We start from the raw sequence: 57080 nt of genomic DNA on the forward strand, positions 1-57080 counted from the left end.
TCGGTATCGGCCCCTGGCCCCGCGCGTTCCGGTCAGTCCTCGCCGTTGATGCGGGCCAGGATCTGCGGATTGGTCACGTGCACCGGGATGTTGTCGTCGTCGAACAGGCCGAGGCGCTGCAACGCCCCGCCCTCGACCGGCAGGACCGCGCCCGTGGTGTACGCGGCGAGGTCGGAGACCAGGAACAGGACCGCGCCCGCGACGTCGTCCGGCGTGCCGCGGCGGCCCAGCGGCACGCCGCGCCCGGCGACGGCGGGGTCCTGCGCGGTCCCGGTGGCCCGCGGCGTGGTGATCGAGCCGGCCGCCACGGCGTTGACCCGGATGCCGTACCGGCCCCACTCCAGGGCGAGGGTGCGGGTGAGGCCGAGTACCGCGGCCTTGGCCGTGCCGTAGCCGACGTGGTACGGCGCGGCGACGACGCCGCCCGTCGACGAGATCGTCACGATCGAGCCCTCGCCGCCCTGCTCGACGATGCGCCGGGCGACTGCCTGGGAGAGGAACATCACGTGGTGCAGGTTGAGTTCGAGGGAGGCGTCCCACTGCTCGCGGCCGAAGTCGAGGGCGGGCGCCCAGTGCGGGATCAGGCTGCCGCCGACGACGTTGACCAGGCCGAACAGGGTGCCGGGCGCGGCGTCGACCACCGCCTGGACGCCTTCCGGGGTTCCGATGTCGGCCCGTACGCGCACCACTTCGCCCGGCAGCTCGATCGCGTCCAGCCGGTCCTGGTCGCGGTCCACCGCGACGACCACGGCCCCTGCCTCGGACACGGCCCGCGCGCAGGACGTTCCGATGCCGCCTCCGCCCGCTCCGGACACGATGACGGTACGTCCGTCCAGGCGCAGTCGATCGGTGATCACACGTTCTCCTCAGGGGTCGGGCGCGGTGCGGTGGGGCGGGAGGTGGAGTCGGGGCGGGATGCGCGCCGGTGCAGTCGGCGTTGTGCCTTGGAGGGCGGCCCGCTCGTTGGGTCGGCCCCGTGCGGTCGGGTTCGGGCGCAGAGAGGTCCGGCGGGTGCCGGATGACCTGACTGAGAGTCAGGTCAGGCTCTGGGCCCGCAGTTTCGGGAGGACCTCGGCGCCGAGGGCGCGGATCTGCTCACGGGCCGCGTCGGCGGTGACGCCGGGGACCTGCACGCGGAGGTTGAGGCAGGTGGCGCCCGTGTCGCGCACGGTCGCCGCGAGTTCCTCCGCCAGGGCGGCCGGGTCGTCGTGGCAGACGAACCCGGTGTCGCGCCAGTGGCGCTGCGCGGCCTCGGGCGTGTACGAGGCGTACACGTCGCGCTGCCGCTCGAACGCCTCGCGCGGCGGGTCGCCCAGCCACACGCGGCGGATCAGGACGCGCGGCTGCGTCCCCCCGGCCTCGACGTACCGCTCCGTCAACTCCCGGATCCGGGCCGGGTCCGACGCGCCGTCGTAGATGATCCCGGCGCCCGCCGCGGCGGCCCGCCGCACGGCCGGAGGGCTCATCGCCGTGCTGATCACCGTCACCGGCGCCTTCGCGCACGCGGCCAGCGCGCGGTCCCCCTCCAACTCCCCCAGCTCCTCGCCGCGCAGCATGCGGGCGAGGCGCGGCAGGCCGTCGCGGAACCGCGGCATGGCGTCGTCGCGCGGCACGTCCATGACGTTGAAGTCCAGGTCCAGGGCGCCCGGTGCGACGCCCACGCCGACGCGTCCGGGATGGCGTACCGCCAGCCACGCCACTTCCTCGGCGAGCATCGCGACCGGACGCAGCGGCAGGAGCACCGGGCACGCCGCGGCCCAGCCGCGCGGCATGCGGTCGAGCATCCACCCGGCCACTTGCAGCGGGTTGGGCAGGTAGCCGGCGAACCCGCCGTGGTGCTCGCTGGTCATGACGCCGTCGAAGCCGGACTCCGAGGCGGCGGCCGCGTGGCCGAGCAGTTCGGCCGCGACTCCCGCCGCGTCGAGTTCGTTGTGCGGATAGATCCGCAGGGAGATCGAGCCGTCCGCGAATGCCGCCGAGGATGCTGCTGCCACGCCGAAGCCTCCAGTCGCCGCCCCCGACGGAATTTGATCAAGCAACGGCCGGAGCGTAAACCGGTCATCCGTTGATGACAAGGGCCATTGCGGCACGCGGAGCGCCGGATGCGTCACTCCACGCGCCCGACGGGCCCGCGGCGGTTCACGGACAGAGGGGCCCCGACCCGAAGGCCGGGGCCCCTCCGCGCACTGCCGGGTGACGGGACTCGAACCCGCGACGCGCGCGGACGGTGCGGGCCGCGGACCCCTGCTCCCGCCGCCCTACGCCGTGTCGCTCGGCGCCTCCCCGTTCGCCCGGCGTATCCCCTCCGGATCGAGCCGGTAGGCGGGGGTCAGGTCGGCCTCGTCGTAATACCGGTGGTACACCGGCGTGAGGCCGCCGGAGACCGGCGGGACGATCCAGCTCCAGTCCGCGGGGCACACCCGTCCCGCGTCCTCCTCCTTGCGCAGGTGCCGCAGGAAGCGGACCGACTCCGTGTGGTGGTCGGCGATCGTTGCCCCCGCGCAGTCGAAGGAGTGCAGGACGGCGCGGTTGAGCTCGACCAGCGCGCGGTCGCGCCACAGGGTGCGCTCGCTGGAGGTGTCGAGGCCCAGCAGGCGCCCGATCTCCGGCAGCACGTCGTAGCGGTCGGCGTCGACGAGGTTGCGTGCGCCGATCTCGGTCTCCAGGTACCAGCCGTTGAACGGGGCCGCGCCGTACGAGATCCCGCCGATCTCCAGGCGCATGTTGGAGATCGCCGGGATCGCGTGCCACAGCAGCGCCATCTCGCCGACCGAGGCCACCTCCGGGTGCTCGATGGGGACTTCGTGCACCGCGTCGGCGGGCAGCTCGAACCAGGTGACCGGGTCCTGGTCGGTCTCGACGAGGAGCGGCAGGACGTCGAACCGCGTGCCGGGGCCCTCCCAGCCGAGTTTGCGGGCGAACGCGGTGAAACCCGCATTGCGCCCGTCCCCGAGCCGGGTGCCGTCGTCGTGCTCGTACCCCGCGTACCGGACGAGCTGCTCGTTCCAGATGCGGACCCGGCGGCCGGCGGGGCTGTCGGGGGCGAACACGGTGATGGTCGGGCGGATCCGGCCGCCGCGCCAGGTGGTGCGCAGGTGCTCGAAGCACTCGGCGGCGACTTGGGGGGCGCGGTGCACGTGGCGCCGGTCGCGGATGTGCAGGCTGTTCCAGTAGAGCCGCCCTATGCAGCGGGCGGAGTTGCGCCAGGCGACACGGGCGCCCCAGGTGAGTTCGGCGTTGGTGTGGACGTACGTTCCGGTTTCCTCCAGTTGGGTGCGGACCGCAAGCCAGCGTTCGGCCAGGCCCGGCGTCTCCGTCTCCTGGTGGTACTGCTCCAGGAAGTCCCTGGCCTGCGCGTGCTCGACCGGACTCGACGCGGGCCGCGGTGGGGGGGCCGCGGCGGGCGGCGCGAGGGCCGGCGGCACGGGGACCGGGGCGGGCGGCGCGAGGGCCGGCGGCGCAGGGACCGGGGCGGGCGGCACGGAGGCCGGCGGCACGGGGGCCGGGGCGGGCGGCACGGAGGCCGGGGGCACGGGGGCCGGGGGCCCCGCCGGTGCTCCGGCGGCCGGCGGGGCGGTGGGACGCGGCGGAGCCTGCTGAGGCTGTGCGGCGGCGGACGGGCGGATGAGTTGCTCGGTCAACATGCTCCTCGTGCGCGGTGCGGACGGCTTCGCGGCGGCGTGGCGGCCGGTCACACGGAGGCCCCGACCGCGTGGGCATCGGCGGGGGGCGTGCCGAAGCCCGTGAGAACGGGGTCGAAGTGGATCTGTGCCTGCGGCAGGCCGAGTCGGCGCAGCACGCGGGCGCTGTCCAGCACCATCGAAGGTGGTCCGGACAGGTATGCGTCGCAGTCGTGCCGCGGCCCGTACTCGGCGAGCACGTCCGCGACGCCGCCGCTGATGCCGGCCAGGGGCATGTCGGCCAGCGCCGGGCGCACGGTGAGCCACGGACTGCGCTGCGATATGCGGAGCAGTTCGTCGAGGCCGTACAGCCCGCTGTGCTCGCTCGCCCCGTAGAAGAGGTCGACGAAGCGGTGGTGGCCCGCGAAGACGATCTCTTCGACGATCGCCTTCAGCGGCGCCAGCCCGGTGCCGCCCGCCACGCACAGCACCGGGTGCAGCGTGTGGTGGTCGAGGACCATCTCGCCCATGGCGGGCCCGAGTCTGATGCGGTCGCCGACGACCGCCTTGCGGACCAACGCGTTGCTGACCCACCCGGCCGGCACCGCTCTTATGTGGAACGTGAGCAGGCCGTGGTCGCCGGGCGCGTTGGCGATCGAGTACGGCCGCCAGACCCGCGGCCACCAGGGCGTTTCGAGGGTCGTGTACTGCCCCGCCCGGTAGGGGAACGGGAGTTCGGGCCGTACGGTCACGACCGCGATGTCGTCGGCGGGTCTCTCGTGGCCGACGATCTCCGCGTTCCAGTGCGGCGGGTTGATCAGCGCGTCGGCCTCGGCTCCGCCCGTCATGAGCGTGGCCGCGGCCGCGTAGGCGCGGCCCCACGCGTCGGCGGTCGCCTGGTCCCACGCGTCACCGCTGAACCGGGCGAGCGCGGCGATCAGGCACTCGCCGACGACGGCGTAGTGCTCGGTGACCACCTCGTACTTGCGGTGGTCGCGCCCGAGGCGGCCGAGGTATCCGGCGAGCGCGTCGGCGTTGTCGAGGTCTCCGACGATGCGTACCAGTGCCTGGACCAGGCGGTCGCGCTGCGTGTCCATTGCTGGGGGGAACAGATCGCGCAGCGCGGGTTCGCGCAGGAAGAGCAGTGCGTAGAAGTGGGAGGTGAGGTCCGCCGCCTTGGGGGAGACGACGGCGAGGTTGGCTCGTATGAGTTCTGCGTCTTGTGTGGACAAGATCGCCCTATCGCTTGACACTCCGGCAACGTGGCGACGCGTCGTCGTATCGGCCCGTGGCGAGATCGTCGCTGTGGGCCAATGGCCAAACACGATGTGCGTTGATCGGGTGTATGCGCAAGTCGAGCGACCGGTTCCGGTTCTGCCGTGCCGGAAGTCTGCTAAGTGAGCCTTTTGCCGGTTACGCGCGTCATCCCAAATCAGTGCGTATGAGTATGGACAGGATGCGCGGCTCGATGGCCAAGATGCGCGGCCGGTCCGCGACCTAGTTCCCGGCGGCTTCGCGCTCCGCGGCCTTGTCGGCCTGGAATCCGTCCTCGTCGCGGCCGCGACGCCAATATCCGGACACCGAGAGGTCCTCGCGCGCCACGCCCCGCTCGTCCAGCAGGTGCCTGCGCATCTCCTTCACGGTATCGGCCTCGCCGTGCACGAACGCCTGGACGCGCCCGGCCGGGAAGTCCAGCGCGCGCAGCGCCGCGGGGAGCGGTGCGGCGCCGTCCGACCGGTGCAGCCAGGTGATCCGCGCGTCGCCGGGGGTCGCCAGGTCCTGCTCCTCCTCGGGAGACGCCACCTCGATCAGCGCCCGGACCGGCACGCCCTCCGGGACGCGCGCCAGCGAGGCGCCAATCGCGGGCAGCGCGCTCTCGTCGCCGACGAAGAGGTGCCAGTCGGCGTCCGTGCCGGGGGCGTACGCTCCGCCCGGGCCGAGCAGGAGCAGCCGGTCCCCCGGCTTCGCGTTGGCCGCCCAGGGTCCGGCCAGGCCCTCTTCGCCGTGGTAGACGAAATCGATGCTCAGCTCGCGGGCCTCCGCGTCGATGTGCCGGACGGTGTACGTGCGCGTCACCGGCCAGTCCGCACGCGGCATCTCGGCGCGCACGGCCTGCATGTCGAGCGGCTCGGGATACGTCACGCCGGGCCTCGGGAAGAGCACTTTCACGTACGCGTCCGAGTATCCGTTGTCGGCGAAGCCCGCGAAGCCTTCGCCGCCCGCGGTGACCCGCACCATGTGCGGGGTGATCCAGCGCGTCTCGCGCACCACCAGGTCGATCACGGAGCGGCGGTTGCGAGCGGGCGTGGTGATCGGTGTGCTCATGGGTGCTCCTCCACCGGCGGGCGGCGATGTCGGCGGACGGGCTCCGCCGTCCGACACGGGAAAGTTAGGCAAGCCTAACCAACGATAACCGGTGGGGGGCGGGTGTCTCTTCCCTCCGCTTCCCGGCGGCCCGGCATGGCAGTCGGACCAACTCCCTAGAATGCCCGGATGAGCACGCTCGACGGCACCGACGACGCGCACATCGACGACGCGCACGACGTACTGCGGAGGGTCTTCGGCTACGACTCCTTCCGCGGCGAACAGCGGGAGATCATCGACCACATCGTGGCGGGCGGCGACGCCCTCGTGCTCATGCCGACCGGCGGCGGCAAGTCGCTCTGCTACCAGATCCCGGCGCTGGTCCGGCGCGGCGTGGGCGTCGTGATCTCGCCGCTTATCGCGCTGATGCAGGACCAGGTCGACGCGCTGACCGCGCTCGGCGTCCGCGCCGGGTTCCTCAACTCGACGCAGATGCCGCACGAGCGCCAACAGGTCGAAAAGGCCTTCCTGACCGGCGAGTTGGACCTGCTCTACCTCGCCCCGGAGCGGCTTCGGGTGGACGCCACGATGCGGCTGCTCGACCAGGGCACCGTCTCGCTGTTCGCGATCGACGAGGCGCACTGCGTCGCCCAGTGGGGCCACGACTTCCGGCCCGACTACCTGGCGCTGTCCGAGCTGCACGAGCGCTGGCCGGACGTCCCGCGCGTCGCGCTGACCGCCACCGCCACCCCGGAGACCCACCGCGAGATCGCGGCGCGCCTCCAGCTGGACGCGGCGCGGCACTTCGTCGCGAGCTTCGACCGGCCCAACATCCAGTACCGCATCGAGCCCAAGCAGGAGCCGAAGCGGCAGTTGCTGCGCCTGCTGCGCGAGGAGCACCCGGACGACGCCGGGATCGTGTACTGCCTGTCCCGCGCTTCCGTCGACAAGACCGCGGAGTTCCTGGTGCAGAGCGGCGTCACGGCGCTGCCGTACCACGCGGGGCTCGACGCCCGGACGCGCGCCGACAACCAGGCGCGGTTCCTGCGCGAGGACGGCGTGGTGATGGTGGCGACCATCGCGTTCGGGATGGGCATCGACAAGCCGGACGTGCGCTTCGTCGCGCATCTCGACCTGCCCAAGTCGGTCGAGGGCTACTACCAGGAGACGGGGCGCGCGGGGCGCGACGGCCTGCCGTCGACCGCGTGGCTGGCGTACGGGCTCCAGGACGTCGTGCAGTTGCGCAAGATGATCGACGACTCGGAGGGCGACGCGGCGCACCGCCGCCGCCAGGGCGCGCACATCGACGCGATGCTGGCGCTGTGCGAGACCGTCGAGTGCCGCCGCGTACAACTGCTCGCCTACTTCGGCGAGAAGGGCGCGCCCTGCGGAAACTGCGACACGTGCCTCAGTCCCCCGGCCGCCTGGGACGGCACCATCGCGGCGCAGAAGGTGCTGTCCGCCGTCTTCCGGCTGGCCCGTGAGCGCCGCCAGAAGTTCGGCGCCGGGCAGATCATCGACATCCTGCGCGGCAAGAAGACCGCCAAGGTCATCCAGTTCGACCACGACACCCTGAGCGTGTTCGGGGTCGGCGAGGACATGGACGACAACGCGTGGCGCGGCGTCATCCGCCAACTCCTCGCCCAGGGACTGCTGTCGGTCGAGGGCGACTACGGGACGCTGGTGCTGACGGACGCGAGCGGCGACGTCCTCGGGCGGCGGCGCGAGGTGATGCTGCGGCGCGAGCCCGAGCGGGCGGCGCGGTCGCGGTCTTCGGGCTCCTCGGGTTCGTCGGGCGGCGGGAAGGCCAAGGGTGGCAAGGCGGTCGTGGACCTGCCGGAGGAGGCCGTGCCGGTCTTCGAGCGCCTGCGGGCGTGGCGGGCGGCGACGGCGAAGGAGCAGGGCGTCCCGGCGTACGTCGTCTTCCACGACGCCACGCTGCGCGAGATCGCGGCGAGCGGCCCGGCGACCCTGGTCGACCTGGCGGCCATCGGCGGGGTCGGCGAGAACAAGCTCAACAAGTACGGGCAGCAGATTTTGGACACGCTCGCGGGGGGCGGGGATGGCGAGGGGCCGGAGGAGGCGGGAGCCGAGGAGTGACGGCGAGCCCCCGACTACCGTCGACGACCCGGTGGTGTCGGAGGGGACGGGGGCGACGAGCTCGACAAGCACAGGTAGCAGGTCTTGGATGCACTGGCGGCGGGCGAGAACGGCCGCAGACCGACGACCGTCCCCTGCGGCTTGTCCGGCGGCCGGCAGTTTGCCCGGACTGACTCCTCGGTGGCTGTCGCCGGGGCACCTCGACGTCCTGCGCGAGGCCGCGCCCACCGGCGGCCCCTCCGGCGCCTACTCCCGCGTCGACTTCGCGGCGGCAACCTCCCCGGTCGCGCCCCGCGCGACCCTCCCCGCAAACGCATCGCAGCCCGCCTGCCAGGCCCCGTCCAGGTTCGCCCCGCGCGGGAAACGGCCGTCCAGCTCCAGCATGATCATGCCGTGCGTGAACGCCCATGCGGCACGGGCCAGATCGGGGTCCCCGCCCACCACGCGCGTGATCGGCCCGGCGGCGCGGGCCTCCAGCCCCTCCGGCAGCGCCTCGCGCGGCAGCGGCTGAGTGGTCGTCAGCCGGTACAAGTGCGGCCGGGACAACGCGAAGCGCCGGTAGGCGAGCGCAACCGACGTAACACTCGCGTCCCGCGCCTCGGCCACCTCCAACGCCTCGGCGGCGGCCTCGAAGCCGACCGTGATCAGCGCGATCTCGACGGCCGCCTTGTCCGGGAAGTGCTTGTAGAGCGAGGGCGCGCGGATGCCCACCCGCTCGGCGATGCCGCGCATGGACATGGCCTCGCGTCCTTCGGATTCGAGGAGATCCAGCGCGGCGTCGACGATCTGCTGTGCGCGCTCACCCACGGCGGACCGTCCGGGCGATCGCGAGCCGGGTGAGCCAGCCGAGTCCGGCGGTGAACAGCGGCGGCCACACGACCGGCGTGACGGTGTAGCCGACGAGGACCGCGGTCGGCAGCCACGCGTTGTGCGCGAGTGCCAGGACGCGGCGGTGCCCGGCGGCGAACCGCGCGGCAGCGTCCGGCAGCAGGAAGAACAGAACGGCCGCGGCGGTGGTCGGGACGCCGTACTTCTGCGCCTCGAAGACCGCGAACGCGGCCAGGAAGAGCGCGAGCGCGCCCCACGCTCCGGTGCGAACCCACGCACCCGCGCGGCGGCGGGTCGCGGGCTGACGGGCCAAGGTCTGGGTGCTCATCGTGATCCCCCTGAATCGACGGAAGCGACTCCCGCTAACAGCGGTAGCCAACACCTTCACCTTAAGGCTAACGCCGTTAGCTGTCCAGCCTCTCCCGACTCCTCCTCCGTTCTTTCCCCCCGTCTTTCCCCTGCCGCGAAACCGTGGGCGCCCCGAGCGCGTGTCTTTCCGGGACGGGTCCTCCGCACAGCACCGGACCACCGACCGACCGCTGGGAGCAGGAATGAACACGGGCAACCCGTTCGCAGGCGGCTTCCCGCAGCCCGATCCCGACGACGAGGAGAACCAGGGCCGCGACCTGTCCGACATCGCCGACGCGGTGAGCAACGGGAGCGACGCGGCCTCCGAGGACACCGAGCTCGGCCAGGCCGACGGCGGCGGGGACGCGGGAGGCGGCGACGCCGGCGGTTCCGCGGACGGCGGAGGCGGCGACGCCGGCGGTTCCGCGGACGGCGGAGGCGGCGACTCGTCCTGCGGCGACGGCTGCGACTGCGGCGGTTGCGACTGCGGCCTGCTCATCATGCGCCTGCAACTCCGGCTCCTGGCCATCGCGTTGGCCTGCCTGCTGCGACCCGCCCGCGGCCGCGAGGCCCGCCTCGACGCGCGCATGCTCCGCGCCGTCCACCGCTACCGCAACGAGGTCAGCCCCAAGCGCCCGCCGTGCTGCCGCTACACCCCGACCTGTTCGACGTACGCGGTAACCGCCCTGGAACGCCACGGCGCCGCCCGAGGCGCCCTCCTGACCCTCCGCCGCCTCCACCGCTGCCGCCCCTCCAACCCCGCCAAACGAGGCCTCGACCCGGTTCCCGAGTAACCCCCGGCCCAGGCGCCCGTGGGTGGACCGCGCCCCCGACGAACGGAGCCCCATGCGGCAAATCGACTCGATCACCGCACGCGGACAAGGGCGTTGGGGACACCACATCTACGACGTGGCACTGCGCACCCGACGCAGCACCCGATCGGACGCGTCGGGCCTGCGGCACGAGACCGAGGACGCCTACTACCTCGACTGCCCGGAACCAGCGGGCAGCCGCATCTTCACCGACAACTCGGCCCGCGACGACTTCATGGCCGCCTCGTTCACCGAACTGACCCTTGCCGCCGTCGACCCTCCCGAGACTGTCAACGCCCCTCACTGGCTCGACGCCATCTGCGGCGAAACCCTGGACTCGATGACCTTCGTAGCCGACTACGTCCAATTGCACTGGTCCGCCGGAACCCTGAACGCGTACCGCATGCCACACGTCGAGGCCGTCGGCGAAGCACCCATGGCCCCGGCCGACCCGCGCCACGCGGGACACTTGGTACGACTCCTCGGCGAACAGGCGCGCGGCGTCGACGAGATCCTGGACGTCGGACTGGTCGTCACCCTCGACAGCGCCCGGCTGGTGATCCCCCTGCACAGCGACGGCTACGAGATCGCCGAGTTCAACGCCCACGTCATCAGTTGAACCCGCAGGCGCCCCATCCGCGCCACGGTTCCGACCGGCAAGGCCGGTTCGGCATGTCAGGTGGCTGACGCGGCGGCGCCCGCCGGGCTGGGGTTCGTGGCCGATCCGCTTGCGGAGGAACTTTCGTTGCTCCCCCTCTTCGGCTGATCGGCGCGTGGTCCAGGTGCCGTCGACGGCGCGGCGGTTGGGTGAAAGGGGGTCGCGTCGTGGGCGGGTGGGCGGGCGGTTGTCGCATAGGGTCGGTTGGAGGTTGCGGCTACGGAGGGTGGCGCGGATGGGTGCGGGTGGGGTCGGCGGCGGGGCGGAGTTTGACGTCATCGTGCTGGGTGCTGGGCCCGCCGGGGAGAATGTGGCGGACCGGGTGCGGGCGGCCGGGCTCACGTGCGCGATCGTGGAGAGCGAGTTGGTCGGCGGTGAGTGCTCGTACTGGGCGTGCATGCCGAGTAAGGCGCTGTTGCGGCCGGTGCAGGCGCTGGCCGCGGCGCGGAGTGTCGGGGGTTCGGCGCAGGCGGTGTCGGGTGAGCTCGACGCCGCGGCGGTTCTCGCGCGTCGTGACGAGTTCACGAGCCATTGGAACGACGACGGCCAGGCCGAGTGGGTCGACGGGATCGGTGCGGAACTCGTACGCGGGCACGGGCGCCTCGACGGGCCGCGGCGTGTGTCGGTGCGTGACGGCGACGGCGGTTCGCGGACGCTGACGGCGCGGCACGCGGTGGTGGTGGCCACCGGCAGCCGCGCGGTGGTGCCGCCGGTTCCCGGGGTCGAGACAGTTCGGCCGTGGACCAGCCGTGAGGCCACCTCGGCGGAGCGGGTCCCCGGTCGGCTCGCCGTCGTCGGCGGTGGTGTGGTCGGCGTCGAGATGGCGACCGCCTGGCAGGCGCTCGGGTCCCAGGTGACGCTGCTGGTGCGTGGCTCGGGGCTCTTGGACCAAGTCGAGCCGTTCGCGGGTGAGTTGGTTGCGGAGGGTCTCGCCGGGGCGGGGGTCGACGTGCGGCTGGGCGTCTCCGCGACGGAGGTCCGGCGGCGGGGTGACGACGACACGGCAAGCGAGACGGCGACCGCGGCGGCCCCTGTGGCAATCACCCTCGACGACGGCTCGCACCTCGAAGTCGACGAGATCCTCTTCGCCACCGGCCGCGCCCCCCGTACCGACGACATCGGGTTGGACACGGTCGGGCTGAAGCCCGGCACCTGGCTCGACGTCGACGAGACGTGCCGCGTCGGCTCGGTCGACGGCGGGTGGCTCTACGCCGTCGGCGACGTCAACCACCGGGCGCTGCTCACCCATCAGGGCAAGTACCAGGCCAGGGTGACCGGTGAGGCCATTGCCGTGCGCGCGGCAGGACGTGAGCCGGACACCGGCCCGTGGGGCAGGCACGCCGCCACCGCCGATCACGACGCGGTGCCGCAGGTGGTGTTCACGCACCCGGAGGTGGCCGCCGTCGGCCTGTCCGCGCGGCAGGCCGCGGAGAAGGGGCTGCGCACGCGCGTCGTCGACTACGACCTCGGCTCGGTCGCCGGCGCGAGTCTGTACGCCGACAACTACCGCGGCCGCGCGCGCATGGTCGTGGACCTCGACCGAGACTGCCTCGTGGGCGTGACGTTCGTGGGCCCCGGCGTCGGCGAGCTGCTGCACTCCGCGACGATCGCGGTGGCCGGGCAGGTCCCGCCGGCCCGGCTCTGGCACGCGGTGCCCGCATACCCGACGATCAGCGAGGTGTGGTTGCGTCTCCTGGAGACGTACCGGGGCTGACCGCTTGCAGCGGTGCGGCGATGTCCTCCAGCGAGCGGCGTTCCGCCCGCACGGCCAGGAACCCGGCGACGATCCCCGCAATGGTCATGAGCGCCGCGCCGATGCAGAACGCCAGGACCGTGTCGGACACGTCGCCCTGCTCGGTCAGGTCCGAGAACACCAGCGGCCCGGCGATGCCGCCCGCCGCGGTGCCGACCGCGTAGAACAGCGCGATCGCCGACGCGCGGGCCTCCATCGGGAAGATCTCCGACACCGTCAGGTAGGCGCTGCTCGCCCCGGTGGACGCGATGAACAGCACCACGCACCAACACGCCGTCAGTGTCACGGCGTTGAGGTGCCCTTCGCCGAAGAGCCAGGCGGTGACGAAGAGCGCGATCCCGCTGCCCACGTACGTCGACGTGATCATCACGCGCCGCCCGACGCTGTCGAAGAGCGGTCCGAGCAGCAGCGGCCCCATCAGGTTGCCGACCGCGATGACGGCGAAGTAGTAGCCGGTGCGGTCGGTCGGCACGTCGTAGAACTTCTCCAGGATCGAGCCGTACCCGAAGGTGATGGCGTTGTAGAGGAACGCCTGCCCGATGAACAGCGCCAGCCCCAGCACCGAGCGCTTGGGGTAGTCCCGCACGAGGGTGCGCCCGATCGCGGCCAGGCTCCGGGACTTGCTCGAGTCGATCGTCAGTTCGCCGCGCGGCTCCGGGAGTTCGAGCGGCTTGCCGGTACGTTCCTCGACATGCTCGGCGATCTGCTTCTCGGCCTCGTCGACCAGCGCCTCCGCCTCGTCGGCCCTGCCGTGCATGCACAGCCAGCGCGGTGACTCGGGCACGTGCCTGCGCACCAGCAGGATCACGAACCCGAGCACCACGCCCAGGCCGAAGGTCAGCCGCCAGCCGACGTCGATCGGGAAGATCGCGGTGTTGAGCATGACCACGGACAGCAGCGCGCCGCCCGCCGCGCCCAGCCAGAAAGTCCCGTTCACGCCCAGGTCCACGCGCCCGCGGAAGCGCGCCGGCATGAGTTCGTCGATCGCGGAGTTGATGGCCGCGTACTCGCCCCCGATGCCGAGCCCGGTGACGAACCGGAACACGAAGAACATCCACGCCTCGGTGGCCAGCGCGGTCAGCGCGGTGCCCGCGAGGTACACGGCGAGGGTGACCATGAACAGGCGTTTGCGGCCGTAGCGGTCGGTCAGCCAGGCGAACACCAGTGCTCCGGAGCACGCACCCGCCACGTACAGCGCCGCCGCCGGGCCGGTGACCTGCGCGGAGGTGATGTCGAGGCCGCTGCCCTCCTCCGAGAGGCGTCCCGCGACGTTGCCGACGACGGTGACCTCCAGGCCGTCCAGGATCCACACGGCGCCGAGGCCGATCAGGATCCGGGTGTGCCAGACCGACCAAGGTAACCGGTCGAGCCGGGCGGGCACTTGGGTGGTGACCGTGGTCCCGCCCGTCGCTGCGGTGTCCGTGCGCGACACGCTGCCTCCTCGATTCGCCGCCCCAGGCGCGGTGAGCTGGGGAGGGGACCTGGTTCACGGTGTGTGCCTTCCGCGCTGCCCGAAGATCACCCCGGGAAACCTGGGCGGTGGCGCGCCACGGCGTTCACGGCAGTCGGAAAAGCGCCGGGAACGTACCGCGCGAGCGGCACGATCAGCCGTGCCGCGGCCGGGTTCCGGCGGGCCCGCAGCAGGGCGCCGGTGAGCACGCGATACCGGCGGGTCAGGCGCCGCCAGCCCGCGTCGTACGCCTCGGGCCGCCCGCCCGCGAGGCACGCGACGAGGAGTTCGGCACCCACGAGCGCCAGCGCGACGCCTTCGCCGGTGATGGCGTCGACGTATCCGGCAGCATCACCCGCAAGGAGTACTCGGCCCTTGCTCCGGTGCGTCGCGCGGCGGTGCAGCGGGCCGGCGCCGCGCACCGGCGTCACCGCGTCCGCCCCGGCCAGCCGCGCGGCGAGGTCCGGGAACCCGGCGAGCTGGTCGTCGTACGGCGCCCGCTCGCCGGTCAGCAGCGCCACCCCGACGAGCCCGGGCCCGACCGGGGTCACGTACGCCTCGGCCCGCGCACCCCAGTGCACCTCCACGAACTCCGAGGCGGGCGCGACCGCGTAGTGGCGGCGCAGCCCGTACCGCGGCGGCCCGGGCGCGGGGGCGTCGAGCCCGAGCGCGCGGCGCAGCGGCGAGTGCAGCCCGTCGGCGGCCACCAGCCAGCGTGCCCGCAGGTCGGGGCCGTACGCCGTCACCCCGTCGGGATCCTGCTCGACCCGCGCGACCTTGACCGGCAGCACCGGGATGCCCGCCTTGGCCACCGCGTCGTGCAGCGCGTTGTGCAGGTCGGTGCGGCGTACGCCCAGCCCCGGCCCGGCCCGGAACCGCGCCTCCGCGTGGCGCGCGCCCGTCACGTACCGGATCCCCGCGAACGGCACGCCGGGCGGGTGCACGCCGAGCGCGCGCAGGGCGGCGACCCCACCGGGCATGAGCCCTTCGCCGCACGCCTTGTCCACGGGTGCGGCCCGGGGTTCGGCCACCGCGACGGTGAATCCGGCGCGTTCGGCGTGCAGCGCGGCGGCGAGACCGGCGGGCCCGCCCCCCGCCACCAAGACGTCGACGTGCGGCCGGGCGCGGGTCACGCCGGGACCAGGCGACGCAGCGCGGTGTCCTCGCAGCGGATGCGCACGGTCAGCAGCGCGGCGTTGGCGGCGGTGAAGACGAGGGCCGTCGTCCAGGCGCTGTGCACCAGGGGCAGCGCGGCGCCTTCCACGGCGACGGCGACGTAGTTGGGGTGCCGCAGCAGCTTCGGGTGCCGGTACGGCCCGCGCCGCACCGGCGCCGCGCCCGGCACCACGATGACGCGCGTGTTCCAGTACGGCCCCAGGCTGCTGATGCACCACCAGCGCAGCGCCTGCGACGCGACGACGAGGGCGAGCATCGGCCAACCGAGCGCGGGGACGAACGGCCGGTCGGCGAGCAGCGGTTCGAGCAGGCACCCGGCGAGGAGTCCGGTGTGCAGCAGGACCATTACGGGGTAGTGCTCCCGGCCGGACTCGACGCCGCCGCGCGCGAGCGTCCACCTGGCGTTGCGCTTGGCGACGACGAGTTCGGCGAGGCGTTCCACGGCCACCGCCGCGATGAGCAGCGTGTACCAGAGCATCGGGGTTTCCCTCTCGCGGAGTCGGCGTTCACCAGCGCAGCAGGACGAGTTCGGAGCAGAAGCCGGGGCCGAGTGCGAGCAGTACGCCCCAGGTGCCGGGTTCGGGGCGGTGTGCCTCGCGCGTCTCCTGGAGGACGTGCAGCACCGACGCGGACGACAGGTTCCCGACGGCGGCGAGCGAGCGCCAGGTGACGGCGAGCGCGTCGTCCGGCAGGCCCAGGGTCTCGGCGACGGCGCGCAGGACCTTGGGGCCGCCGGGGTGGCAGACCCAGGTGCCGATGTCGCCGGCGGCGAGCCCGTGGTCGGCCAGGAAGCGGGTGGCGTCGTCGTGTAAATGCTCGCGCACGACGTCGGGCACCTCCGGGCTGAGGATCACCCGGAACCCGGACGCGCCGATGTCCCAGCCCATGACGTGCTCGGTGTCCGGGTAGAGCACGCTGCGCGTGGCGAGGACGTGCGGCCCCTCCCCCCGTCGCGCCGCCGGGTGTTCGTCGCCGAGGAGGACGACCGCCGCGGCGCCGTCCCCGAAGAGGGCCCCGGCGACGAGGTTGGCCGGCGAGTCGTCCCCGTGCTGCACGGTCAGCGAGCACAGTTCGACGGCGAGCAGGACCGCGGCGTGGCCGGGGTGGCCGCGCAGGTAGTCGTGCACGCGCGCGATCCCGGCGGCACCGGCGACGCAGCCGAGGCCGAACAGCGGAAGGCGCTTGACGTCGGAGCGCATCCCGAGGCGGACCGCGAGGCGGGCTTCCAGGGACGGCACCGCGACCCCGGTCACCGAGGCGCACGCGATCAGGTCGATCTCGCCGGGCTCCAGCCCGGCCTGTTTGAGGGCGCGCGTGACGGCCTCCTCGCCGAGGGCGAGCGCGCCCGCGGTCCAGGCGTCGTTGGCACGGCCGAAGTCGCCGAGTTCCGCGTACTGTTCGACCGGCAGCGCGAGGTGCCGCGTCTGGACGCCCGCGGCCGCGTGCAGCCGCCGCAACACCCCGCGGTCCGCCCCGGGCGCCAGGCACAGGTCGCCGACGAGGTCGGTGAGCCGGTGCTGCGGATAGCGGTGTGGGGGCAGAGCGGTCTGCACGGCGGCGATCGTCGGCGCGGGCGCGGCCGCGAGGTCCTCCCGCGTCGGCTCGGTGCGGTCGGTGAGCATCGTCCCCACGCTGTGTTCCCGACATGAGCGGCACATCGGCGGGTCCTTCCCGTCGGGTCGAAACGTGAAAAGGGTGGCGGTTGAGTACCTTTGCGGCCATGGGCGAATACCCGTCCCCGGCCGTCCGACGCACGCCGCGTCGGGTGCGAGGCCTGCCGCGGCGGGTTTCGGCCGTGGCCGAGGCGTTGCGCGACGCCGGCACCGGCGTCGCCGCGGCCACTCCCGCGTCCGCCGCACGATCCGGTTCCGCCGCCCGTCGGGTGGCCGCGAACTGCCTCGCGCTGGCCCGCGCGTGCCATCCGCTGCCGACCGCCGCCGTCACGACGATGGTGACCGCCGTCGCCGCCGGTGCGGGGCGCGGGGCCGCGGGGTCCGCGGGCGTCGGGGCCGCGGTGCTGGCCGGACAACTTTCCGTCGGATGGTGCAACGACGCGGCCGACGCGCGGCGGGACGCGGCCGCCGGGCGTACCGACAAACCGGCGGCCACGGGCGAGCTGCCGCCGCGTGCGCTCGGAGTCGCGGCGGGTGCGGCGCTGACCGCGTGCGTGCCGTTGTCGCTGCTCGGCGGCCGGGAGGCGGCGGCCGCGCATCTGACCGGTGTGCTGCTCGGCGGCTGGGCGTACGACTTCGGCCTGAAGCGCACCGTGCTGTCGCCGCTCCCGTATGCCGTGGGGTTCGGCGTGCTCCCGGCGTTCGTGACTCTCGGGCTGCCCGGTGCGCCGCGGCCCGCGTGGTGGGCGACGGCCGGGGCGGCGCTGCTGGGCGTCGGGGCGCATCTGGTGAACGTCCTGCCGGACCTCGACGCCGACCGGGCGACGGGCGTACGCGGGCTGCCGCACCGGCTCGGCGCGGCGCGCGTTCGGCGCATCGCACCCGCCGTGCTGCTGGCCGCCGTCGGGACGATGGCCCTCGGCTCGGAGGGCCCCGCACGGCCGGCGGACTGGGCGGTCCTGGGTGCCGCGGCCGCCACCGCGGCGCTCGGCACCGGCGTCCCGGACGCGGACTCCCCCGTGCCGTTCCGCGCGGCGGTCGGGGTCGCGGGTCTGACCGTAGTGCTGTTGGTGTCGCGCGCCGACACGCTGACCTGATCCGCGCCACCGCGGCACACGCCACCGCTCGACACCACACCCCGGCATGACGCCGCACCACGCTGGGCAGGGCTTGGAAGACGCTGTCCGCACGCGACCAGGGGGCTTCCCATGCCGGAGGGCAGGACGCTGAAAGGCAAAACGCTGGAGGGCAAGACGGCCGTGGTGACCGGCGGGTCGCGCGGGATCGGCCGCGGGATCGTGGAACGCCTGTGCCGGGACGGCGCGCACGTCCTCTTCAACTACGCGTCGAGCCATGCCGCCGCCGAGGACGTCGTCCGCCAGGTGGGCGACGACGGCGGCAAGGTGCGCGCGATGCAGTTCGACCTGACCGAGCCGGACGCCGCGGAGCGCCTGATGCGTGAGGCCGAAGCCGAACTGGGCGGCCTGGACATCCTGGTCAACAACGCCGCGACGGCGTTCGTCCCGACGCCGCTGGCGGACGTCGAGCCGGACCTGTTCGACCGGGTGATGGCGACCGACATGCGGTCGGTGTTCGTGATGCTCCAATACGCGGCCCGCAGGATGCGCGACGGCGGCCGCATCGTCACCGTCTCGACGCTCAACACCGTCCACGCGGCGCCCGGCATCGCGCCCTACGCGGCCAGCAAGGGCGCGATCGAGCAGTTGACGTACGTCGCCGCCCGCGAACTCGGGGTCCGCGGCATCACTGCCAACGTGGTCTCCCCCGGCGCGACCGACACCGACCTGCTGCGCGGCACCAACCCGCCCGAGGCGCTGGAGATGGCCGCGGCGATGTCGCCGCTGGGACGCCTGGGCGAACCGTCCGACGTGGCCGATGTGGTGGCGTTCCTCGTGGGCCCCGACGCCCGGTGGCTGACCGGCCAGAACGTCCGCGCGACCGGTGGCATCACCTGACCCGTCGCGGGCGCGTCCCGGGACGCGTCGCGGGCGCGTCCCGGACGCGACGGCGCGCGCGACGGGTGTTCGCGGCGACGCCGGGGGGGCGTCCGGCCTATCGGGACCCGCGCCGGCGCTTCCGGTACCGGCTGATACCGACCACGACCGTGGCCACCAGAACGACGGCGAACACCGCGGCGACGTAAGCCGGAGCTCCGCCGAACGTGACGGCGGCGAGCGCGGCGCACACCGGTATGAGGAGGATCAGGCCGTGCTCGCGCACCGCCGCGCGGAATCCGGCGCAGCGCGAGCGGAGGCGCGGTTCCCCGGCGTGCGGGGAGGCACCCGGCGGCCGCAACCGGCGAGGGCGGGCCCGGCGGGGCGGCCGTTCCCTCGGGCGCCCGTCGGGCGGTGCGTCCGGGGCGAGCCGGTCCGGCAGCGTGGTCCCGGCGGGCGGGGGTGCGTCGGCCCCGGGTCTGTCGGACGGCGGTCGGGTGAGCAACAGGTCGCTCACGGAAAGCACGAAGTCCTCGTCGTCGAGGAGGTCGCGTTCGATCTCGCGCAGGATCAGGCGTTCTCGTCTGCTGAGTGCGGGCCCGGACATGGTGGACACCTCCGTACCGCGCCGGGGGCTCTACTCGTCGCCTGCCCGGAGACGGGCCCGAGAAACGCCGCGAACCCCTGCGGACACCCGCGCGGACGGCGGGTCCACGAGCTGAGAACCGTGGACTGCCGTCCGCGCGGGGCCGGTCAGGGGTTGTGTCTCCGGCGGTCGCGCCGCCGGAAGTGCCGCGCGGATCACCGCACCGGACTCGTCACGGAGCACCGCACGGAGCACCGCGTGAAGCTCGCGAGGAGTACCGCACAGAACGTCGCGGCACGCTCCTGGAAGAACTCCGCGATCAACCCCGCGAAGCGTCCTGCGCTGGACTTTGCGCGGCACACTGCGCGCAGTGCCGCGGCAGCCGCCGCAGCCGCGGTACCCGCAGCGTCACGCCGGGCGCGTGGCTCCCGCGATCGGCATCGAGTCGACGTCGACGATCTTGACGACGCTGCGCGAGTTCGGCGCGTGGATGATCTTGCCGTCGCCCAGGTACATGCCGACGTGGCTGATGCCCGAGTAGTAGAAGACCAGGTCACCGGGCTGGAGGTTGGAGATCGAGACCTTGTTGCCGTTCGCGAACTGCGCGTTGGTGACGCGCGGCAGCGAGACGCCGGCCGCCTTCCACGCGGCCTGGACCAGGCCGGAGCAGTCGTACGCGTTCGGGCCCGCGGCGCCGTAGACGTACGGCTTGCCGAGCTGCGCCTTGGCGAACGCGATGGCGGTGGCCGCCTTGCCGGACGACGGCGCGGTGACGGCGCTGCCCGTCGACGGCTTGGTCGCGGCGTTGTTCTTGGCGGTGGTGCCGGCGGTGTCCTGGCCGGTGGACCGGGCCGGGGCCTTCGCGGGGGTGTCGACGGTGAGCTTCGCGCCCGAGCCCTGCGGCTTGCCGTTCGCCGGCGCCTTGGGCGCGGTCTTCGGGGCGGGCTTGGGGGCGGTCGTGGGGGCCGTCTTGGCCGGGGCCTTGTCGGTGACCGAGGTCTTCGACGTGGTCGGCGCCTTCGACGCGGCGTCCTGGGCGACGCCGGCGAGCTTGAGGACCTGGCCGATGTCGATCCAGTCGGCGCCGCGCGGGAGCTGATCCCGGTTGATCTCGTACAGCGCCTGCCAGTTGCCCGGAATGTCCTTGGCCTGGGCGATCTCGGAAAGGGTGTCGCCCGCGACCACGGTGTACGTGGCGAGCGGCGCGGTGGGCGCGGCCGGGGCCGCGACGGGGGCGGGGGCGGTGGTGACGGTGGCGTCCGGTGCGGGGGCGGCCGCGTCGTCCGGCGCCGAGACCGGGGCGTTCTGCGGGAACGCGGGGGCGGCGGGCGCGGCGTGGGCGGTGGTCGCGGTGAGTGTGGCGCCGAGTCCGGCTATCCCGGCGGCGGCCACCAAGCAGCGAACGCTGTGGGCAGACAGCATGAAGTCGTTCCTCTCCTGCCGCCTGCGAGGTGAGCTGTCGGATTCGGACCGGAGCGGCCCGGCCGCGCATGGCACGGCTTCACCCCAAGCCGGACCCGGATGTCCGGGTACGGCGTACCACCTGGTTCCCCCGCTCCCGTCCGGATGCTGTGCATCATCACCAGGACCGGGGACGGGATTCGGCGTTCCGGTCGGCGGGCCACGCCTGGGCGGCGAAACCGGGGGTGACGCTAGACAGAACGCCCGGGCCACCACAACTCGCGCGGGTCGGTTTCCGGCCGGATAAAGGGTGCGTCAAGCCAGGCAAGCCGCACAGAGGCTATTCCGGCCTACCGGTATGACATGCGGATATGTCGCAGAGTGAGCGTGACGGTCCGATCACCCAAAAAGTTTTGAAACCACCTTGACAAGAGCGGAAGGCAAATCCCACCACGTCCGATCTTGTCCATATTTGGGCAACGGAAGGGTTTGTCGCCCATTCGGATCCGCCGGACTGCGGCCCCCCGGTGGTGGCCCTAACGTCGACAGGACGACCGTCATTTCATGGCGACTCGTCATTAAATAGACATTTCAGGAGGCCCGGTGACCGAGGCCCTGCGCCGCAGCCTGACGTGGCTGTCCTCCCCCACGCCGCTCGCGCTCCCGATCCGTGCCCTCACCCTGGCCCTCGCCTGGGGCCTCGGCCTCGGCGGCATGGCGATGCTGTGGGAGGGGGTGCCCGGCGGCGCGGGCGGTTCCGTGGTCTGGTTCGGCTTCGGGATCATCGCCGCGGTCCTGGGCGGCGCGCTCGGCCTCTCGCTCTTCCTGCCGATCGCCCGCGACGAGACCTCGCGCGGGTCCGACCGCGCCTGGGGCGCGGCCGGGCTCGTCACCACCGTCGTATGCGCGCTCGGCGCCGTCGCCGTGCTGGGGTTCGACCAGCTCGCACGCTTCTGGGTCGGGCTGGGCCTGTAGGACCCGCACGGCCGGAGAACCAGGGAAAGGCCGGCGGCCGGTCCGGCCGCCCGACCCGTTTCCCGGCCCGACGGCCGGCCCCGTCTGCGATGCGGCCGCCCTTCCGGCCGCTCAAGGATTAACCCCTCCGGCGCCGCTCAGTACCAGCCCTGCCCGGCACCCGCCCCTCCCGCCCCGTACGCCTGACGGCGCGCGGCGGCCGCGCTCCGGCGCTTCCAGCGCAGGTACGAGCCGAGGTATCCGAACGTCCACAGCCCGCACGTGAACAGCACCCCGACCACGTGTGCCACGTGCGGGAACGGGCGTACCCCGGTGGCCGCCGGCTGGTACCCGGTCGCCGTGCCGCCCCCGGTGTGCGGGCCCGACCACGACGCGGACGGCACGGTCCCGGCCCGCGCGATCAGCCCAGGCAGCCATCCGAAGAGGCCGCGGGACGCCAGGCCGTTCACCATCGCGGCCTGGCTCGCCTGCCGCTGGGCGCGCTGCTGCGCGGCGGCCACCGCGTGCGCGGGGATCCGGGCGGGCTGCGGCCCGCCGCGGAAGGTCACCCCGTACAAGTCGCGCACCCGCTTGGCCTCCCACACCGACAGCGCGGTGATGGTGACCGGTGCGCCGAGCGTCACCACCATGGCGATCACCGTGGGCACCCGGTTGTTGCCCGGCGACGCGAGGTCGACGGCGGCGACCGCCCAGGACAGCGTCGGCGCGAGCAGGCTGGGCATCAGCAGGTGCCCGTCCGCGGCGGCGAACAGGTGCCGCGGCACCAGGAAGAAGGCGAAGATCGCGAAGAAGCCGGTCCAGATGAACCCGGCCAGTCCCAGCAGCAGAAGCACCCACAAGCCGGGGTTGTCGGGCCTGGCCTGGACCAGCCCCGTCGCCGTCACGGCCGCGAGCAGGCCGCCCGCCCCGAGGAACCACGCCATCGACATCATCGGGTAGCGCATCGCGCGGCGGGTCTCGCGGCGCACGTTGTCATGTGACAGCAGGACGAACGCCAGCGCACAGAGCGGCACGGCGACCATGGCGACCACGACCGAGACCGTGATGTGCAGAACCGCCTCGCTGACGATCTTGTCGCCCTCGACGCTGTCGTACTTCACCCCGACCCACACGACGACGGCCATGCCGATCAGGGTCCGGATCAGGCTGATCTGGTCGATGCGCGGGTCGGGCGGCGCGAGCCGGTTCTGCGGTTTCAGCGCGCGCTGGGCCGCGCCCTTCGGGTTGAGCAGGTACGACAGCACCTTGCGCGCGACGCCGCCGAACGTCCGCGGCGGCCGCGCGGGCGGGCCCACGGGGGTCTGACCCGGAAACTGACCGGAAGCCTGACCGGGGACCTGTGAGGAGTACGGTCCGGGCCCCTGGCCGGGAGGCGGCGTGCTCGCGGGTGCGCCGCCCGGCGGCGGCGCGGGGTACGCATGGGTTCCAGGCGGGGACGGGAATTGCCCTGTCCCACCGGGAGGTTGGGAAGGCGGCCACGGCGGTGGAGCGTGCGTCAAGGATCTGTCCTTCGTCTTGCCGGGTGTCTCACCGGGTGTCGCGCCGGGGGGCAATTCCGCGCAGCAGTATGGCGGAACGCGACGAGCCCACGACAGCGGGAGACCCCTCACGCTCCGGCCGGCTCGAAATGCCCGGGAAAACCTATGAATCGACACATGGACAAGATCCGTTTCACGGTGGTGCGAGGACTGCTGCCGACCGCGCAGACCCGGCCGGGGCGCAACCGCTCGCGGCTACCGTGCCAGCAGCGCCATCGCCGCGTTGTGGCCCGGGATCCCGCTCACCCCGCCGCCGCGACGCGCCCCGGCGCCGCCGAGGACGATGCGCTCGTACGCCGTCTCCACGCCCCAAGTCCCCGCCCGCGCCGCACCCTTGGCAGAGCCCTCGGCAAAGTCCTCGGCGAAGGCCTCCGCGAACGGCCACGCGAGGTCGCGGTGGAAGATGTGCCCCGCGGGCAGCCCGAGTTCGTCCTGCAAATCCAGCGGCGTGCGCGCCTCGACGCACGGCCTCCCGTCCGGGGTGCGCAACAGGCAGTCCTCGATCGGTTCCGCGAGGACGCTGTCGAGGGACGCCAGGGTCGCCTTGAGCGCGGCGGCACGTGCGCCGTCGTTGTCCTCCGCGAACAGCCGGGCGGGCATGTGCAGCCCGAAGAGCGTCAACGTGTGTACGCCCGCCGCCCGTTCGGCGGGTCCGAGGATCGTCGGATCGGTCAGCGTGTGGCAGTAGACCTCGGCGGGCGGCAGCGATGGGATGCGGCCCGACTCGGCCTCCGCGTACGCGGCGGCGAGCTGCCCGTACCCCTCGTTGATGTGGAACGTCCCGGCGAAGGCGTCCGCCGGGTCGACGCCCGGATCACGCAGTCTCGGCAGCCGGGCGAGCACCATGTTGACCTTGAGCTGCGAACCCTCGGGCGCCGGTCCCGCGGGCTCGTCGCCGAGTAGGCGTGCGAGGGTGTCGGGGGCGACCGCCGCGACGATGTGCCGCCCGGTGACCCGGAGTTCGGTGCCGTCGGCGCGATACGTCACCTCGCCGTCCGGGGTGACCGAGGTGACGTCAGCCCCGGTACGCAGGTCGGTTCCCGCGTCCCGCGCGGCCTCCGCGAGCGCACGCGTGACCGCCCCCATGCCGCCGACGGGGACGTCCCAGTCGCCCGTGCCGCCGCCGACGACGTGGTAGAGGAAGCAGCGGTTCTGGCGCAGGGCCGGGTCGTCCATCGGGGCGAACGTGCCGATCAGCGCGTCGGTCGACACGACTCCGCGCACGGTGTCGTCGGCGAAGGCCGCCTCGACGGCGTGGCCGAGCGGGGTGGCGAACAGGTCCTCCCATACCCGCGCGTCGTGCACGAGCCGGCGGAACTCCTCGGCGGAGCGCAGGGGTTCGGTCAGCGTCGGGAAGACCCGGGCGGCGAGGGAGCCCGTCGTCCGCCCCCAACTCTCCCAGGCGTCGGCGTCGCGGCGGCCCGCGATGCGGGTGAGCGAGGCGCGCGTACGCTCCCGGTCCTCCGAATCGACGAGCAGGCCGCCGTCGCCGCGCGGCGTGTACGAGCCGATCCGGCGCCGCCGCAGGACCAGCGGGAGCCCCAGATCGTCGGCGATCTTCCGGGGGAACAGGCTGACCAGGTAGGCGTACCGCGACAACCGCACGTCGACACCGTCGAACGGCCGGTCGGACACCGCCGCCCCACCGGTCTCGGCGCGCCGCTCCAGCACGGCCACCGAGCGCCCCGCCCGGGCGAGGTACGCGGCGGCGACGAGCCCGTTGTGCCCGCCGCCGACCACCACGACGTCGAAGTCGCCGCCTGAGCGGACCATGCGCGCCTCCCGTATCGCGGCCTGCGCCAGATGCTACGGCTCCGCGAAGAACTCGATCAGCACCGGACCCAGCGCGTCGACGGATACTTCGTGCGTCTGGTCCGGGAGGGTGATGGTCCGGGCACCGCCGATCGCCGACGCGACGGCCAGCACCGCGTCGTGCATGAACGCCATGCCCGCCGAGCCGTCCAGCAGCAGCGCGGGCACCCGGATCCCGGCGAAGCGCTCGACCGGTACCGTGCTGTCCCCCATCACGGCGAAGTCCTGGACCAGCGTGGGCGCGACGGCCACCAGCGAGGACCAGGCCGGGGTCGTGCGCATCTCCGCGACCGCCGCGGCCGGCATGCCGGTGGCGCCGAGGAAGTGTTCGAGGGCCTCGTCGGCCCGGCCGTCGCGGATCAGCCCCGGCACCGGGTCGGTCTGCCGCGCGGTCGCCGCCGCGTCGGCCTCCGAGGTCAGGTACGGCGGTTCGTACGCCGCCACGCGCGTGACCGGCAGGCCCGCCGCCGTCGCCTCCAGGGCGAGTGCGCCGCCCGAGGAGATCCCGTACAGCGCCGCGCTGCCGCCCGCCTCGGCGATCAGCGCCGCGATGTCCTCGATCTCCCGGGCCACCGCGTAGGGCGCGGTGTCGCCGCTCTCGCCGCGCCCGCGCCGGTCGTAGTTGAACACGGTGAAGTGCGGCGCGAGGAATTCGGCGAGGCCGCTGTGCACCTGGCGATCGCACAGGGCCCCGCCGACCAGGACCACCGGGTCGCCGTGGCCCGTCCTGTCGTACCCGATGACCGTGCCGTCCTTCGAGATCGCCTTGCCCATCGTGGGTTCTCCTCGTACGAGATGTGCGGTCGGGAGGTTCTGCACGAGTGCAGACTGCCGGGCACCCGCAAACTCATCGGTCCGCGGGCGCCTGGTCCCGACCCACGACGCGTCAGACCTCCGCCCCGGCCCTCCCCCACAGCGATCGCGCCCCGGCCGTGAAGCGCGGCCCGGCGAGCGGCCGGGTGGCCAGGCGCAGCAGAGCGACCGGGTTGTCGTCCCCGGCTATGCGGTTGGCGCGGAGGGTGCCGCAGCCCCGGCACTGGTGGACGAGCATCCATTCGCCGTCGTCCCGCACGCCGACCGTCAGCGCGGCCATCGGCGCGCGGCAGGTGGCGGAGCGGTCCCCCGGCGTACGCCCGTCGACGTGGCGGCTCGCGAGGCAGTGCGGGCAGTGGTTGCGGTGCGCGGTCCCCGGCGCGCGCAGCGGTACGTCGAGGCGGCAGCCGACGCACCGGAAGCTGTCGCCGCGTTCGCCGCCGGGCGGCCGAAAGTCCTTGCGGCGCTTGGCAGTACGGCTTGCGCGGCGGCTCGCATCGCGGCCTGCGTCGAGGCTTGCGTCACGGCTTCGCGAGGCGGAGTTCCTGCGTGGCACGGCAGCATCCCCTCACAGCTCGCCGAAGGCGTCGAGGGGGAACGGCGGGTGCGCGAGCGGGCGTACCGCGGTGCGCATCAGCAGCAGTTGGTTGTCGTCGCCGCGCACGCGGTCGGCGGTCAGCTCGCGGCATCCGGTGCAGCGGTGGATCAGCATCCAGTCCCCGTCGCGGGCGACGGCGATGGAGATCGGCGTCATGCGGCGGCCGCAATCGCGGGCGTCGCCGTGCCGCGCGTGCAGGCAACTGGGGCAGTGCGTGCGCGGATCCCCGTCCGGGGCCGCGCCGGGGGAGGTCAGGCCGCAGTGCGGGCAGGCGAAGTCGTCGCGCGTGGCGGGGATGGTGATGGTGTCGGACACCCGGTACTCCTGGCTGAGATGGTGCGGGGCAGCAGGAGCAGGCCGAACGAGGCCTCACAGGCCGGAGGGGAACTCGGGGTTGGCGGAGCGGTGGTCAGCGGACGCGTGCGTCCGTACCGCCGCCGTGAGGCGCGCTCGGCGCGGGCCGGGTCATCAACACCTCCGTGCTCGGGGCTCGGACGAGCCGGGTCGGGCGGGACGCGGGCGCGTCCGACTCAGGCACTGTAGGCGGGGGGCGTACCGGGTGCCACCGAATTTCCGCGCGGTGCGTCAGGGCGCCGCGTACCACCGGGCCGGACGCCCGCGCCGGGGCGGTTCACTGCGCAGTTCGCCCCGGGTGCGCAGCGCGTTGAGGTACGCGGTCGCGTCGACGAGCAGGGATTGCAGCGGGAAGCCGGACACCGAGTCCAGTGGCCGCCGGGTCATGCGGGACGCCACCTCCCACACCGTCGAGGCGCCGTCGCGTACCGCGTTTATCGTCTGGGCGAGTTTGCGTTCGTGGTGCTCGCGCAGAGTGGCGAGGCGCGGCGCGAGGTCGGTGAAGCGGTGCTCGTGGGCGGGCAGCACCTCGTCGGGGTCCAGTTCTCCGAGGCGGTCGAGGGCCCCGAGGAAGTCGGTGAGCGGGTCGCCGTCGTAGCCCGAATCGTGCATGCCGACGGGGAAGCGCGGCAGGACGTGGTCGCCGGAGAACAGCAGTTCGCGGTCCTCGTCCCAGAAGCAGAGGTGGCCGGGCGAGTGACCGGGCGTCCAGACGGCCCGCAGGTTCCAGCCGGGCACGGGCGGGCGCTCGCCGTCCTCCAGGAGGAGGTCGGGCCTGGGCAGTTCGATGCGCTCGCCGGGGCGGGCCGATTGCGCGGCGTCCTCGGCGACGTGATCGGGGGCGCCGGCGGCGAGCAGGATTTCCAGGTGCCGGTGCGCGGCGTCCGTCTCCCACACGCTCAGGACGGCGGCGTCCAGCGGGTGGAGGGACACCCACGCGCCGGATTCCGCGCGAATGCGTCCGGCCAGGCCGTAGTGGTCGAAGTGCGCGTGGGTGACGACGACTCCGCGGATGTCGGCGATGGAGGTGCCGAGTTCGGCGAGGCCGCGGGCGAGTCCGGCGTAGCTGTCGTCGTTGTCCCAACCGCTGTCGATGACGTACGGCCCGCGCGGGGTCTCCATCACGTAGACCATCACGTAGCGCGGGAGGCCCGGCAGCGGCACGGGCACGCTCCACAGCCCCGGCCGCACCTCCTCGACCGGCGGCAGCGCTCGTTCCGCCCGGGCCGTCCGCCCGGGCCCCTCCGGTCGTCGCGGTCCTGCCACGGATGCCTCCCTTCGGCGTGGTCACGCCTGCCACCTGTATAGATCACTCTGTATAGATCACCGGGGCGGGGGTGCGGACAGGGGCCCCGCGTCGGCGCCGCCGGGGCGCCCGGCGGACACGGAGCACGCACGAGCTCGCCCGCCCCGCGCGGGCCCGCGGCCGACAAGTGGCCACCGACGCCCCGGATGCGGGAGCCCGGTCCCCTGCATTGCGGCTCTTGCCTTCCCCTCCCCCGCGCCCTAGCTTAACGAGCGTTCATTACGTCGCAGCGTGCCGCGCCCGTACGGCAGTTCGCGTGCGCGCCTGCCCGAAGCGGGAGTTCTGCATGCGCATCGAAGGCATCTCCGCACTCGTGACCGGCGGCGCGTCCGGCCTGGGGCTGGGCACCGCCAAGCGCCTGGTGGCGGCCGGGGCGCACGTCGTGATCGTCGACCTCCCGCGGTCCGCGGGCGACAAGGCCGCGGCCGAACTCGGGGACAGGGCACGATTCGTGGCCGCGGACGTCACCGAGCCCGAGCAGCTCCGGGCCGCGATCGACGCGGCGGGCGAGTCCGGGCCGCTGCGCGCGGTCGTGCACTGCGCCGGGATCGGCAGCGCGATCCGGGTCGTGGACCGGTCCGGCAATGCGGGTGAACTGGCGGCGTTCGAGCAGGTCGTACGGGTGAACCTGATCGGCTCGTACAACGTGCTGCGGCTGGGCGCGGCGGCCATGGCGGCGGCCGAACCGGTGGACGGCGAGCGGGGCGTGGTGGTGCTCACCGCGTCGGTCGCGGCGTTCGAGGGCCAGATCGGCCAGATCGCCTACAGCGCGTCCAAGGGCGGCGTCGTCGCGATGACCCTTTGCGCGGCGCGCGACCTCGCGGGCCGCGCCATCCGCGTGAACACCATCGCCCCGGGCCTGATGGACACCCCGCTGTTCGACCTGCTGCGCGACGACATCCGCGACTCGCTCGCCGCGAGCGTGCCCAACCCGCGCCGCTTCGGCACGCCCGACGAGTACGGTCGGACCGCGCAGTTCGTCATCGAGAACGCCTACCTCAACGGCGAGACCCTGCGCCTGGACGGGGCCATCCGCATGGCACCGCGCTGACCGACGGGTCCGCGCCGCGCTCCGACGCCGGCCCGGCGTGGCGGGTTCCGGCCGACGTCGGCCGGAACCTCACCCGAGTCGCAGGCGTCGGATCCCGGCGCGGTTCCGCGGCCCGCGTCCGATTCCGCAGCCCGCACCCGGTCCGCGGACGCCCCATCCGCGATCCGACCCCACGGCCCGCTCCCACCACCCGCGCGGGCGTCCGCGCACCGCTCGCCCGCAACCCGCATGGGGGTCCCGCCCGGCTCCCCGCGACCCGTGCGCGGGTCCGCACACCGCTCCCCCACGCGCCCGTCGCGCTTCCCCGCGCCCGGGCCACCCGACTCGCCAGGAGGCTTCCGATGTCCGACGAGGTACTGGTCGAGCACGCCGACGGCGTCATGCTCGTCACGATCAACCGCCCCCGCGCCCGCAATGCCGTCAACCGCGCGGTGAGCGACGGAATCGCCGCCGCCATGGACGAGTTCGAGGCCCGCAAGGACATCACGGTCGCCGTCGTCACCGGCGCGGGCGGCACGTTCTGCGCGGGCATGGACCTCAAGGCGTTCGTGGCCGGGGAGAACGCCCTGCACCGCGAGCGCGGCTTCGCGGGCATCGCGAGCAGGCCGCCGCGCAAGCCGGTGATCGCCGCGGTCGAGGGGTACGCGCTGGCCGGCGGCTGCGAGATCGCCCTCGCGTGCGACATGGTGGTGGCGGCCGAGGACGCCGCGTTCGGCATTCCCGAGGTCAAGCGGGGACTGGTGGCGGGCGCAGGCGGGCTGATGCGGCTGCCGCGGCGGATCCCGTACCAGATCGCCATGGAGCTCGCGCTGACCGGCGACCCGCTGACCGCCGCCGAGGCGCACCGCCTCGGCCTGGTGAACCGCCTCACCGCGCCGGGCGGGGCGCTCGTCGCGGCACGCGAACTGGCCGCCCGGATCGCGGTCAACGCGCCGCTCGCGGTGGCGGCCACCAAAGAGGTCGTGGTCGCGTCCGCCGACTGGTCCGCGGACGAGGCGTTCGCCCGCCAGCAGGAGATCATCGGCCCGGTCTTCCGCTCCTCGGACGCCCGCGAGGGCGCGATCGCCTTCGCGGAGAAGCGCCCGCCTGTCTGGCGAGGCGAGTAGCGCACCGATTGCGGAGCGCGCGCCGCCCGGCGCGGTGCGGCGCGGCCCAGCACGAGACGGCGTGAGCCACGATGCGGCCCGGCCCGGGGCGGCGCAGTGCGGCCCAGCGCAGGACGGCCCAGCGCGGGACGGCGCAGGGCGGCCCAGCGCGGGATGCGCACTGCGGCCGGGCGCAGGGCGGCCCAGCGCGGGATGCGCACTGCGGCCGGGCGCAGGGCGGCACAGTGCGGCCGGCCGCGGGGCGGCCCGGCGCGGGGCGGCCCGGCACGGCGCGAGGCGGCCCGGCACGGCGCGAGGCGGCCCGGCACGGCGCGAGGCGGCGCGTCGCGCCCGGCCCCACCCGCTCCGCTCGGTTTCGCGCGAGGCGACAGGGGCAGCGGCGCGAGAGGCACCCGCCCGCCGTACGGAAGGACTCGCCGCCATGCCCGACCGCTCGTTCGACGCACGTGACACCCAGATGGACGAACTCGCTCGTGAGCTGCGCATCGACGCGGTCCGCTCCTCCTCGGCGGCCGGGTCCGGGCACCCCACGTCCTCGCTGTCCGCGGCCGACCTGATGGCCGTGCTCCTGGGCCGCCACCTGCGCTTCGACTTCGACGACCCGGCGCACCCCGGCAACGACCGGCTGATCTTCTCCAAGGGTCACGCCACACCGCTGCTGTACGCGATGTACCGGGCCGTCGGCGCGATCGACGACGACGAACTCCAGACCTTCCGGCGCCGCGGCAGCCGCCTGGAGGGCCATCCCACCCCGCGGCTCCCCTGGGTCGACTTCGCCACCGGGTCGCTCGGCCAGGGTCTGCCGCTGGGCGCCGGACTGGCCTGGGCGATGGCCCGGCTCGAACGCCCCTCCGGATCCGAGGACGGGGACGGAAGCGGCGACGGCGGGGACGCGCGAGCCGCCGGGTCCGGCGGTGCCGCGTCCCAGGCCGTCCCGCGCGTGTGGGTGCTGAGCGGGGACGGCGAGCTGGCCGAGGGCTCGGTGTGGGAGGCCGCCGAGTTCGCCGGGTACCACCGCCTGGACAACCTGGTCCTGGTCGTGGACGCCAACCGGCTCGGGCAGCGCGGCCCCACCCGGCACGGCTGGGACCTGGACGCGTACACGAACCGGTTCAACGCTTTCGGCTGGCACACCCGGGCCATCGACGGCCACGACACGACCGCGATCGACGACGCCTACGTCGACGCCGAGGACACGTTGGGACGTCCGACCGCGATCATCGCGCGCACGCTCAAGGGCCGCGGCGTGCCCGAGGTCGAGAACCGCGAGGGCGCGCACGGCAAGCCCGTGCCGCAGCCCGATCTGGCCATCGCGGCGCTGGGCGGCGAGCCGCGCGACCGGGTGACCGTGCGCACGCGCCCGCCCGTCAACATGCGTGCGGTGCCGCGGGCCGGGGAGCGCGACGCCGATCGGGACAAGGACGCCGAGCTCCCGTCGTACGAGGTCGGTGAGAGCGTCCCGACGCGCAAGGCCTTCGGGGCGGCGCTCGCGGCGCTGGGCGATGCACGGGCGGACGTCGTCGCCATCGACGGCGAGGTCGGCGACTCCACCGGGCTCCAGCCTTTCGCCGAGCGCCACCCGGACCGGTTCCTGGAGTGCTACATCGCCGAACAGCAGCTCGTGTCCTCGGCCGTCGCGGCGCAGTCGCGGGGGTGGGTGCCGTACGCGGCGACGTTCGCGGCGTTCCTGACCCGCGCGCACGACTTCCTGCGCATGGCCGCGATCGGCCGCGCCGACCTGTGCATGGTCGGCTCACACGCCGGGACCTCCATCGGCCAGGACGGGCCGTCCCAGATGGGCCTCGAAGACCTGGCCATGTTCCGCACGCTGCACGGCAGCACGGTCCTGTACCCGTGCGACGCCAACCAGACCGCCCGGCTCGTCGCCGAGCTGGCCGACGGGACCGGCATCCGCTACTTGCGGACCACGCGCGGCGAGACGCCGGTCGTGTATGGACCGGACGAGGACTTTCCCGTCGGCGGCAGCAAGGTGCTGCGTGCCGGCGACGCCGACCGCGCCACCCTGGTGGCGGCCGGGATCACGGTGCACGAGGCGCTGAAGGCCGCCGACCGCCTGGCCGAACGGGGCGTGCCGGTACGGGTGGTCGACGCGTACTCGGTCAAGCCGATCGACGCGGCGGCGCTGCGCGAGGCCGCGGCGGCCACCGGCTGCCTGGTCACCGTCGAGGACCACCGGCCCGAGGGCGGTCTCGGCGACGCGGTGGCCGAGGTGTTCGCGGGTGCGGACACCGGGGACGCGCGGGACGACAGGGTGGGCGGCGACCGCACTCCGCCGCGGCTCGTCCGCCTGGCCGTCCGGCACATGCCGGGCTCGGCGACACCGGACGAGCAGCTCGCGGACTCGGGCATCGACGCGGCGGCGATCGAGGCCGCGGTGCTCGGCGTCGTCGGGAACGGGCGGGGCTGACGGACTGCCGCCGCGGGCGCACGTCGCGGGGGATCTCCGCAACAGGCCGTGTTTGCCGTTCCCGGCCGAGGGCAGCGTCGCGCATGCGAGATCCAAAAGCTTGATCCAAAACGCGAGGTCCGAACGCGATGCGCAACCGCGGGCCCCGAACGCGAGGCCCGAACGCCGGACCCGAACGCCGGACCCGAACCGAACGCGACACCCGTACGACCGAGTCACGAAAGCGAGTGGTACCCCATGGCAGCCGCACTCGACGGGCGGAAGATCGCCTTCCTGGTCGCCCCCGAAGGCTTCGAGCAGGTGGAGCTGACCTCGCCCTGGCAGGCGGTGGAAGGGGCCGGCGGCACGCCCACTCTGGTCTCCACCAAGGGCGGCAAGGCGCAGGGCTTCGACCACCTGGACCGCGCGGACCAGTTCGGCGTGGACGCCGAGGTGGCCGACACATCCGCGGACGACTTCGACGCGCTGGTCCTGCCCGGCGGCGTCGCGAACCCCGACTTCCTGCGCACGGACGAGGGCGCGGTGGCCTTCGCCAAGGCGTTCTTCGACCAGGGCAAGCCGGTCGCGGTGATCTGCCACGGCCCGTGGACGCTGGTCGAGGCCGGGGTCCTGCGGGGCCGCCGGGTGACCTCGTGGCCGAGCCTGGCCACCGACATCCGGAACGCGGGCGGAGACTGGGTGGACGAGGAGGTCGTGGTCTGCGAGGACGGGCCCAACACCCTGGTCAGCAGCCGCAAGCCCGGCGACCTCCCGGCGTTCGACGACGCCCTGGTACGCACCTTCGCCGCGGTTTGAGCGCTCACCCGCGAGGCCCGAGCCCGGAGACCCGAGGCCCGGAGACCCGAGCCCGAGACCAGCGACACCCGCGAACCCGAGAGAACAGCGAGAGGCCCCCTGATGTTTGAGGACAGCAAGGCGTTCAGCGGATTCGCCGTACAGGACATCGCCGCCGCCAAGGAGTTCTACGACCGCCTGCTCGGCGTCAGCACGATCGAGCGGAACGGCCTGCTGGAGCTGCACCTCTCAGGCGGCACCACCGTGCTGGTGTATCCCAAGGAAAACCACACCCCGGCCACGTTCACCATTCTGAACTTCCCGGTGCCGGACATCGAGAAGGCGGTCGACGAACTCACCGCACGCGGCGTCGCGATGCAGCGGTACGACGGGTTCGAGGCCGATGAGAAAGGCATCTGCCGCGACCCCGCCGGACCGCCGATCGCGTGGTTCACCGACCCGTCCGGCAACATCCTGTCGGTGCTTGAGGTGGCGTGACCTCCGGCGTCGGCCGGTGGATCGACACCTACCCCATCTCGGCGGCGAGCCGGTCGAGGCACTGGCGCCAGCCGGCCGCGACCCCTTCGGCGTTGCCCGTGTCGGTAGGCACGTGCGTGAGAACGACGACGCTGCCGCCGCTCTCCCCGGCACGGACCTCGACCCGCACGTGGTCGTCGAACTGTCGCTCGCTGCCCTGGAGATCGTGCTCGTCGAAGGCGAACACGCGCCGCTTGGGGTCGAAGTCGGTCAGCGTCGCCTCGATCACGCCGCCCTCGTACTCGAACGCCAGGCGGCCCCCGACGCGGGGCTCGAACGCGGCGACCGGGAACGGGTACCAGCGGCCCAGCCGTTCGGCGGTACTGACCACGGCCCACACCTGCTCCGGATCGTGCGGCAGGCGCCGCTCGAAACGCAGCGCGGAGCGGCCGTTGACGACAACTGTGGACACCATGCGCGGCTCCTTCGACGACGGGTACGGACGTTCACATTGTCCGACCGGCAATACCCGCAAACCCGTGCACACCGGATCCCCGCGCGTGTCGTCCCCGTGCGCGCGGCTGCGTCCGGCGGATGTCCGGTCAGTGCCGGGTCGGTGCCGGGTCGGTGCCCGGCCAGTGCCCGGGTCAGTGCCTGGTCCGTCCCCGGCCCGTGTCCGGTCACTGTCCGGTCAGTGTCCCGGCGTCCTCGCGCCGAACCTGCGGACGTACCGCTTCTGCCACGGCGTCTCGACCGCACGTTTGGCGTAGTGGGCCCGTACGTACGAGACGGCCTCGCCGGACGGCACCCCGTCCAGCACCGCCATGCACGCGAGCGCCGTACCCGTACGGCCGACCCCGCCGCCGCACGCGACCTCGACCCGCTGGTCCCCGGCCCGCTCCCACGCCTCGCGCAGCGCTTCGACGGCGTCCGGGCGGTCGGTCGGCAGCCGGAAGTCGGGCCAGCGGACCCAGCGGCTGTCCCAATCCACCGGCGGCGGTTCGTGGCCGAGCAGGTACAGCGCGAACTCGGGGTGCGGGCCGTGCGGCAGCGGTCGCCGCAGGCCCCGGCCGCGCACCCGGCGGCCGGAGGGAAGCCGCAGTACACCGGGGGTTTCGGGGTCCCATGTGGCAGTCATGCGGGCCACCTTAAAGGGGCACCCGGGGACCGCCGTCCGGCGTGCGCGGAAAGATCGGCGAAAACGGATCATTCGCCCGTGATCGGGTAGCCGGAAGGTATGAGGACTCAAGAACTTGCCGCGAGTGTGGCGGTACCGCTGACCCTTGCGGTCATCGCCGCCGTGATTGTGGCGGGCTTGCTCATCTGGCCGGTCGTGAACGGCGTCCGGCAACGCCGGCGTCCGCCCCCGGACAATGCCCGCGAGGTCGCTTGGACGGCGCACGACGACAACGTGCGCCATGCCCGTGAACCCAACGAGATGCCGCGCGACGGCCGGCGGCGTCTCCCCCACGAGATCGCCGGGTACGGGACGCTGAGCTCCCGCCCCCGCGCCGACGAGCCGCCGACCCCGGCGCCGCCGCCGGGCCCGGACAGCGGGTCCACGTCGCGGCCGCCCGAATAGCCGCGGGGGCGCCCCGCCGGGTCGGACGGCCCGGCGGGGCGCCCCCTTGCCCGGTTCGTCACCGGACCGGCGTGCTTCCGTGGCACGTGGTCGACGCGCTGCGCACGCGTCCGTTGCACGCATTCGTCGCACACGTTCGTCGCACACGTTCGTCGCACATCCGTCGCGGAGGGCCGCGGAATCGGAGGTGTGCGAGGGTTGAGTGCTGTCCTCTGGGACGCGCGTGAAGCATCCTCACCGGAGCAATCGGCGCAACCGCCACAAGAAAGCGTCGTTGCCCGAACAATCGGCTTAAAACTGCGGGAAGGCGCCGACAATAGAGGCCAGTACCCGGACTTTCCCGGCCGGGCGATCACGCGCACCGACCCGGTGGATGCCAGGAGGCGCGCGATGGTGCCGACAATCGACCGCTACGCCATAACCCTCACGGGGGGCCCGGGCGGTCCGCACACGCCGCCGATGGTACTGACCGTGCACCGCACCGAACTCCACGGTCCGGACGGCTTTCCGGTGTACAGCGACGCCAGCGGCCTGTTCCGTGTCCAGATTGCGGGCGACGTGGCGCGGCCGCTCACCGGGACCAAGTGCTTCGGCCACAAACTGCTGCATGCCGTACCGCTTCCGTAACCAGTCCGCGCATTTCGTCTCGGACGCACGGTGACGGGAGCGTTGTCGCGTCGGCTCCGGCCGCATCGGACCGCCCGTCCCGGGTAGCCCCCGGGAAAGGAACGCGTGCGCAGCAGTCCGGAAAGGAGCCCTCTCATGCCGCATCAGGAAAGGGGCGACGACGTCTACCAGCCGGTGAACTCGGACGCCGGCAATCCCCCGAACGACGATCTGGACCTGCAAAACGCCCTGGACGAACGAACGCTCGACGACACACTGGACGAGGGCTACTCGCCGCCGGAACGCCCGCTCGCGGTCGAGGACTACGGCACGACGCAGGATGAACAGGCGTCCGGCGAACCGCTCGACCTGCGCCTGGCGCGCGAACAGCCCGAGGTGGCACCCTCCCCCGGCGACGGCATCGGCGATCTCGCGGAAGGCAACGGAGAGCCGGTGGACGGGCAGGTGGGCGACGAGCGCACCGGGCGACTGACCGATGACGAGGCGTCGTCGCGGTACGGATACCGGGGACTTGGGCACGACGTGGGTATCGACGGAGGTGCGGCGACGGCCGAGGAGGCGGCCGTGCACACGATCCCCGACGAGAGGTAGGTCCGCCTACATGCGAGACGAACCGGCTCCGCCGTGGGACGCGACCCTCGGCGTCGAGGAGGAATTCCTCATCGCGGACCCGGTGCGCCTCGAACCGCTGGCGGCCGTACCCGACATCCTGGACACCGTGGCCGAGCAGGCCGTCGCGGCCGAACTGAAGACGGAGTTGCTGGCCTCGCAGGTCGAGGCGGCGACCGGGGTGTGCGGGACGCCGACCGCGCTGCGTAGCCAACTGGCCGAGTCCCGCCGGGCGTTGGCAGAGGCGGCGGCGGTGCACGGGGCCGTCGTCCTGTCCACCGGGTTCGCTCCGGACTCGTCGGACCGTGCCGTGCACGAGGTGTCGGCGGGCGAGCGCTACCGGCAGGTGGGCGACCTCTACCAGGCGGTGGCCACGGACTACTCGGCGTGCGGCTGCCATGTGCACGTGGGCGTCGGCGACCGCGGCACGGCGGTGGCGGTGGTCAACCACCTGCGGCCGTGGCTGCCGACGCTGCTGGCGCTGTCGGCGAACTCCCCCTTCGCGAACGGGCGGGACACGGGGTACGCGTCATGGCGCGCGGTGACCCAGTGCCGCTTTCCCGGGTTCGGAGTCCCGCCGTGGTTCCGCGATCTGGCGGCGTACGAACAGGCGTTGGCCCGCCGAGCGGAACTCGGGATCACCGTGGACGCGCGCATGACCTTCTGGGTCGCACGGCCGTCGGAGCACGTTCCGACGGTCGAAGTGCGCGTTGCGGACGCCCTCGCGACGGTCGATGAGACCGTCTTGCAGGCGGGGCTGGTCCGGGCGCTGGTGGTGCGGGCGCAGATGGACCTGAAGGCGGGACGGGAGGCCCCGCCGGGCGACCCGTCGGTGGCGGAGGCTGCCATGTGGTCTGCGGCGAGGTACGGGCTCGACGGTTTCGGGGTGGATCCGTTCTCCGAACGCCGGGTGCCTGCCGACAAGTTGCTGGACGACCTGTTGGCGCACGTGGCCGACGCCCTGACCGAGACCGGGGACCGCGAGGAGGTGTTGGCGCTGGCCGCCGCGGTACGGAGCGAGGGGACGGGCGCCCGGCGGCAGCGGATCGCGGCGAAATCGGGCGGGCTGCGGGCTGCGGCCGACTTGGTCACCTTGCGGCCCGGACCGGACGGCGGCGACGGCTGGTCGCGGTGACGGCTGGTTTCCCGTGAAGGCGGGATTTTGTGAAGGCGGGATTCCGTGAAGGCCGGTTTCTGTAAAGGCCGGTTTGTGTGAAGGCCCGATTCCGTGACGGCCCGTTTCTGTGCAGGCCGGTTGCCGGTGAGGGTTGGCTGCGGCAGTGCGGGGCCGGTCAGACGTCGCAGAGTTGGGGCACGAGCGTCGCGTACGTCCACTCCTCCCACTCCCGCGGCGTCCAACCGCGTTCCCGGACGAAGAGCAGGTACAGCTCGGTGCTCAGCATGGCGTAGAGCAGGTCCGCGGCGCGTGCGGGTGGGACGTCCGGCCGCGCGCCCGGCTTGGCGGTCAGGGCCGCCGCGGCCGCGGACTGCACGACGAAGCGCGGGTCGGTGCCACTCGGCCACAGGGCCGCCACATCGGGGTCGGTGGCCACGGCCGCGGCGACCATCTCGGTGATGGGCGCGACGCGTTGGAGCACCGCACGGGTCCCGGCGATGTGCGCGCGCAGATGTTCGGTCGCGGTCGGCGCGGCCAGCGCGTCCCGGAACCAGGGGCGGTCCATGGTGGCCACCGGTTCGTCGTCGCCGGCGATCGTGACGTCGACGAGTTCCTTGAGCAGCGCCCGCTTGTTGCCGAAGACGAAGTAGATCGTCTGGACGGCGACACCGGCCTCCTTCGCGACCTCTTGCAGGGTGGTCGCCCCGTAGCCCTGCGCGGTGAACAGGGTGTGTGCCGCATCGACGATCCGGCGGCGCGTCTGCCGCGCCTTCTCGGCCTGTTTCCCGCGGCCGCCCTTGACTGGACTCATGACTGGAGTGTAGCTCTAGAGTATCGACTAGAGTTCAACTCTAGAGATAAGCGCCAGATATCAGCGCTGGTACCAGGTGCCAGAGATCGGCACACCCCGCACCCGCAGAGGAGCCACCGTCATGAGCGTCGTCCGCATGGTCCGCTTCAGGACCGACCCCGCCGACACCGACGAGATGCTGACCCGCCGCGCGGCCATGATCGACGTCGTCCGCGCCAAAGTCCCCGGCCTGATCGAGGCGCGGCTGTCCCGCCTGGAGGACGGCTCCTGGATCGACCAGTGGCAGTACGCGACCGCCGCGGACGCCGAGGCGGCCGTCGCCGACGCCGACGAAATCCCCCAGGTGCGCGCCGCGTTCGCCCTCGTCACCGAGCCCGTGGGCGAGATGGCCGAGGTCGTCGACGTCCGCTGAACGCGCCGAAGCCCGCACGACGCACGAGGCGCCACGTACACCCCGGAAGGAACAGCGCGATGAAAGTCCTGGTACTCGGCGGCTACGGAGCCGTCGGCCGGCACGTGGTGGCCGTGCTGCGCGATGCGGGCGACACCGCGTACACCGCGGGCCGCAACCCCGCCCGCGCCGACCGCGTCGTGGACCTGCGGCAGGGCGGCCTGGCCCCGGCCGCGCTGAAGGGAATCGACGTCGTCGTCAACGCCGCAGGGGTCGAGCGCCCGCACCTCGTCACGCAGGCGACCGATGCGGGCGCCGCGTTCGTGGACATGACCGCCTCCACCGCGTACGTGCACGCGGTGGAGGCGATGTCCCCGGCGGGGCCGGTTCTGCTCAGCGTCGGCCTGGCGCCGGGTCTGACCACGCTGCTCGCGACCGCCGCGTACGCCGACGCGCCCGGCCCGGTGGACATCGCCCTCGTGCTCGGCGCGGGCGAGAAGCACGGCCCGGCCGCGACCGCGTGGACTTACGACCTGATCGGCCGGCACTTCCCCGACACCGAAGGGGGCCCTCCACTGCGCAACTACACGCGCGGCCGGGCCTTCGAGCTCCCCGGGCTGGGCAAACGGCGGCTCTACCGTACGGACTTCTCCGATCAGCACACCCTCACGCGCGACCTGGGCGCGCCCGTTCGCACGTACTTCGGCCTCGACTCGCGCGCCGCTACGGCCGCGCTCGCGCTACTGACCCGCGTACCGGGCGGCTCGCGCGCGCCACGCGGGCTGCACGTGCCGGGCAGCGACCGGTGGGTGGCGTACGCCCGCTCCGCCTCCGGCCGCGCCCACTGGGCCGAGGGCCGCTCGCAGTCGCTCGCCACCGCCTTGGTGACCGTTGCGGCCGTACGTCGAACAGTCAGCCTGGGAGCGGGAGTTCACCACCTCACCAAGGTGCTCGCACTCGAAGAGGCAGCCGCAGAGGAAGGCATCACCCTCCACATCCCGGCCACACGATGACCAGGCGCGGCGACGGCCGGTCACACAGCCGTACGCCCGCCCCCACTCGGCCCGCCGTCCGCCGCCGCACCCCCGGGAGCCGACCCGTCCCCGGCACCTCCGCCCTCCGGCCCCCCGTCCCCCAAAACCCGCGTCCCCGGATGGAACAGACACGCAAGGAAGCTCAAAACCAAGGCCGCCGCCATGGCGTAGAGGACCGCCTGCGTAGCCTCCGCATAATCCCGCTGAATCTCCGGCCAGACCCGCTGCACGAGTTCCGCCGTCGGCCCGCTCCCCGTGTGGTCGCCGCCGCCCGCGCCGGTGATGCTGTCGCCGAGCGCGTCGCCGACCGCGCGTGCCTCGGCGGCGGGGAGTCCTTCGTCCCGCAGTGTGTCGGTGATGCGGTCGGCGGTGGTGTGCACGAGGAGGGTGCCGAGGGCGGCCATGCCGAGGGCGGAGGCGAAGTTGCGCACCGTCTGGGTGATGCCGGTGACCTCGCCGTACGAGGCCCCGATCGAACGGTTGACCGCGTCCGTCGACGCCGGACCGAGCAGCAGCCCGATCCCGGCCCCGGCCATGACGATGTAGAACCACTGCGCGCCGAGCGAAAGGTCGGTGGCCGTGTGCCCCCACAGCGCGAACCCGCCCGCGCTGACGAGGGTTCCGGCGAGCATCGACGGCTTGGCGCCGCGTTTGTCGAGGACACGTCCGCCGATCTGCGCGGCGGGGCCGAACCCGGCGAAGAAGATCAGCAGGTACAGCCCGGCCTCGGACGCGGACGAGCCGAGCGCGACCTGCGAGTACACCGACGCGAAGAAGAACACCGGGACGAAGGCGATCATCGCGAAGAACAGCACCGCGTTGTCGGCGGAGAATGCGCGGTCCCGGAACACGCGGACCTTGATCAGCGGGACCTCGGTGCGCAACTCTACGGCCACGAACGCCGCGAGCAGCACCAAGCCGCCGACGATGCACGCCCACGTGGCGGCACTCCCCCAGCCCCACGACTGGGCCTGCTGGAGTCCCAGCACCGCGGCGGCCATTCCACCCGCCACCAGGGCCGCACCCGGCAGGTCGAGCGGTTCGCGCCGGTGCTCCGTGCGGATGTCGGCGCGCAGCGTGAGCACCACGGCCACGATCGCGACCGGGATGTTGACCCAGAAGATGCCGCGCCACGTCCACGTGGTGAGCCAGCCGCCGAGGATCGGCCCGACCGCCGTGAGGCCGCCCGACAGGCCGAAGAACAGCGCGAGGGCGCGCCCGCGTTCCTCGACCGGGAACACCGAGACCACGATCGCGAGCGCCGCCGGGAACATGAGCGCGCCGCCGATGCCCTGCGTGGCCCGGAATGCCACCAGCCACGTCTGCGCGATGTCCCCGGACGGCGCTGCGCCGCACAGGGCCGAGGACACCGCGAAGACCGCGATGCCGACGAGCACCATGCGGCGGTGGCCGAGGACGTCCGACAGCCGCCCGCCGAGCGCGAACGCGGCGGCCATCGCGAGGAGGTACGCGTTGACGACCCACTGCACGCCCGTGGCGGTCAGACCCAGTTCGCGCACGATGTCGGGCGCCGCGATCGACACGATCGACTGGTCGATGAAGGTCATCGACACGGCGAAGAGCATGGCCGCGAGCGCGGTGTAGCGGCCGCCGCGGGCGGCGAAACGGTTCATGCGGGCAGTCTCCTCGGCGGCCGCGGGCGCTACGCGTTCAGGACGTCCGCGAGATCGTACCGCGCGGGCTCGGCGAGTTGCGCGTAGGTGCAGTCGGCGGCGTCCTTGTCCGGGCGCCAGCGCCGGAATCGCGTCGTGTGCCGGAACCGGTCGCCCTGGGTGTGGTCGTACGCCACCTCGCACACCAACTCGGGGCGCAGCGGCACCCAGTCCAGCGTGCGCCCGCCCGTCCAGCGGCTCACCGCGCCCGGCAGGCGGTCGGTCTCGTGTGCCTCGGCCTCGGCCCAGCGCGCCCAGGGGTGCTCGGACAGGTCCTCGATGCGGTGAGGCTGGAGCTCGTCGACGAGTTCGGCGCGACGAGCCATGGTGAAGGACGAACTGACGCCGACGTTTTGCAGGCGCCCGCTGTCGTCGTACAGCCCGAGCAGCAGCGAGCCGACGATCGGCCCGGACTTGTGCTCGCGGTACCCGGCCACGACGCAGTCGGCCGTGCGCTCGTGCTTGACCTTGACCATCGCGCGTTCATCGGGGAGGTAGCGACCCGCCGGGTCCTTGGCCACGATGCCGTCGAGGCCGGCGCCCTCGAACCGCTCGAACCACGCGGCGGCGACCTCGGGGTCGTCGGTCGCGGGGGCGAGGTGCACGGGCGGCGGCGTGTGGGCGAGCGCGCGTTCCAGGGCCGCGCGACGTTCGGTCAGCGGCCGTTCCATGTAGGAGTCGTCGCCGAGCGCGAGCAGGTCGAACGCGACGAACGACGCCGGCGTCGTCTCGGCCAGATGCCGTACGCGCGACTCCGCCGGGTGGATGCGGTCCTGCAACCGGTCGAAGTCGAGGTGGTCCCCGGTTGCGATGACGAGCTCGCCGTCCAGCACGCAGCGCTCGGGCAGGAGCCGCAACGCGGCGTCCACGACGTCGGGGAAGTAGCGGTCGAGCGGCTTGGTGTTGCGGCTGCCGATCAGCACCTCGTCGCCGTCGCGGAAGACGATGGCGCGGAAGCCGTCCCACTTCGCCTCGTAGTGCATGCCGGGCGGAATCCGGGCGGCGGCCTTGGCGAGCATCGGCTTGACCGGTGGCATGACGGGAAGGCGCATGGCCACAGTCTGCCGCGACAAACCCCCACAAACTCATAGCAACACCAGATAACTCCAAATACGCCGCCAATCACCCACCGCTGGTTACTCTGAGGCATGAGCGCTGCCGAGCAACTGGAGATCGACGGCAGGTCCGTCCGGCTGAGCAACGCCGACAAGGTGTACTTCCCCGAGCGCGGCTTCACCAAGGGCGACATCGTCCGGTACGTCATGGCCGTCGGCCCGGGCATGCTCCGCGCGTTGGCCGACCGGCCGACGACGCTGGAGCGGTACCCGGACGGCGTGCACGGCGAGTCCTTCTACCAAAAGCGCGTGCCGAAGTACCTGCCGGAATGGATCCCGACCGCGCGCATCCGGTTCCCGAGCGGACGCACGGCGGACGAGATGTGCCCCGACAGCGTCGCCGCGCTCGTCTGGGCCGCGAACCTGGGCTGCCTGACCTTCCACCCCTGGCCGGTGCGCCGCCCCGACACCGAGCACCCCGACGAACTGCGCATCGACCTCGACCCGCAGCCCGGCACCGATTTCGCGGACGCCGTCCGCGCCGCGCACGAGATGCGGGGCGTCCTCGCGGACCACGGCCTCACCGCCTGGCCCAAGACCTCCGGCGGCCGCGGCCTGCACCTCTTCGTCCCGATCCGCCCGAAGTGGACCTTCGTCGAGGTACGCCGCGCGGTCATCGCCCTCGGCCGCGAACTCGAAACGCGCATGCCGGACCACGTGACGATGTCGTGGTGGAAGGAGGAACGCGGCCAGAAGGTCTTCGTCGACTACAACCAGATGGCGCGCGACCGCACCATCGCCAGCGCGTACTCCGTACGCGCCAACCCCCGGGCCACCGTCTCCGCCCCGCTCACCTGGGACGAACTCGACGACGCCCACCCGGACGACTTCGACATCGCCACCATGCCGGAGCGCTTCGCGCGCCTGGGCGACCTCCACGCCGAGATGCCGAACAACCCCTGCGACCTGACCCCCGCGCTGACCCTGGCCGACCGCCACACCCGGGACCAGTCCCTGGGCGACCTCCCCTACCCCCCGGACCACCCCAAAATGCCCGGCGAACCCCCCAGAGTCCAACCCAGCCGAGCCCGTCCTCCGGAAACCCCGTAGCCCAGGGCCCAACCCGCCGCGCAGATCGCCCCCGCAGGTGTCGCCGCTCGGCGAAGCGTGGCCTTCGGGTTGATGCGGCGCCCCACAGTCGGTGCGCTGGATGCGCTTGGTGGGGGGTGTCCGCCATCCCCCGGAAAGGGTCTCGGCCTGTCGCCCCCGCACGCGTCGCCGCTCGGCGGAGCGTGGCCTTCAGGTTGATGCGGCGCCCCACAGCCGGTGCGCTGGATGCGCTTGGTGGGGGGGTGTCCGCCACCCCCCGGAAAGGGTCTCGGCCTGTCGCCCCCGCACGCGTCGCCGCTCGGCGGAGCGTGGCCTTCAGGTTGATGCGGCGCCCCACAGCCGGTGCGCTGGATGCGCTTGGTGGGGGGGTGTCCGCCACCCCCCGGAAAGGGTCTCGGCCTGTCGCCCCCGCACGCGTCGCCGCTCGGCGGAGCGTGGCCTTCAGGTTGATGCGGCGCCCCACAGCCGGTGCGCTGGATGCGCTTGGTGGGGGGGTGTCCGCCACCCCCCGGAAAGGGTCTCGGCCTGTCGCCCCCGCACGCGTCGCCGCTCGGCGGAGCGTGGCCTTCAGGTTGATGCGGCGCCCCACAGCCGGTGCGGTCGATGCGCTTGGTGGGGGGTGTGTCTGCCACCCCCCGGAAAGGGTCTCGGCCTGTCGCCCCCACACGCGTCGCCGCTCGGCGGAGCGTGGCCTTCGGGTCGGTGCGGCGCCCCACAGTCGGTGCGCTGGGTGGGGGGGTGTCCGCCATCCCCCGGAAGGGGGGCGGCGTGACAGGATTGGGGGGTGTTGGGATATGGGAGGTTTGAGACGCCGTTTGTGGGGCGGGGAGCGGAGATCGGGGCGCTCAAGGATGCGTTGCGGCGGGCTCGGGGTGGGGATCCTCAGGCGGTGCTGGTGGCCGGTGAGGCCGGGGTCGGGAAGACGCGGCTGCTGACGGAGGCCACCGGGCTCGCGGCGGAGGCCGGGATGACGGTGCTCGTGGGGCACTGCGTCGATCTCGGCGAGGTGGGTCTGCCGTACTTTCCCTTCACCGAGATGCTGCGGACCGTCGAGGCCGACGCGGCGCTGGCGCGCACGCTGGACGGGCATCCCGCCGTGCAGCGGCTGCTGTCGCCCGGCGCGCGCGAGCAGGACGCCGGGCGCGAGACCGGGGTGCGGTTGCGGCTGCTCGACGACGTCGCCGCGCTCGTCGCGGATCTCGCCGAGCAGGCGCCGGTGCTGTTGGTGGTCGAGGACCTGCACTGGGCGGACCAGTCGACACGCGATCTGCTGCGTTTCCTGCTCACGCGCCTCGTGCCGCAGCGTTCCGGCGGAGCGGCGAGCCAGCGTGTGGCCTTGCTCGCGTCGTACCGGTCCGACGACCTCCACCGCCGACACCCCCTGCGGCCCCTGCTGGCGGAGCTTGTACGGCTGCCCCCGGTGACGCGCCTGGAGCTCGGCCCGATGGACGACGACGCCGTGGCGCGACTCGTACGGTCGTTCGACGCGGAGCCGGTGCCCGAGGACACCGTGCGGCGCATCGTCGAGCGCGCCGAGGGGAACGCCTTCTACGCCGAGGAACTGCGCGCCGCCGCGGCCGACAGTCTCGGCGGCGTACCGCCGGGCCTGGCCGAGGTGTTGCTGACCCGCATCGAGCAACTGTCCTCCACCGCCCAGCGCGTGCTGCGCACCGCGGCCGTGGGCGGGCGGCGCGTGGAGCACCGGCTGCTCAGCGACGCCGTCGAACTCCCCGAGGAGGATCTGGAGTCCGCGCTGCGCGAGGCGGTTGGACGGCACCTGCTCGTGTCGGAGCCGGACGGCACCTACGCGTTCCGGCACGCGCTGACGCGTGAGGCCGCGTACCGCGACCTGTTGCCGGGCGAACGCGTGCGCATCCACGGGCTGTACGCCCGTCTGCTGACCGCCGACGACCGCCGCGCCGGGAGCGCCGCCGAGCGCGCGCACCACCACCGGGAGAGCCACGACCTGCCCGGCTCCCTGACCGCGTCCCTGGAGGCCGCCGACCATGCGGCCCGGGTCGGAGCCCCCGCCGAGGAACTGCGGCACGTCGAGTCGGCCCTGGACCTGTGGGACGCCGTGCCCGACGCCGCGGACCTCGCCGAGACCGACGACGTGGCCCTCATGCTCCGCGCCTCGGCGGCGGCCGTACGCATGGGCGAGGCCCATCGCGCGGTCACGCTCGCCCGCGCCGCCCTCGGCAAGGTCGCGTCGGGCGCCGACACCAACCTCGCCGCGAAGGTCCGCTACACCCTCGCGTCGAACCTCATGAGCGTCGACAACCTCCAGGCCGCCTACGAGTTCAGCAGCCAGGCGCTCGCCCTCATCCCGGCCGACCCGCCGTCGCTCACCTGGCTGTGGGCCGCCGCGACCCACATTCAAGCCGCCTATTACGTCAGCGAGTTGGAAATCGCGCGGGAGTTGGGTGCCCGCGTCATCGAGGCGGCCACCCTGCTGGGCGCGGACGACGTGCGCGCCGACGTGCTCATCAGCACGACCGGCATGAGCAAGGACAACCGCCAGACCGAGGCGGGCCGCGAACGTCTGCGCTCGGCACACGACTTGGCGCGCCAGGCGGGCAACGCGGCGATCGAGCTGCGCGCGGTCTTCAACCTGGCGATGGGTTCGTACGAGTCGGGCCGCCTGGACGAGGCCATGCGCTGGCTCGACGAGGGCCACGAACGGGCCCGCCGCACCGCGCAGTTGACGTCACCGTACCCGCTGGAGATGCGCTACCTCCGCGCCCTCACCCTCTACACCGTGGGCCGCTGGGACGACGCGCTGTCCGCCGCCGCGACCGCACCCTCGGCGTTCGGCCACGTGGACGGCGCAGGGCTGTACGTCCCTTTGGGGCGCGGCGAGCCCGGGGTCGCGGAGCGCGCCGAAGCGCTGTTCACGCGCAGGCCGTTCAACTGGATGGGCTCGCTGGTCGGCGGTGCCGTGATGACCGAGGAGGCTGCGCTGCGGGGCGACGCCCGCGCCGCGGTCGATTGGGCCGGGCGTACGCTCGACGCGCTGGAGACCGAAAGGATCCCCTACCCCGACATCGGAATCCGGCTCTCCGCCCTGGCGTTGGGCGCCATCGGCGACGAGGCCGCCGCGCTGCGCCTGACCGGCGACACCGCCGCGCTGGCCGAATGGGCCGAGGTGGCCGATGGGTTGGTGGAGCTCGCCCGGACCACCGAGCGACGCCCGAAGCACCACAACAGCAGCGGGCCCGAGGGCAAAGCGTGGCTGCTGCGCGCCGAGGCCGAACGCCTGCGCATCGCGGGCGAACCGGCGGTGGAGGCGTGGCGGAAGGCGGTCGCGGCCTTCGACTACGGCAACGTGTACGAGCACGCCCGTGTCCAACTGCGCCTGGCCCAGGCCCTCCTGGCCGACGACGAGCGCGAGGAGGCGGCCGCGGTCGCAAGCACGGTGCGCGACACGGCCGAACGCCTCAAGGCGGCGCCGCTGCGCGAGGCGGTCGACGCGCTGATGCGCCGCGCCCGGCTCGGCAGCACCCCCGGCGCCGCGACGCGCGAACCCGTCGCCGACGCCGCGGTGCTGACCGGCCGCGAGCACGAGGTGCTGGAGCTCCTGGCGCTCGGGCGGACCAACCGCCAGATCGGCGAGGAGCTGTTCATCAGCGCCAAGACCGCGAGCGTGCACGTGTCCAACATCCTGGCGAAGGTGGGCGCCGCCTCGCGGACCGAAGCGGTGGCGATGGCATACCGCAAGGGCCTGATCGCGGACGCCGGGCGCGACCCGGGACCGGAAGCCCGGTGACCCGGAGCGTGCCGACGCGCGGCCAAAGCGGCTGCTCCCGCCGAACCCCCGTGACAGAAGACCCGGTTGCCGGGCACGACACGCGAAGTGGCGTGCCCGGCACAGCGAGTCAGCCGTTCGGCAGGATCACCGCGCGGCCGTTGACCTTCCCGTCGTGCAGCCGCTCGTACGCCTTCGGCGCCTCGTCGAGCGTGTACGTCTCCACGTGCACGTCGACCGCGCCGGCCCGGGCGAGGTTCAGCACCTCGATCAACTCACCGCGGCTACCCCAGTAGGGCGCCCTGACGGCGACGTCGTACGGCACCGACCCGAAACCGACCGGCACCGTGCCGCCGCCGATCCCGACGATGGTGACGTCGCCCTCGACGGCCGCGCTCGCCGCGGCCGTCGCCACGGTCGGCTCCGCGCCGACGAAGTCGAAGACGGCCTCCGCCCCTAGCCCGCCCGTAAGTTCACGGACCTTTGCGGCCGCGGCGGCGTCGGACAGCACCGTCTCGTGCGCACCGACCTGCCGGGCGAGTGCGAGCTTGTCGTCGTTGACATCGAGGGCGATGACGCGCGCGGGCGTCATCGCACGCAGCAACTGGATGGCCACGTGGCCGAGTCCGCCCGTGCCGATGACGACGGCGGTGCTCCCGGCGACAAGCTTCGGCACCGACACCTTGATGGCGTGGTACGGCGTCAGCCCCGCGTCGGTCAGCGGCACCGTCGTGACGGGGTCGAGCCCGTCGATCGGCACGAGGTGGCGGGCGTTGTCGACGAGCATGTACTCGGCGATCGCGCCGTCCGCACCCAACCCCGGCGGGCGAATGCCGAGTTCCTCCGCGCGCAGGCAGTAATTCTCCTTGCCCTGGGCGCACTTGGCGCACGTACCGCAGCCCCAGGGACCGTACACGGCCACCGCGTCGCCGACGGACAGGCCGGTGACCCCCGACCCGAGCGCCGCGACGGTGCCGGCACCCTCGTGTCCGAGGGTGAACGGCAGGGGGATGGACAGGACTTCGGCGGGCATCGACATGACGGCGATGTCCGAGTGGCAGACCCCGGCGGCGGTCACGCGCAACAGCACCTGCCCCGGTCCGGGTTCGGGATCCGGGACGCTCACCAGCTCGGGCGGCCCGCCGATCGTCCGGTACTGCAATGCCTTCATGTGCCTGCCTCCTTGGTGCGGCCTGGGGTGGTCCTTCCGGATCCGCGGGGTCGCGGTCGGTTGCGGCGACGACGTCCGCGAGGACGTCGAAGTTCGCCGCGACCTGCCGCGCGGACGATTCCGGGACGCCGTGCCGCGCCCAGGCGCGAAGCACGGCCACGAGGGTTCCGGCGCCCGCGCCGACGGCGACCGCCGCGCGCGGGTCGTGTGCGGGGTCGGCGCCCATGCGGGCGGCGAGGATGCGCACCGACTCCTGTTCGGCGCCGGCGCGGATGCGCCGGTACGCGGCGGTCGACGCGGGCTCACGGTCGGTCCGGCGGGACAGTTCGAGCCGTCCGCGCGGCGGCGCACGGTGTCCCGACCGGGGCTACCACTCCACATCGAAGGCGTTCAACAGAGCCGCCGTGGAGGGGACTTCCACACCCTGCTCGGTCCAGATCGTCTTGCCGGACCGCCGGTAGCGGCTCCCCCATCGCGACGTGAGCTGCGCCACGAGGAACAGGCCGCGGCCGCCCTCGTCCGTCGCCACCGCCCGCCGCAGGCGCGGCTGGGTGTTGCTCGGGTCGGAGACCTCGCAGACCAGGATGTCGTCGCGTACGAGGCGCAGTCCGACCGGGGCTCCCGCGTACCTGATGGCGTTGGTCACCAGCTCGCTCACCACCAGCTCGGTGGTGAAGGCCAGTTCCTCCAGCCCCCAATCGCGCAGCTGCCGGGAGGTCAGCTCCCGGGCCCGGGACACCACGGACGGGTCCGCCGGCAGCTCCCACTCGGCCACCGCCGATGCCGGGATAGCGCGCGTTCGGGCGAGCAGGAGCGCGATGTCGTCGTCCCGCGCCGGGGCGAGGCGGGCCACGACGTCCGGTCCGATCTGTTCCAGCGGGCGATCGCGGTTCTCCGTCAGCACGTCGCAGAGCAGTTCCAGGTTGGCCCCGACGTCGACGCCCCGGCGCTCCACGAGTCCGTCCGTGAAGAACGCCAGCACCGAGCCCTCGGGAAGGTCGATCTCCACCGCCTCGAACGGCATGCCGCCCACCCCCAGCGGCGGCCCCGGCGGCACGTCCACGAGTTCCGGCTCCTCGCCGGGCCGCAGCACGACCGGCGGCGGGTGCCCCGCGCTCGCCAACGAGCAGCGCCGGGCCACCGGGTCGTAGACCGCGTACAGGAACGTCGCACCCTGGGCGGCGAGTTCGGACGTGGGGTCGTCCGGGTCGTGCTCGGGCCAGTAGCTCAGCACCAAGTCGTCCAGGTGGCTGAGGAGTTCGTCGGGCTCCAGGTCGAGGTCGGCGAGTGTCTGGACGGCCGTGCGGAGGCGTCCCATCGCGGCCGTGGCCCCCAGGCCGTGGCCCACGACGTCCCCGACCACGAACCCGGTCCGCAACGACGACAGCGCCAGGACGTCGAACCAGTCGCCGCCGACCCCGGCCTCCCCTTCCGACGGGAGGTAGGTGCCCGCCGTCTCGGCCGCCGCGGTCCGCGTCACCGGCCGCGGCAGCAGGCTCCGTTGCAGGGCGACGGCGGTACGGTGCTCGCGCGTGTACCGCCGCGCGTTGTCGACGCTGATCGCGGCCCGCGAGGCGATCTCCGCGAGGAGGTCGGCGTCCTCGTCGTCGAAGTTCCGCGCGGTGTGGGTACGCCACAGGGTGACCGCCCCCAGCACCAGCCCGCGTGCGAACAGCGGGATGGCGAGCATCGAATGCGCGCCCTCGGGGATGATGCTGCGCAGCCCGTCCCCGTCCAGGCCCAGCGCCTCGGCGAGGACGCCCATGTCGGACACCGCCACCGCCGCGCCCTGGACAACCGGCCGCAGCAGGTTGCTGTCCGCGAACTCCGGCAGGAGGTCGCCGATGCCCGCGACCGCTCCGGGCCATTCGGCCTCGCCCGACGGCGCCACGGCGACGCGCCGCATCCTGGGGGACGTGGTGTCGATCCGCGTGTCGATCAGGCCCGGCTCGTCGCCGTGCAGCACCGGTTCGGCGAGGTCCACGGACGCCAGGTCGGCGAGGTCGGGGACAAGTACGTCGACCAGGCCGCGGGTGGTCTGGGCGAGGTCGAGACTCGCCCCGATATCCGCGGCGGCCTGATGCGCCAATCGGGTGTAGCGCTGGGTGCGCTCCTGGGCCGCCTCCCACTCCGCGGCGCTCTCGCGCGGCAGCAGCAGAACCAGCCAGCCGTGTTCGTCGGCGTTCCCGGACAGCGGCTGCGCGGCGTACCGGAACTCGCGCGACACGCCGGATCCGGACGGCTCCCGGAACGTCGCGGCGCCCGCGCGCGTGGCCCCGGTGCCCGCCGCCAGCGCGGCGCGCAGCCCGCCGGCGAAGTCCAGGCCCGCGAGGAGCCGGCGCGCGGCAGGCGTCGACCATGCGACGGTTCCGTCCGCACCGAGCACTACCGCGGCAGCCTCGACACCGTCGACCAGAAACGGCACCTCGCCCGTGCCGGTCCCGCCGGGTGATCCCATCCTCGCTCGCCTTTGCCGTCCGTTGCTGGGGCTTCAGTGAATCCCAGCAATCCGGGTGTTTCCACCTGAAGGTCCGTGCCGGTGGCACCAGAGGCTACGTGCCCGGAACAGCGCCGAACGATGCGTGCGAAGCGGGGGACTCCCTCCATTGATGGTCGGGTGCGGGCTCGAAGGGTTCGGAGCAGTTCGTACGGGCTTCCACGGGCTCCCACGGGTGTCCGCTGAGGGTCGCGCGCGGGCTCGAAGGGCTCGCACGATGCTCGGACGGGCTTTCACCGGCTCCCACGGGTGTCCGCCCGCTGAGGGTCGGGGGCGGGCTCGACGGGCTCGCACCAGCTCGGACGGGCGTCCACGGGCTCCCACGGGCTTCCACGAGCATCCGCGGGCTTCCGCGCGTCCGCCGGTTCGGCGCGTGGGCGGTGGCGGTACTCGCGTCCCCTCACGCGCCCCGGCGGCACCGCGCCATCGGGCCGAGCAGGCCGAGCGGGCCCGACATCTTCCCGTGCGCGGTCAGCGCGAGGCACGAGGCGGTCACCGTCGACGCCCCTACTCCGGTTCGCGGCCCGCGCAGGTCACCGGCGGACCGAACCGGGCGCGCACGCCCGGCGAATAGAGCACGCTCACGGGCGGCCCGGACGGTGCGGGGAGGCCGCCCGCGGCGATCAAGTCGTCGTCCATATGCAGGAGTTCGGCTTCGTGTAGCGGCCAGCGGCGGTGGGTGTTGGGCAGGTAGAGCGTGCGTCCGTGCCATGTGACGTGCAGCCCCCAACGGGCCGTCAGGAAGTCGGTGAGCGGGTCCGGGTCGGCGATGCGTTCGAGGACGCGGATGTGCACGCTGCCGCCCGCACCGCGCGGACGCGGGGCGCGGCGGCGGGTGGTGTAGCGGAACTCCGGTGCGGCGCGAGTGCCGAGGCGGCAGACGTCCATGCGCGCCCACATGTACGGCAGCCCGAACACTGCGCGCGCGACGAGCACCGGCAGCAGGCGCGCGGCTTCCAGCGAACGGAAGACCACGCCGCGGCGCCCGGCTTCGTCGACCGAGTACAGGCGTACGTTCGTCTCGGCGAAGTTGCCCAGGTACGGGATGCCCGGCCCCCAGCCGATGCCCACACGGTCCATGCGGAACGGTACGAGGCCGACGTACGTACGACCCTCGAACGTGTCCGGCACCGTCCCGCGCGGCAGCAGCGGCGCCACCGCCTCCGGCTCGACCGGCCAGTGCAGGAAGGTGAGGTCCAGCCAACTCTGACTCAGGACGACGGGACGGACGGGGCGGGGTGCGGACCGGGTCACCGGCTCGGGGTGGAGCTCAGGGCGGAGGCGGGTCTCGGGCCGGGGTGTGTCGTCCGGCCGCGTGTACCCCTCCGGCCGGTTCTGGGCCTCCGGCGGGGTCACCGGCTCCGGCTTCGGGTCACCCGGTTCGGTCGTCATGCCCCCAGTCTGCCGGGGCTGTTCGGCTGCCGTCGCCGGGCCGGGCACGCACCGCCGAACCGGCCCTTCGCGCGGCGCGGAAGCCGACCCGGAAGCCGATATGGAAGCCGACTCAGAAGCCGATATGCGGGCCGATACGGAAGTCGGCACAGAAGCCGACCCGGACGACGCGGCAGCCGCTTGCCGCAAGAGTCGTCGCGCGCCCGCACCACCGCCACGCGGGATTACCCCGCGCATTCGCTGCCGCTCTCGGCGAGGGCGCCGCCCGCGGTCACGTGCATGAAGTCGCGTTCTTAATGCCGGCCGACCGGTCCACAACGTGTCCGCGTCCCGACCCGGACATTGCCGTGCAGTCCTCAGCCCCCTGGTATGCGCGCGGCGTACCCGCCAACTCCCGCTCTATATCTACCCGTTGGCCGGTCCCCAGTCCTCCACGACCTCGCCGACGCACACGAAAAAACCCCGCGCGCCTTGACGCACAGGGCTTTGCACGAGGTATATTCGGTGGTTCTGCATGCCGTTGATTTCACCGATTTCAATATCGACGGAATCACGGGGTGCGGCAGGATTAATGGAGTCATCGTAGCCGTCCGGGAGTCGAATTGTCAAACGCGGAATTGCGACACGAACAGGAATTCATCGACGTCCTGTACGAGCGCCTCGCGGACCTGCGTGCCGAGGCCGAGGTGGCGGTGACCCGTGAACTCGGGCGCGAGGACGACGGCACCCGGCAGGCGCGCGTGGAGCGCGACATCGCGGTGTTCGAGCAGTCGGCGCTGGTCGCCGCGCTGACCGCCGGCGAGAACGGCCTGTGCTTCGGACGGCTCGTGTTCCGCGACGGGGCCGACCACCACATCGGGCGCATCGGGATCCGCCGCGACGACGCCGAGCACACGCCGCTCGTGGTCGACTGGCGCGCCGAGGTCGCCCGGCCGTTCTACCTGGCGACCGGGCACACGCCGATGGGACTGCGGCGCAGACGGCACATCACCACCGCCGGCAAGCGCGTCACCGCGCTGCACGACGAGATCCTGGACCTCGCCGACGACACCCGCACCGGCTTCGAGGGCTCGGACGCCGACGCGGTCCTGCTGGCGTCCCTGGACGCGGCCCGCACCGGGCGCATGCACGACATCGTGCAGACCATCCAGGCCGAGCAGGACCGCATCATCCGCGCCCCGCACCGCGGCGTCCTGGTCGTCGAGGGCGGGCCGGGGACGGGCAAGACCGTCGTCGCGCTGCACCGCGCCGCGTTCCTGCTGTACGCCAACCGCGAGCACCTGACCCGCCGCGTCGTCCTGGTCGTCGGTCCGAACCCGGCGTTCCTCGGCTACATCGAGGACGTCCTGCCCTCGCTCGGCGAGACCGGAGTGCTGTTCGCCACGCCCGGCGAGTTGTTTCCCGGCGTCACCGCGACCCTGGTCGACACTCCGGAGGCCGCCGAGGTGAAGGGGCGGGCCGCGATGGCCGAGGTGCTGGGCCGCTTCGTCGGCGACCACCAACGGGTGCCCGACGAGCCGTTGGTGATCGGACACGAGGACGGCGACCTCCTCCTGGACGCCGCGATCGCGGAGACCGCGCGCCGCAAGGCCCGTGCCACGCTCCTACCGCACAATCTCGCCCGCGCGGCCTTCGCGTCGCGCGTGATCGACGGCCTCACCGCACAGTTGGTGGACCGGCTCGGCGCGGATCCCTACGGCGGACCGAACTTCCTGGGCTCGGAGGAGGTCGCGCAACTCGCCATGTCCGTCGCGGAGAGCCCCGCGGTGCAGCGGGCCGTCGACGAACTGTGGCCGCGCCTGACCCCGCAGGGCCTCGTGTCCGACTTCCTGGCCGATCCCGTGTACCTGTCCGACGAGGATGCCGCGGCGATCCGGCGACCGGCCGCGTACGACCCGGTGTTCGGGACGTGGACGACGGACGAGTGGACCGTGGCGGACGTGCCGCTGCTCGATGAGGCGGCCGAACTCCTGGGCGAGGACGACTCGTTGGCCCGGGCGGCGGCGGAGGCCGAGCGGCGGCGGCAAATCGCTTACGCGCAGGGCGTCCTGGACCTGTCGTACGGTTCGCGCACCCAGGAGTTCGAGGACCGCGACGACGAGGACTCGGAAGTGCTCAGCGCACACGACCTCGTGGACGCCGAGCGCCTCGCGGCCCGGCAGGAGGAGCTGGACTTCCGTACGTCGGCGGAGCGTGCCGCCGCGGACCGCACCTGGGCGTACGGCCACATCGTGGTCGACGAGGCGCAGGAACTGTCCGCGATGGCCTGGCGGTTGCTCATGCGGCGCAGCCCGACGCGGTCGATGACCCTGGTCGGCGACCCGGCGCAGACCTCGGAGCCGGGCGGGTGCGGGTCGTGGGAGCGCATCCTGATGCCGTACGTCGAAGGGCGTTGGGAGCGCTTCCGGTTGGGGGTGAACTACCGGACGCCGACCGAGATCATGGAGGTCGCCGCGGACGTGATGCGGGCGGCCGACCCCGCGTTCGAGCCGCCGGAGTCGGTGCGTTCGACCGGGGTCAAGCCGTGGTCGCGGCATACGGCGGACGTTCCGGGGGCGGTGGCGCAGGCCGTTGCGCGGGAGCGCGCCGGGGACGGCGGCAACGAGGGCGCGGACACCGGGCCCGGCGGAGGCGACGCCGGAGGCGCGGTACAGGTCGAAGGGCGGGTCGCGGTGATCGCCCCGCCCGAGTTCCTGGACGCGGTCGGTGCGGCGATCCCGTACGCCGAACGCGGCGTGGAACCGGACCTGACGCGCCCAGTGGTGCTGCTCGACCCGAAGCAGGCCAAGGGACTGGAGTTCGACTCGGTGATCGTGGTGGAGCCGGCCGCGTTCGCGCTCGCCGACCTGTACGTCGCGCTGACGCGCGCGACGCAGCGGCTGGGCGTCGTGCACAGCGGGGAACTCCCGGCCGGTCTCACCGGGCTCGCCCCGGCCGGGTGACGGGTCAGCCGTGGGCGGGGGCCTCCCCCGCCCACGGGACGTGGGGGTCGGCGCTCGGCGCTGAGGGGTCAGCAGTCAGGACTCAAGGGCCAGCGGCCAGCGGCCAGCGGCCAGCGGTCAGCGGTCAGCGGTCAGCGGGGAATGCGTACTTCTCCATCACCGCGCGGCGCTCCGGCGGAACGGCCGTCGGACCGGCAGACGTCATGTGCACCAGCACCGTTTCGCACAGGCCGACGCACACGTCGTCGTGGAACAGCCCGAGGCCGTATTCGAGGGACGAGCGTCCGAAGCGCGTGATGCCCACCCCCACCCGATACGTCGCCGGGAACGGCGCCTCGCGCAGATAGCGCACGCGCGTCTCCAGCACCACGAACCGGAAGTCGCGCGCGCTCGCGAACAGTTCGTCGCCGAACATCCGCATATTGAGGTTGGCTCGGCCGTCCTCGTAAAAGGACGCGATCGCGACGTTGTTGATGTGCCGCTGGATGTCCATGTCGGCGAACCGCGCCGGGACCTCGCGCACGAAGGGGTAGCTGTCCAGGCGCAGGCGCGCCGGGTCGGGGGTTTCATGTGCCTGTGCCACCCGGCCAGCATGCCGTACCGGCCGTACGGGCCGTTCACGCGGGCAGGAAGAGCTCCTGCGTGCCCAACTCCGCGGTGACCTCCTGGCGCCAGCCCCGGAACCGCCAGCCCTGCGCGGTGCGTGTCGCCTCCGCGTGGTACCAGCCGAAGCACTCGTACGTGAGGTCCGCGCGCTCCCCCGCCCCGATGTGGTGGACGCGCATCTTGACGGTCAGCCGCGCGCGGTCGCCGTCACCGTCCCGGTCAAGGGTCACGCGGTGATTGCCCATCAGGTGCTGGGTGGGCCCGCACGCGTCGAGGTAGGTGCGGATCATCGCGACGAGATCGGTCCGGCCGTGCAGTACGTGCACGCCGTTGTAGTCGGCGCGCACGTCGGCGGTGAACACGTTGTCGAGGGCGGCCCAGTCGCGGCGGTCGAGGGCGTCGGCGTACGCGTGGGCAAGTTCGGCGAGGTCGGCGACGTCCTCGGCCCTGGTGGTCTCGGACATCGGATCCCCTCGGCTCGGTGCTGCTGCGCTGAGCGGGACCGTAGTGTCGGCGCCTCGAACGATCAAGAGGGCCCGGCTCCGGTGCGGAGCCTGGCGTACCCCGCTCGGAGCCGGACGTGCCGCGCTCAGAACAGCGTGGCGTTGATGCGGCGCGGCGCGTCCAGGATGCGGCTGATGATCTGCACGATGATCGGCGGCTGGTCGCTGGAGTCGCGGTCGCCGCTGAGCACGTAGTAGACCTGCTCGACGGACGGGGGCCCGACGGCGAGCGTCTGCTTCGCGGCCTCGACCGAGCCGGCCTCGCCGGTGCGCATCATGTACGCGGCGGTCATGGCTCCGGTGCGCCCGACGCCGGCGCCGCAGTGCACGTACACCGGTCCGTTCGAGGTCTGCACGGTCCGCAGGAACTCGTCGACCT

51 protein-coding genes and 1 riboswitch (1 of these 52 only partly in view) are annotated in these 57080 nt (G+C 73.1%); of the genes, 21 read left to right on the forward strand and 30 right to left on the reverse strand.

Annotated elements, in window-relative coordinates:
• Positions 1-32: 32 nt before the first annotated feature.
• From ACRX5S_RS05060 to ACRX5S_RS05080, 5 genes are all read right to left on the reverse strand, one after another.
• A complete protein-coding gene (locus ACRX5S_RS05060) occupies positions 33-857 on the reverse strand; it encodes an SDR family NAD(P)-dependent oxidoreductase (protein WP_436771516.1) in 825 nt (274 codons plus the stop codon).
• Positions 858-1034: 177 nt separating this feature from the next.
• On the reverse strand, positions 1035-1994 hold the full coding sequence (locus ACRX5S_RS05065) for an LLM class flavin-dependent oxidoreductase (RefSeq protein WP_436771517.1): 960 nt from the start codon (positions 1992-1994) through the stop codon (positions 1035-1037).
• 264 nt (positions 1995-2258) lie between these two features.
• Positions 2259-3644, reverse strand: a complete 1386-nt coding sequence (locus ACRX5S_RS05070; RefSeq protein ID WP_436771518.1) for a nitric oxide synthase oxygenase — start codon at positions 3642-3644, stop codon at positions 2259-2261.
• Between the two features lie 47 nt (positions 3645-3691).
• Positions 3692-4852 (reverse strand): globin domain-containing protein, encoded by a 1161-nt coding sequence (locus ACRX5S_RS05075; RefSeq protein ID WP_436771519.1) that lies wholly within the window; start codon positions 4850-4852, stop codon positions 3692-3694.
• Between the two features lie 265 nt (positions 4853-5117).
• The gene (locus ACRX5S_RS05080; RefSeq protein ID WP_436771520.1) at positions 5118-5945 is read right to left on the reverse strand and encodes a siderophore-interacting protein; all 828 of its coding nucleotides are present in this window, start codon (positions 5943-5945) and stop codon (positions 5118-5120) included.
• Between the two features lie 168 nt (positions 5946-6113).
• Between ACRX5S_RS05080 and recQ the strand changes: the two genes are divergently transcribed.
• Entirely contained in the window at positions 6114-8024 is a 1911-nt protein-coding gene (gene recQ / locus ACRX5S_RS05085) for a DNA helicase RecQ (RefSeq protein WP_436771521.1), read from the forward strand.
• A 246-nt stretch (positions 8025-8270) separates the two neighbouring features.
• On the opposite strand, the gene ACRX5S_RS05090 is transcribed toward recQ, so the two are convergent.
• Positions 8271-8831 carry a TetR/AcrR family transcriptional regulator gene (locus ACRX5S_RS05090; protein ID WP_436771522.1) on the reverse strand — a complete coding sequence of 187 codons (561 nt, stop codon included), beginning with the start codon at positions 8829-8831 and terminating at the stop codon, positions 8271-8273.
• A complete protein-coding gene (locus ACRX5S_RS05095; RefSeq protein ID WP_436771523.1) occupies positions 8824-9180 on the reverse strand; it encodes a hypothetical protein in 357 nt (118 codons plus the stop codon). Before ACRX5S_RS05095 ends, ACRX5S_RS05090 begins: the two co-directional genes overlap by 8 nt.
• A 223-nt stretch (positions 9181-9403) precedes the next feature.
• Here ACRX5S_RS05095 and yidD point away from each other — a divergent pair, with 223 nt between their 5' ends.
• The 3 genes from yidD to ACRX5S_RS05110 all read left to right on the forward strand — a co-directional run bounded on the left by yidD (position 9404) and on the right by ACRX5S_RS05110 (position 12384).
• A complete protein-coding gene (gene yidD, locus ACRX5S_RS05100) occupies positions 9404-9994 on the forward strand; it encodes a membrane protein insertion efficiency factor YidD (protein ID WP_436771524.1) in 591 nt (196 codons plus the stop codon).
• Positions 9995-10046: 52 nt separating this feature from the next.
• Complete coding sequence (locus ACRX5S_RS05105; RefSeq protein WP_436771525.1) at positions 10047-10631, forward strand: hypothetical protein; 585 nt, start codon at positions 10047-10049, stop codon at positions 10629-10631.
• A 274-nt stretch (positions 10632-10905) separates the two neighbouring features.
• Positions 10906-12384 (forward strand): dihydrolipoyl dehydrogenase family protein, encoded by a 1479-nt coding sequence (locus ACRX5S_RS05110; protein WP_436771526.1) that lies wholly within the window; start codon positions 10906-10908, stop codon positions 12382-12384.
• Here ACRX5S_RS05110 and ACRX5S_RS05115 read toward each other — a convergent pair.
• The 4 genes from ACRX5S_RS05115 to ACRX5S_RS05130 all read right to left on the reverse strand — a co-directional run bounded on the left by ACRX5S_RS05115 (position 12341) and on the right by ACRX5S_RS05130 (position 16671).
• Positions 12341-13855 (reverse strand): MFS transporter, encoded by a 1515-nt coding sequence (locus tag ACRX5S_RS05115; RefSeq protein ID WP_436771527.1) that lies wholly within the window; start codon positions 13853-13855, stop codon positions 12341-12343. The two genes, ACRX5S_RS05110 and ACRX5S_RS05115, sit on opposite strands and share 44 nt — an antisense overlap.
• An 86-nt stretch (positions 13856-13941) precedes the next feature.
• On the reverse strand, positions 13942-15006 hold the full coding sequence (locus ACRX5S_RS05120; RefSeq protein ID WP_436771528.1) for an NAD(P)/FAD-dependent oxidoreductase: 1065 nt from the start codon (positions 15004-15006) through the stop codon (positions 13942-13944).
• Positions 15003-15527, reverse strand: coding sequence for an isoprenylcysteine carboxyl methyltransferase family protein (locus tag ACRX5S_RS05125; protein ID WP_436771529.1), 525 nt, complete (start codon positions 15525-15527; stop codon positions 15003-15005). The genes ACRX5S_RS05120 and ACRX5S_RS05125 overlap by 4 nt, the downstream gene beginning before the upstream one ends.
• 28 nt (positions 15528-15555) lie before the next feature.
• Positions 15556-16671, reverse strand: coding sequence for a type III polyketide synthase (locus ACRX5S_RS05130; protein ID WP_436771530.1), 1116 nt, complete (start codon positions 16669-16671; stop codon positions 15556-15558).
• Between the two features lie 173 nt (positions 16672-16844).
• Here ACRX5S_RS05130 and ACRX5S_RS05135 point away from each other — a divergent pair, with 173 nt between their 5' ends.
• A complete protein-coding gene (locus tag ACRX5S_RS05135; RefSeq protein ID WP_436771531.1) occupies positions 16845-17759 on the forward strand; it encodes a UbiA family prenyltransferase in 915 nt (304 codons plus the stop codon).
• 111 nt (positions 17760-17870) lie between these two features.
• Positions 17871-18638, forward strand: coding sequence for an SDR family oxidoreductase (locus ACRX5S_RS05140; protein WP_436771532.1), 768 nt, complete (start codon positions 17871-17873; stop codon positions 18636-18638).
• 97 nt (positions 18639-18735) lie between these two features.
• Here ACRX5S_RS05140 and ACRX5S_RS05145 read toward each other — a convergent pair whose 3' ends face one another.
• A complete protein-coding gene (locus ACRX5S_RS05145) occupies positions 18736-19224 on the reverse strand; it encodes a hypothetical protein (protein ID WP_436771533.1) in 489 nt (162 codons plus the stop codon).
• A 387-nt stretch (positions 19225-19611) separates the two neighbouring features.
• Positions 19612-20625: a C40 family peptidase gene (locus tag ACRX5S_RS05150; protein ID WP_436771534.1), complete on the reverse strand. Its 1014-nt coding sequence runs from the start codon at positions 20623-20625 to the stop codon at positions 19612-19614.
• A gap of 5 nt (positions 20626-20630) precedes the next feature.
• Positions 20631-20787: riboswitch (cyclic di-AMP (ydaO/yuaA leader) on the reverse strand.
• A gap of 420 nt (positions 20788-21207) precedes the next feature.
• Here ACRX5S_RS05150 and ACRX5S_RS05155 point away from each other — a divergent pair.
• Positions 21208-21579, forward strand: coding sequence for a hypothetical protein (locus ACRX5S_RS05155; protein ID WP_436771535.1), 372 nt, complete (start codon positions 21208-21210; stop codon positions 21577-21579).
• Between the two features lie 137 nt (positions 21580-21716).
• On the opposite strand, the gene ACRX5S_RS05160 is transcribed toward ACRX5S_RS05155, so the two are convergent.
• The 6 genes from ACRX5S_RS05160 to ACRX5S_RS05185 all read right to left on the reverse strand — a co-directional run bounded on the left by ACRX5S_RS05160 (position 21717) and on the right by ACRX5S_RS05185 (position 27960).
• Positions 21717-22874, reverse strand: a complete 1158-nt coding sequence (locus tag ACRX5S_RS05160) for a hypothetical protein (protein WP_436771536.1) — start codon at positions 22872-22874, stop codon at positions 21717-21719.
• 438 nt (positions 22875-23312) lie between these two features.
• Positions 23313-24890: a phytoene desaturase family protein gene (locus ACRX5S_RS05165; RefSeq protein WP_436771537.1), complete on the reverse strand. Its 1578-nt coding sequence runs from the start codon at positions 24888-24890 to the stop codon at positions 23313-23315.
• 33 nt (positions 24891-24923) lie between these two features.
• The gene (locus tag ACRX5S_RS05170) at positions 24924-25703 is read right to left on the reverse strand and encodes an alpha/beta fold hydrolase (RefSeq protein WP_436771538.1); all 780 of its coding nucleotides are present in this window, start codon (positions 25701-25703) and stop codon (positions 24924-24926) included.
• A 112-nt stretch (positions 25704-25815) separates the two neighbouring features.
• Complete coding sequence (locus ACRX5S_RS05175; protein WP_436771539.1) at positions 25816-26298, reverse strand: RNHCP domain-containing protein; 483 nt, start codon at positions 26296-26298, stop codon at positions 25816-25818.
• A 12-nt stretch (positions 26299-26310) separates the two neighbouring features.
• The gene (locus ACRX5S_RS05180) at positions 26311-26655 is read right to left on the reverse strand and encodes an RNHCP domain-containing protein (protein ID WP_436771540.1); all 345 of its coding nucleotides are present in this window, start codon (positions 26653-26655) and stop codon (positions 26311-26313) included.
• 270 nt (positions 26656-26925) lie between these two features.
• Complete coding sequence (locus tag ACRX5S_RS05185) at positions 26926-27960, reverse strand: MBL fold metallo-hydrolase (protein ID WP_436771541.1); 1035 nt, start codon at positions 27958-27960, stop codon at positions 26926-26928.
• A gap of 326 nt (positions 27961-28286) precedes the next feature.
• On the opposite strand from ACRX5S_RS05185, the gene ACRX5S_RS05190 reads away from it, so the two are divergent.
• The 5 genes from ACRX5S_RS05190 (at position 28287) to ACRX5S_RS05210 (ending at position 33857) form a co-directional block, all read left to right on the forward strand.
• Positions 28287-29051, forward strand: a complete 765-nt coding sequence (locus ACRX5S_RS05190; RefSeq protein ID WP_436771542.1) for an SDR family NAD(P)-dependent oxidoreductase — start codon at positions 28287-28289, stop codon at positions 29049-29051.
• Between the two features lie 341 nt (positions 29052-29392).
• Positions 29393-30157 (forward strand): crotonase/enoyl-CoA hydratase family protein, encoded by a 765-nt coding sequence (locus ACRX5S_RS05195; protein ID WP_436771543.1) that lies wholly within the window; start codon positions 29393-29395, stop codon positions 30155-30157.
• 421 nt (positions 30158-30578) lie between these two features.
• Positions 30579-32585, forward strand: a complete 2007-nt coding sequence (locus ACRX5S_RS05200; protein WP_436771544.1) for a transketolase — start codon at positions 30579-30581, stop codon at positions 32583-32585.
• Between the two features lie 237 nt (positions 32586-32822).
• The gene (locus ACRX5S_RS05205; RefSeq protein WP_436771545.1) at positions 32823-33380 is read left to right on the forward strand and encodes a type 1 glutamine amidotransferase domain-containing protein; all 558 of its coding nucleotides are present in this window, start codon (positions 32823-32825) and stop codon (positions 33378-33380) included.
• A 102-nt stretch (positions 33381-33482) separates the two neighbouring features.
• Entirely contained in the window at positions 33483-33857 is a 375-nt protein-coding gene (locus ACRX5S_RS05210) for a VOC family protein (RefSeq protein ID WP_436771546.1), read from the forward strand.
• Between the two features lie 28 nt (positions 33858-33885).
• Here ACRX5S_RS05210 and ACRX5S_RS05215 read toward each other — a convergent pair whose 3' ends face one another.
• Positions 33886-34311, reverse strand: a complete 426-nt coding sequence (locus tag ACRX5S_RS05215; protein ID WP_436771547.1) for an SRPBCC domain-containing protein — start codon at positions 34309-34311, stop codon at positions 33886-33888.
• A gap of 216 nt (positions 34312-34527) precedes the next feature.
• On the reverse strand, positions 34528-34974 hold the full coding sequence (locus ACRX5S_RS05220; RefSeq protein ID WP_436771548.1) for a protein-tyrosine phosphatase family protein: 447 nt from the start codon (positions 34972-34974) through the stop codon (positions 34528-34530).
• A 99-nt stretch (positions 34975-35073) separates the two neighbouring features.
• On the opposite strand from ACRX5S_RS05220, the gene ACRX5S_RS05225 reads away from it, so the two are divergent.
• The 4 genes from ACRX5S_RS05225 (at position 35074) to ACRX5S_RS05240 (ending at position 37789) form a co-directional block, all read left to right on the forward strand.
• Complete coding sequence (locus ACRX5S_RS05225) at positions 35074-35418, forward strand: DUF6479 family protein (RefSeq protein ID WP_436771549.1); 345 nt, start codon at positions 35074-35076, stop codon at positions 35416-35418.
• Positions 35419-35616: 198 nt separating this feature from the next.
• Positions 35617-36045, forward strand: coding sequence for a DUF6296 family protein (locus ACRX5S_RS05230; RefSeq protein WP_436771550.1), 429 nt, complete (start codon positions 35617-35619; stop codon positions 36043-36045).
• A 135-nt stretch (positions 36046-36180) separates the two neighbouring features.
• The gene (locus ACRX5S_RS05235) at positions 36181-36636 is read left to right on the forward strand and encodes a DUF5709 domain-containing protein (protein ID WP_436771551.1); all 456 of its coding nucleotides are present in this window, start codon (positions 36181-36183) and stop codon (positions 36634-36636) included.
• 10 nt (positions 36637-36646) lie between these two features.
• The gene (locus ACRX5S_RS05240; protein WP_436771552.1) at positions 36647-37789 is read left to right on the forward strand and encodes a carboxylate-amine ligase; all 1143 of its coding nucleotides are present in this window, start codon (positions 36647-36649) and stop codon (positions 37787-37789) included.
• Between the two features lie 157 nt (positions 37790-37946).
• On the opposite strand, the gene ACRX5S_RS05245 is transcribed toward ACRX5S_RS05240, so the two are convergent.
• The gene (locus ACRX5S_RS05245) at positions 37947-38582 is read right to left on the reverse strand and encodes a TetR/AcrR family transcriptional regulator (RefSeq protein ID WP_436771553.1); all 636 of its coding nucleotides are present in this window, start codon (positions 38580-38582) and stop codon (positions 37947-37949) included.
• A gap of 121 nt (positions 38583-38703) precedes the next feature.
• Between ACRX5S_RS05245 and ACRX5S_RS05250 the strand changes: the two genes are divergently transcribed.
• Positions 38704-38994 carry a hypothetical protein gene (locus tag ACRX5S_RS05250; RefSeq protein ID WP_436771554.1) on the forward strand — a complete coding sequence of 97 codons (291 nt, stop codon included), beginning with the start codon at positions 38704-38706 and terminating at the stop codon, positions 38992-38994.
• 59 nt (positions 38995-39053) lie between these two features.
• Positions 39054-39986 (forward strand): hypothetical protein, encoded by a 933-nt coding sequence (locus ACRX5S_RS05255; protein ID WP_436771555.1) that lies wholly within the window; start codon positions 39054-39056, stop codon positions 39984-39986.
• Between the two features lie 20 nt (positions 39987-40006).
• Here ACRX5S_RS05255 and ACRX5S_RS05260 read toward each other — a convergent pair whose 3' ends face one another.
• Both ACRX5S_RS05260 and ACRX5S_RS05265 read right to left on the reverse strand, forming a co-directional pair.
• Positions 40007-41641: an MFS transporter gene (locus tag ACRX5S_RS05260; protein ID WP_436771556.1), complete on the reverse strand. Its 1635-nt coding sequence runs from the start codon at positions 41639-41641 to the stop codon at positions 40007-40009.
• A gap of 29 nt (positions 41642-41670) precedes the next feature.
• Complete coding sequence (locus ACRX5S_RS05265; RefSeq protein ID WP_436771557.1) at positions 41671-42732, reverse strand: ATP-dependent DNA ligase; 1062 nt, start codon at positions 42730-42732, stop codon at positions 41671-41673.
• A 96-nt stretch (positions 42733-42828) separates the two neighbouring features.
• Between ACRX5S_RS05265 and ligD the strand changes: the two genes are divergently transcribed.
• Positions 42829-43845: a non-homologous end-joining DNA ligase gene (ligD, locus tag ACRX5S_RS05270; RefSeq protein WP_436771558.1), complete on the forward strand. Its 1017-nt coding sequence runs from the start codon at positions 42829-42831 to the stop codon at positions 43843-43845.
• 787 nt (positions 43846-44632) lie between these two features.
• Entirely contained in the window at positions 44633-47611 is a 2979-nt protein-coding gene (locus tag ACRX5S_RS05275; RefSeq protein WP_436771559.1) for a helix-turn-helix transcriptional regulator, read from the forward strand.
• A 109-nt stretch (positions 47612-47720) separates the two neighbouring features.
• On the opposite strand, the gene ACRX5S_RS05280 is transcribed toward ACRX5S_RS05275, so the two are convergent.
• The 3 genes from ACRX5S_RS05280 to ACRX5S_RS05290 form a co-directional block, all read right to left on the reverse strand.
• Positions 47721-48761 carry an NAD(P)-dependent alcohol dehydrogenase gene (locus ACRX5S_RS05280; protein WP_436771560.1) on the reverse strand — a complete coding sequence of 347 codons (1041 nt, stop codon included), beginning with the start codon at positions 48759-48761 and terminating at the stop codon, positions 47721-47723.
• A gap of 367 nt (positions 48762-49128) precedes the next feature.
• The gene (locus ACRX5S_RS05285; protein WP_436771561.1) at positions 49129-51219 is read right to left on the reverse strand and encodes an ATP-binding SpoIIE family protein phosphatase; all 2091 of its coding nucleotides are present in this window, start codon (positions 51217-51219) and stop codon (positions 49129-49131) included.
• Positions 51220-51765: 546 nt separating this feature from the next.
• Complete coding sequence (locus tag ACRX5S_RS05290) at positions 51766-52650, reverse strand: DUF2071 domain-containing protein (protein WP_436771562.1); 885 nt, start codon at positions 52648-52650, stop codon at positions 51766-51768.
• A gap of 617 nt (positions 52651-53267) precedes the next feature.
• Between ACRX5S_RS05290 and ACRX5S_RS05295 the strand changes: the two genes are divergently transcribed.
• Positions 53268-55592, forward strand: coding sequence for a HelD family protein (locus tag ACRX5S_RS05295; RefSeq protein ID WP_436771714.1), 2325 nt, complete (start codon positions 53268-53270; stop codon positions 55590-55592).
• 124 nt (positions 55593-55716) lie between these two features.
• Here ACRX5S_RS05295 and ACRX5S_RS05300 read toward each other — a convergent pair whose 3' ends face one another.
• The 3 genes from ACRX5S_RS05300 to ACRX5S_RS05310 all read right to left on the reverse strand — a co-directional run.
• Positions 55717-56175, reverse strand: a complete 459-nt coding sequence (locus tag ACRX5S_RS05300; protein ID WP_436771563.1) for an acyl-CoA thioesterase — start codon at positions 56173-56175, stop codon at positions 55717-55719.
• 34 nt (positions 56176-56209) lie between these two features.
• A complete protein-coding gene (locus ACRX5S_RS05305; protein ID WP_436771564.1) occupies positions 56210-56662 on the reverse strand; it encodes a nuclear transport factor 2 family protein in 453 nt (150 codons plus the stop codon).
• A 125-nt stretch (positions 56663-56787) separates the two neighbouring features.
• On the reverse strand, positions 56788-57080 hold the end of the coding sequence (locus ACRX5S_RS05310; protein ID WP_436771565.1) for a protein-tyrosine phosphatase family protein. The gene runs 427 nt beyond the window's last position; 293 of the gene's 720 nt are visible here — the last part of the coding sequence; its start codon lies off the right edge, out of view; it ends in the stop codon at positions 56788-56790.

Origin of the sequence: Yinghuangia sp. YIM S09857 (assembly GCF_051388915.1) — a bacterium.
GTDB lineage: Bacteria > Actinomycetota > Actinomycetes > Streptomycetales > Streptomycetaceae > Yinghuangia.

Bases quoted from the DNA above. Each gene is read 5' to 3' on its own strand.
- ACRX5S_RS05070 (WP_436771518.1), bottom strand. From the start codon at position 3,644: ATGTTGACCGAGCAACTCATCCGCCCGTCCGCCGCCGCACAGCCTCAG.
- ACRX5S_RS05080 (WP_436771520.1), bottom strand. From the start codon at position 5,945: ATGAGCACACCGATCACCACGCCCGCTCGCAACCGCCGCTCCGTGATC.
- recQ (WP_436771521.1), top strand. From the start codon at position 6,114: ATGAGCACGCTCGACGGCACCGACGACGCGCACATCGACGACGCGCAC.
- ACRX5S_RS05095 (WP_436771523.1), bottom strand. From the start codon at position 9,180: ATGAGCACCCAGACCTTGGCCCGTCAGCCCGCGACCCGCCGCCGCGCG.
- yidD (WP_436771524.1), top strand. From the start codon at position 9,404: ATGAACACGGGCAACCCGTTCGCAGGCGGCTTCCCGCAGCCCGATCCC.
- ACRX5S_RS05105 (WP_436771525.1), top strand. From the start codon at position 10,047: ATGCGGCAAATCGACTCGATCACCGCACGCGGACAAGGGCGTTGGGGA.
- ACRX5S_RS05110 (WP_436771526.1), top strand. From the start codon at position 10,906: ATGGGTGCGGGTGGGGTCGGCGGCGGGGCGGAGTTTGACGTCATCGTG.
- ACRX5S_RS05125 (WP_436771529.1), bottom strand. From the start codon at position 15,527: ATGCTCTGGTACACGCTGCTCATCGCGGCGGTGGCCGTGGAACGCCTC.
- ACRX5S_RS05130 (WP_436771530.1), bottom strand. From the start codon at position 16,671: ATGCTCACCGACCGCACCGAGCCGACGCGGGAGGACCTCGCGGCCGCG.
- ACRX5S_RS05140 (WP_436771532.1), top strand. From the start codon at position 17,871: ATGCCGGAGGGCAGGACGCTGAAAGGCAAAACGCTGGAGGGCAAGACG.
- ACRX5S_RS05145 (WP_436771533.1), bottom strand. From the start codon at position 19,224: ATGTCCGGGCCCGCACTCAGCAGACGAGAACGCCTGATCCTGCGCGAG.
- ACRX5S_RS05150 (WP_436771534.1), bottom strand. From the start codon at position 20,625: ATGCTGTCTGCCCACAGCGTTCGCTGCTTGGTGGCCGCCGCCGGGATA.
- ACRX5S_RS05165 (WP_436771537.1), bottom strand. From the start codon at position 24,890: ATGGTCCGCTCAGGCGGCGACTTCGACGTCGTGGTGGTCGGCGGCGGG.
- ACRX5S_RS05170 (WP_436771538.1), bottom strand. From the start codon at position 25,703: ATGGGCAAGGCGATCTCGAAGGACGGCACGGTCATCGGGTACGACAGG.
- ACRX5S_RS05190 (WP_436771542.1), top strand. From the start codon at position 28,287: ATGCGCATCGAAGGCATCTCCGCACTCGTGACCGGCGGCGCGTCCGGC.
- ACRX5S_RS05195 (WP_436771543.1), top strand. From the start codon at position 29,393: ATGTCCGACGAGGTACTGGTCGAGCACGCCGACGGCGTCATGCTCGTC.
- ACRX5S_RS05200 (WP_436771544.1), top strand. From the start codon at position 30,579: ATGCCCGACCGCTCGTTCGACGCACGTGACACCCAGATGGACGAACTC.
- ACRX5S_RS05205 (WP_436771545.1), top strand. From the start codon at position 32,823: ATGGCAGCCGCACTCGACGGGCGGAAGATCGCCTTCCTGGTCGCCCCC.
- ACRX5S_RS05210 (WP_436771546.1), top strand. From the start codon at position 33,483: ATGTTTGAGGACAGCAAGGCGTTCAGCGGATTCGCCGTACAGGACATC.
- ACRX5S_RS05215 (WP_436771547.1), bottom strand. From the start codon at position 34,311: ATGGTGTCCACAGTTGTCGTCAACGGCCGCTCCGCGCTGCGTTTCGAG.
- ACRX5S_RS05220 (WP_436771548.1), bottom strand. From the start codon at position 34,974: ATGACTGCCACATGGGACCCCGAAACCCCCGGTGTACTGCGGCTTCCC.
- ACRX5S_RS05225 (WP_436771549.1), top strand. From the start codon at position 35,074: ATGAGGACTCAAGAACTTGCCGCGAGTGTGGCGGTACCGCTGACCCTT.
- ACRX5S_RS05235 (WP_436771551.1), top strand. From the start codon at position 36,181: ATGCCGCATCAGGAAAGGGGCGACGACGTCTACCAGCCGGTGAACTCG.
- ACRX5S_RS05240 (WP_436771552.1), top strand. From the start codon at position 36,647: ATGCGAGACGAACCGGCTCCGCCGTGGGACGCGACCCTCGGCGTCGAG.
- ACRX5S_RS05245 (WP_436771553.1), bottom strand. From the start codon at position 38,582: ATGAGTCCAGTCAAGGGCGGCCGCGGGAAACAGGCCGAGAAGGCGCGG.
- ACRX5S_RS05250 (WP_436771554.1), top strand. From the start codon at position 38,704: ATGAGCGTCGTCCGCATGGTCCGCTTCAGGACCGACCCCGCCGACACC.
- ACRX5S_RS05255 (WP_436771555.1), top strand. From the start codon at position 39,054: ATGAAAGTCCTGGTACTCGGCGGCTACGGAGCCGTCGGCCGGCACGTG.
- ACRX5S_RS05260 (WP_436771556.1), bottom strand. From the start codon at position 41,641: ATGAACCGTTTCGCCGCCCGCGGCGGCCGCTACACCGCGCTCGCGGCC.
- ACRX5S_RS05265 (WP_436771557.1), bottom strand. From the start codon at position 42,732: ATGCGCCTTCCCGTCATGCCACCGGTCAAGCCGATGCTCGCCAAGGCC.
- ligD (WP_436771558.1), top strand. From the start codon at position 42,829: ATGAGCGCTGCCGAGCAACTGGAGATCGACGGCAGGTCCGTCCGGCTG.
- ACRX5S_RS05280 (WP_436771560.1), bottom strand. From the start codon at position 48,761: ATGAAGGCATTGCAGTACCGGACGATCGGCGGGCCGCCCGAGCTGGTG.
- ACRX5S_RS05285 (WP_436771561.1), bottom strand. From the start codon at position 51,219: ATGGGATCACCCGGCGGGACCGGCACGGGCGAGGTGCCGTTTCTGGTC.
- ACRX5S_RS05290 (WP_436771562.1), bottom strand. From the start codon at position 52,650: ATGACGACCGAACCGGGTGACCCGAAGCCGGAGCCGGTGACCCCGCCG.
- ACRX5S_RS05305 (WP_436771564.1), bottom strand. From the start codon at position 56,662: ATGTCCGAGACCACCAGGGCCGAGGACGTCGCCGACCTCGCCGAACTT.